Source organism: Ancylobacter polymorphus, assembly GCF_022836935.1.
GTDB lineage: Bacteria > Pseudomonadota > Alphaproteobacteria > Rhizobiales > Xanthobacteraceae > Ancylobacter > Ancylobacter polymorphus_A.
The window spans coordinates 57471-114172 of the sequence record NZ_CP083239.1 but is presented as its reverse complement, the minus strand read 5'-3'; the positions used below and the strand labels follow the sequence as shown (position 1 = coordinate 114172).

Here is a 56702-nt window from a genome sequence, read left to right as displayed (position 1 = left end):
GAGGATGGTCTCCACCGGCGCGCCGGCGGCGTGGGCCGCCAGCATCTGCCGCCAGGCGCCGTCATTATTGGCGAACAGCGCGATCTTCTGTCCCGGCAGCGCGGCATGGCGCTGCACATAGGTGCCCACCGCTCCCGCCAGCATCACGCCCGGCCGGTCATTGCCGCCGAACACGATCGGCCGCTCGGTGGCGCCCGCCGCCAGCACGGCGCGCCGCGCGACGAGCCGCCACAGGCGCTGGCGCGGCTGGAAGGGCAGGGGTTCGGGCCGGTGGTCGCTCACCCGCTCCAGCGCGCCATAGGTGCCGCTGTCATAGACGCCGAACACGGTGGTGCGCCGCATCACCCGCACATTGGGCAGGCTCATCAGTTCCGCCACCACATGGGCGGCGAAGGCCGGGGCGGGCCTGCGGCCCACATCGCCGGCCTCGGCATTGAGCGCGCCGCCGGGCAGGAAATCCTCATCGGCGAGGATCACCCGCGCGCCGGAACGCGCCGCCGCGCGCGCCGCCATCAGCCCGGCCGGGCCGGCGCCGATGACCAGCAGGTCACAGAAGGCGGTGACCTTCTCATAATGGTCCGGGTCCGCCTCCGCCGCCGCCCGGCCGAGCCCGGCGGCACGGCGGATTACCGGCTCATAGAGCTTCTCCCACAGGGCGGCGGGCCACATGAAGGTCTTGTAGTAGAAGCCGGCGCCGAGAAACGGCGAGAGGAAGCGGTTGAGGCTCAGCGCGTCGACGGCGAGCGAGGGCCAGCGATTCTGGCTCGCCGCCTCCAGCCCGTCATAGAGCTCGGTGACGGTGGCGCGGGTGTTGGGCTCGCGCCGTGCGCCCGAGCGCAGTTCCACCAGCGCGTTCGGCTCCTCCGCCCCGGCTGCGACGATGCCGCGCGGGCGGTGATATTTGAACGAGCGGCCCACCAGCCGCACGCCATTGGCCAGCAGCGCCGAGGCCAGCGTGTCGCCTTCATAGCCGCGATAGGCCGTGCCGTCGAAGCTGAAGCCGAGCGGCTTCGCCCGGTCGATCAGGCCGCCGCTGGTCAGCCGGTTACGGTTCGGTGCGCTCATGCCGGCTCTCCCGTCGCCCGCGCGGCGACCGCGCCCGATATGGCGTGGGTGCGGGTGTCGCGGGCGACGCGCAGCCACTGGCGGCAGCCACTGGCGTGGTACCACCACTCCTCATGCGCCCCGGCCGGGTTGTCGCGCTGATAGACATAGTCGTGAAAGGCCTGTTCCGCGTCCGGCGCGGCTGGATCGGGCCGTGTCAGCGTCGCATCGCCGAGATAGGCGAACTCATGGGCGTCGCGCGCGCCGCAATAGGGGCAGGGGATACGCATCAGGCGGCACCTTCCGACAAGGCGACAGGGATTTGGGCGCTGCGCGGGTTTTTGCGCTGGGTCCCGGATCGGCGCTCGGGCTGCGCCTTCGCTTGTACGGGACACGAAGCCGCTGTTTCCCGGACAAGCTGCGCGAAGCGCAGTGCCGATCCGGGACCCAGGAGAAACGCCGCCGCAGGCGGCTTCATTTCAACAGACCTCACCATCAATGCAGGTTCGGCTGCGCGCCGACTCCCTTCTCGTCGATGAGATGGCCGGTACGGAAGCGGTCGAGCCGGAAAGCGCCAGCGGTTTCGTGCGGCTCCCCCTTCGCCAGCAGATGGGCGAAGCACCAGCCGGAGGCCGGGGTTGCCTTGAAGCCGCCATAGCACCAGCCGGCATTGAGGAAGAGCCCCGGCACGGGCGTGCGGTCGATGATCGGCGATCCGTCCATCGACATGTCCATGATGCCGCCCCAGTGGCGCAGCAGCCGCAGCCGCCCAATGCGCGGCATCAAGGCCATGCCGCCCTCGCACACATCCTCGATCACGGGGAGATTGCCGCGCTGGGCGTAGGAATTGTAGCCGTCAATATCGCCGCCGAAGACGAGGCCGCCCTTGTCGGATTGCGAGATGTAGAAATGCCCGGCGCCGAAGGTGATGACGCCGTCGACCAGCGGCTTCAGCCCCTCGGAGACGAAGGCCTGCAGCACATGGCTCTCGATCGGCAGCCGCAGCCCGGCCATGCCGGCGACGCGCGAGGACGAACCCGCCACCGCTACCCCCACCTTGCCCGCCCGCACCGGCCCGCGCGTGGTCTCCACCCCGACGATGGCGTCGCCCTCGCGGATGAACCCCGTCACTTCGCAATTCTGCACGATGTCGACGCCAAGACGGTCGGCGGCGCGGGCATAGCCCCACACCACCGCATCGTGGCGGGCGGTGCCGGCGCGGGCCTGCAGCAGCCCGCCCTGAATGGGAAAGCGCGCATTGTCGAAATCGAGGAACGGGTACATGGCCCGCACCTGCGCCTTGTCCAGTAGCGCGGAATCGACACCCGCGAGGCGCATGGCATTGCCGCGCCGCGCATAGGCGTCGCGCTGGGCGTCGGAGTGGAACAGGTTGAGAATGCCGCGCTGGCTCACCATTGCGTTGTAGTTCAGTTCCTGCTCCAGCCCTTCCCACAGCTTCATCGACCATTCGTAGAACGGCTCGTTGCCGGGCAGCAGATAGTTGGAGCGGATGATGGTGGTGTTGCGCCCGGCATTGCCGGAGCCGATGACGCCCTTTTCCAGCACCGCGACATTGCGGATGCCGTGTACCTTGGCGAGGTAATAGGCGGTGGCCAGCCCATGCCCGCCGCCGCCGACGATGATGACGTCATAGGCCGGCTTCGGCGCCGCCTCGCGCCAGGCCGGGGTCCAGCCCTTCTGGCCGTTCAGGGCATTGGCGAGCAGGGAAAACACGGAATAGCGCATGGGCGGGGCTCGTTCGGGGCTCGCGGCGAGGTTCGCTGCCGGACACGGTAAAAACCTATAGATCAACGCCGATCCGGTGATAATATAAGTTTTGGTTATAGAGAGCCCCGAAGACGCCGTCATCCCGAGGCGCGAGCGAAGCCACCCTCGAAGGATGGGTTTCCAGGCGCGCCGTGGCGAGCCTCCTTCGAGGCCCGGCTCGCGCCGGGCACCTCAGGATGACGGCGAGACACGAAAGACCGCCCCATGCCCCCCGCCGACACGCTGCCCTTCGATCTGCGGGCGCTGGAAATCTTCCTCGCGGTCTGTGACGCCGGCACCATGGCGCAGGCGGCGCGGCGGCTTGGGCTGACCCAGCCCGCCATTTCGCAGGCGGTGGCCGATCTCGAACGGCGCATCGGCATCGCTTTGTTCGACCGCACCGCCCGCCCGCTCGGCCTCACCGCCGCCGGCGGGGCACTGCGCCAGCGGGCGAGCGCGCTGGTTTCCGAAGCGCGCCAGATCGCCCCGCTGCTGCGCGAGGCCGAGCATGCCCGCCTGCCGCTGCTGCGCGCCGGGCTGGTGGATTCGCTGGCGCGGGCGCTGATGGCGCCGCTTGCCCGCGCGCTGGGGGAGAAGGCGGAACAGGTGTCGCTGCTGTCGGGCCTCACCGCCTCGCATGCCGGGGCGCTGCTCACCCGGCAGCTCGACCTTCTCGTCGGTGCCGACGCGCTGGACGAGATCGAGGGGCTGGAACGTTGGCCGCTGCTCTCCGAGCCCTATGTGCTGCTGCTGCCGGCGCCAGCGCCGGTCCCTGCCTCGGTGGAGGCGCTGGAGGACCTCGCCCGCGCCCTGCCGCTGGTGCGCTTCTCCGCCCGTTCAAAGACCGGCATGGAGGTGGAGCGGCATCTGCGCCGCCTGCGGCTCGACCTGCCGCGCCCGCTGGAATTCGACACGCCCTATGGCGTCACCAGCGCGGTGCTGGAAGGGGCGGGCTTCGCCGTGACCACGCCGCTTTGCCTTCTGGAAGCGGGCCTGCCACTCGATGGCTTTGCCTGCCACAAGCTGCCCGGCCCGGGGCTGACGCGCCACCTCACCCTCATTGCCCGCCGGCAGGAATTGGGGCGCCTGCCGCGCGAGACCGCCGCCTTCTGCCGCGCCCGCCTCGCCGCCCAGCATGGCGCGGTCGCGGCGCTGGTGGGGGAGGGGCTGGCGGCGGAGTTCCGGGTGGAGGGGTAGGGGCGCCGCATTGCCGGATGGAGCCCGGTGTCCCCGGACGCCTGCAGCGCCCGCGGAAGGCGAGCCGGGACCCGCCGGAAAACGCTTCCTGCCATGCCTCTGCAAGGGACGGCGAGCGTTCCCGCCCGGTCCCCTGGGTCCGGGATCGGGGCCGCGCCGGGCGCGGCTTGTCCGGGGCACGGGAGGGGAAAGGTTCGGCCTGTCCGGGAACGGCCGCCTAGCCCTCGTACCGCTTCACCGCCAGCACCGCATTCAGCCCGCCAAAGGCGAAGCTGGACGAGATCGCCGCCTCGATCGCCGCCTCCCGCGCGGCGTTGGGCACGCAGTCGAGGTCGCATTCGGGGTCGGCCTCGCGAAAGCCCATGGTGGGCGGCAGGAAACCCTCGCGCAGGGCCAGCACGGTGGTGACGAAATCCAGCGCGCCGGAGGCGTTCATGGTGTGGCCGTATTGCGACTTGGACGACGATACCGGCAGCCGGGCGAGGTGATCGCCGAACACCAGCCGCAGCGCGGCGGCCTCGGTCTTGTCGTTCAGCGCCGTGGCGGTGCCATGGGCGCTGACATAGCCGATCGCCTCCGGCGCCAGCCCGGCATCCTCCAGCGCGAAGCGCATCGAGGCGGCGGCGCTCGCCATGTCCGGGGCGGTGATGTCCATGCCGTCCGCGCTCATGCCGAAGCCGACGATCTCGGCATGGATGGTGGCGCCGCGCGCCCGCGCCCGGTCCAGATTCTCCAACACCACGGCGCCGGCGCCCTCGCCGATGACGAGGCCGGAGCGGTCCTTGGAGAAGGGGCGGCAGGCCTCGGGGGAGAGCACGCGCAGCGCCTCCCAGCTCTTCAGCATGCCATAGGTGATCTGCGATTCGCCCCCGCCCGCCAGCGCGACATCCAGCATGCCGGAACGCACCATATGGAAGGCGGTGCCGATGGAATGGGCGGCGGAGGAGCAGGCCGAGGCGATGGAAAAGGCCGGGCCGTGAATGCCGAGATCCATGGTGACATGGCTCACCTGGCCGCTTGGCATGGCACGGGGCACGGTGAAGGGGTGCGGGCGCGGCGCGCCCTCGGCATAGAGCTTGCGGTAGCTGTCATCGACGGCATGGAAGCCGACCGAGGCGGCGAAGATGGCGCCGATGCGGTGGCGCGCCACGCCTTCGAAGGCCGGGCCCGCCTGCGCCAGCGCCTGCCGGGCGGCGACCACGGCGAATTGCGAGGTGCGGTCGACCAGGCCAAGCTGGCGCGGCTCGAAATGCTCCTCCGGCACGAAGCCGCGCACTTCGGCGGAAATCTTCGTCTTCATCGCCGAGACATCGAGGCCCTGGGTCTCGCCAATGCCCACCGTGCCGGCACGCAGGCCGGCGAGATGGGCGGCGACATCATTGCCCAGCGCGGAGAGCGAGCCGAGGCCGGTGACGGCGACGCGTGCGGCCATCAGGCGGTCTTCGCCTTCTGCGCCGCCAGCAGCTCGGCGACATGGTCGACCAGCGTGCCGACCGTGACCTCGCTGCCGCTCAGCGGGCCGTCATTGGGAATCTCGATACCGAAACGGCTTTCCAGCTTGAAGATCGTCTCGATCAGGTCGAGCGAGGAGATGCCCAGCTCCGCCACCGGCGTGTCCGGCGTGAGCAGGCTCGCATCCACGCCGACCTCGCCGGAGATGAAGGCGACGATTTCGGCGACGGCGGGATCGTCTGTCTGCATGCGTCTGTGCTCTGTCTCGTGCGTCGGCCTGCGAGCCGGCCATGCGGTTAGGTATCACATAGAAAGGGCCGTGGGGCACCCGCCGTCAAATGACCGACATATGTGTCGGCCGCATGTCGGTCTGTTAACCGGATACCTCAGGGTGCCGTAACCCCGCCCTGCGCCTTCATCAGGCGTGAGAGATAGCGGGCGGACTGCTTGGGCGTGCGCTGCTGGGTGGCGAAATCCACCCGCACCACGCCGAAACGCCGGCGCTCGCCTTCCGCCCATTCGAAATTGTCGAGCAGCGACCAGACATAATAGCCCTTGAGCGCGCAGCCCTGGGCGATCGCCTCGCCGGCGGCGACGAGATGCGCGCGCAAATATTCCGTCCGCTCCGGGTCGGCCACTACCCCGTCCACCGGCGCGGGGTCCTCATAGCAGGCGCCGTTCTCGGTGATGAACACCGGCGGGTTGCCATAGGTGTCGCGCAGCCGGGCCAGCACCTCGACCATGCCCTGCGCGCTGATCGGCCAGCCGAGCAGCGTCTGCGGCGTGTCCGGCGGTAGCGCGCCCCAGCTCGCCTGGCCGAGAAAGGCGTTGGCGTCGTGGCGGATATAGGACGGTCCGTAATAGTTCACGCCGAGGAAATCGAGCGGGGCGCGGATTGTTGCCATATCGCCCGGCTGGACCAGCGGCGCGAAGGCGTCCGCAAACAGTTCAGGGTAGCGGCCATGGAACAGCGGGTCGAGATTGATCGTGTTCCAGCAGGCATCGAAGCGCGCGGCCGCTGCAATGTCGGCCGGGTCCTGGGAGGCCGGAAAGATCGGCTGCAGCGACAGCACCGTGCCGAGCTTGAGGTCGGGGTGCATTCCCCGCACGGCGGCGATGCCGGTGCCCTGGGCGAGGTTCTGGTGGTGCTGGGCCTTCACATAGCTGTCCCAGCCGGTGAGGCCGGGCGCGTGATTGCCGAAGCCATGGCCGAAAATGGCGTGCACAGAGGGTTCGTTCAGCATCGCCCACGGCTTCACCCGGTCGCCGAGCCGCTGCACGGCGACGCGGGCATAGTCGGCGAACCAGTTCGCCATGTCGCGATTGTGCCAGCCGCCGCGTTCCTGCAAAGCCTGCGGCAGATCCCAGTGGTAGAGACAGGCCATGGGCGCGATGCCGCGCGCCAGCAGGCTGTCGACAAGCCGGTCGTAGAAGTCGAGCCCGGCCGCGTTCACCGCGCCGGTGCCGTCGGGCGTCACCCGCGGCCAGGCGAGCGAGAAGCGATAGGCCTTGAAGCCGAGATCGCCCATCAGGGTCACGTCGTCGGCATAGCGGTGGTAGTGGTCGCAGGCGACATCGCCCGTCGTGCCGTCGGCGATGCGGCCGGGCGTGTGGGAAAACACGTCCCAGATAGAGGGCTTGCGCCCGCCTTCCGCCACCGCGCCCTCGATCTGGTAGGCCGAGGTGGAGGCGCCCCAGACGAAGTCCGCCGGCAGGCGCGGCGTGCCGGAGGGCGGTAGCGGCGCGGCGGCGGCGGCTTGCGCGCGCGCGGTCAGCGGGAGGGCGGGCAGGCTGGCGGCGGCAAGGGCGGAGAGCAGCAGGTCACGGCGTCGCAGCATCGGCGCAGGTTCCTCGAAAACAGGCGTGGTTCAGGCGGCCACCAGCCGGACGGCGATGAGGCAGACGAGGATCAGCCCGCCCTGCAGCAGCGCCCCGCCGGAGAACAGCGCCAGCGCCGCCGGCGGGGTGAAGCGCCCGGCCCGCGTCACCAGCCAGAACAATCCGTCATTGATCTGCGGCACGGTCATGGCGCCGGCGCTCACCGCCAATGCGGCAAGAACGCGCCCCATCGGGTCGCCGAGGCCGAGCGGGGCGGCGAGTTCCATCATCATGCCGGCGCTCGTGATGGCGGCGACCAGCGAGGAACCCTGCAGGATCTTGATGGTGGCGGCGAGCGCGAAGGGCAGCACCAGCACCAGCGCGCCGGAGGCGGGGGCGAGGGGAATGAGATATTCCGCCGTCATCTCCGCCATGCCGACATCCTGCGCCACCTTGGCGAGGCCGCCGGCAGCGCCGAGGATGAGGAGGAGCGGCGCCACCTTCGTCACCGCCCGCCCGGCCCAGCCGGCCTCGGAGAGGCCGCCCTTTTCCCAGCTCCAGCTCAGCAGCAGCAGCAGGCCGACGCCGGTGACCAGCAGCAGCGCCGGGCTGCCCAGCGCCAGGATGAAATGCCGGTCATTGCCGCCGCCGAAGGGTTCGGAGGCGATGTCGCCCAGCGCCTGCACGATGAGCATCGCCACCAGAACCAGGCTGACGACCAGCAGCGCCAGCGCGCCGCGCTGCGACGCGTGCAGGCTCGCGCCCTTGATGCCGGCGGTGGTGTCCAGCGGGTTGGGCGCGCCGCTGGCGCAGCCCTTCGCCCACAGCGCCCCGAAGGCCCCGGCGATCAGCGCCAGGGGCAGGCCGACCGCCACCGCCAGCCCCCAGTCGGCGCGCAATATGGTGAGGCTCGCCAGCACGGTGGGGGCCGGGATCAGCAGGCCATGGCCGGCGGAAAGGGCGAGGCCGAGGGTGAGCGCCGAGCGCGGGCTGTCGCCGCCCATGCCGCGCCGCAGCGGGTTCAGCACCGCGAACGCCGCCGCCGGGGTGGACGCCATGCCGCCAATCAGCCCGAGCACGGCGAGCGGGCCGGAGCGGGTGCGCCAGCCGCGCGCCCTCTGCTGCAGCCGCGCCGTGGCCCCCGTCCCGTCGGCGATTTCCGCCATCAGCGCCCCTGTCACCACGATGATGCCGAGTGCCGCCAGCGTCTGGCCGAAGCCGACGGAGAAGGATTTCACCACGAAGCTCAGCGACCAGCCGACGCCCTGGTTGAAGGCGAAGGCGGCGAGCACCAGCGCGAGGAAGGGATGCACGCGTCCGCGCGCGGTGATCAGCGCGAACAAGGCCACGACGACAAGCAGGATGGCGGCGTAGATGAGATAGGACATGGAGGTCAGGGATCTGCCGGGGGCGGGAGGCGGGAGCCTCACGCTTAGCCTGCCGCGCGCGCGCTGTCACCGTGGCGGAAAGGGCGAGAACGGCAAGGTGACCGCCACGCCCCCGCTACCGCCGGCCGCTCCGGTTCCGTCCACGGCGACTGCGCTCCGGAACCCGAGCCTCTGAGAGGCACGCTGAGCGTGCGCCGGCTTGCTCCCGCTCGTTTCGCTTGCGGCTCACCTTGTTCGCGGCGCCGGAAAAGGCTACCGAAACCGGGCGGGGAAATTGCCGTCCGCCGTGGGTGCGCCCCCGGAAGGAGGATGTGACGCCCTCCCCCCGCGCTCAAAACCCGTGTCGTGATGCTCGGATCGGCCGCGTGTTGCTCTCCCGGCCGCCGGTCCTTGGCCCGCGCCGTCGCCACGCGCGGCGGGGCGCGAAGAGCAGGCGGCCCTCGCCGAAAGACATGCCTATGCCCGGCCGCCGCCGGTCTGCCGGCGCCGGCCATGACTGGCCACTGACCTCAGAACCGCCGGCGATGCCCGCCGGGCGCCCGCCGCGCCATTCGGCTGCCGCTGCGCGGGATCGGCCTCATGCTTCCCTGCGGGCCATTGCCGCCGCGCGCGGGCTTTACTAGGTTGCCGTCCATGATCCGCTGCGCTCTTCCCCTCGCCACCGCCCTCCTTCTCGCCGCCGCCCCCGCCCTGGCGCTGACCGACACGCCGGCCGCGCCGGCCGGTTCCGCGACCACCGCCGCGCCGGTGGCGCCTGTGGGCGCGCCCGCGTCTGCCCCCGGCTTCATCCGGGCGGAAGGCACGCGTTTCGTCAATCCGGACGGATCGACGTTCAATATCAAGGGGATGAGCTTCGGCAACTGGCTGCTGCCGGAAGGCTATATGTTCAAGTTCACGGTCCAGCGCTCGCCGCAGGATATCGAGGACGTGATCGAGTACCTCGCCGGCCCGGAGGAGGCCGCGCGGTTCTGGAAGGATTTCCGCGAGGCCTATATCCAGGAAGAGGATGTCGCCTTCCTCGCCGCCTCCGGCTTCTCCACCATCCGCGTGCCGCTGCATTGGAAATTCTTCCTCGACCCCGCCAATCCCGACCAGGTCGACCCGAAGGGCGAGGGCTGGGCGCGGATCGACCGGCTGGTCGGCTGGGCCAAGGCGCATAACATCAAGCTCATCCTCGACATCCACGCCGCCCCCGGCGGGCAGACCGGCGTGAACCATGATGACGGCGTCGGCTACCCGCTCACCTTCTATGTGCCGGAATACAAGCGGCGCACGCTCACCATGTGGCGCGCCATCGCCGAGCGCTACAAGGACGAGACGGCGGTGCTGGGCTATGACCTGCTCAACGAGCCGATCACCCCCTATCACGACACGGATTTCCTCAATTCGCGGCTGGAGCCGTTCTATCGCGAGCTGGTGGAGGCGATCCGCGCGGTCGATCCCAACCACCCGATCATGCTGGCGGGGGCGCAGTGGAGCACGAATTTCGACGTGTTCGGCAAGCCCTTCGCCGACAATCTCGGCTACACCTACCACATGTTCTGGGCCGGCCCGCAGCGCAGCTCGATCCAGAAATATGTCAACTTCGCCAATCGCTGGCAGGTGCCGATCTTCATCGGCGAGACCGGCGAACTGAACGACGACTGGAACCAGAAATTCCGCACGCTCAATGAGCGCTTCGGCCTCGGCTGGAGCTTCTGGACCTACAAGAATCTCGATACGCCCTCCACCGTCGCCTCCATCAACCGCCCCCAGGGCTGGGACGCCATCGCTCTGTTCGGCAGCGTGCCGAAGAGCCAGTGGCCGACGATGGAAAAGCCCTCGCGGGAACAGGTGGCGGCGACGCTGCGGGCCTATATCGAAAACGCGCGCTTCGCCAATACGACGATCCGCGCCTCCTATGTAGCTTCGCTCGGGCTTCACGCCACCTGCCCGCGTCTCGCCTCCGGTGCGGCGCCCGCCGCGCCTCAAACGGCCGCGCCGCCACCCACTGCCACCCTCGCCACGGCGGGAGAGGCTCAACTCGCCGCCGTGACCTCCTGCCCGTGATCCCCTGCTCATGACCAATCATCTGATCGACCACCTGCGCGCGGGTGGCACCGACCCCTCCCGCGTCTTCGCCGAGACGGCGGACGGGGCCATCCTCACCTATGCCGAGCTCGACCGGCGCACAGCCCGCTACGCGAATGCGCTGGTGGCCATGGGCCTGAAGCCCGGCGACCGGGTGGCGCTGCAGGCGGAAAAGAGCCTGGAGGCGGTGTTCGTCTATCTCGCCACGGTGCGGGCCGGCGGCGTGTTCCTGCCGCTCAACACCGCCTATACGCCGCCCGAGGTCGACTATTTCCTCGGCGATGCCGAACCGGCGATCTTCATCTGCGATCCCGCCAGCGAGGCGGTGCTGGCGCCCCTCGCCCGCGCCCGTGGCGTGGCCCAGGTGGTCACACTGGATGCGAACGGACACGGCACGCTGCGCGCGGCGGCCGAGGCCTGCCGCAGCACCTTCGAGGATGTGCCGCGCGGGCCGGACGACCTCGCCGCGCTGCTCTACACCTCAGGCACGACCGGCCGCTCCAAGGGGGCGATGCTCACCCATGAGAACCTCGCCTCAAACGCGCAGGCGCTGGCCGAGGCCTGGCACTTCACGCCGGACGACGTGCTGATCCACGCCTTGCCGATCTTCCACACCCACGGCCTGTTCGTCGCCATCAATGTGACGCTGGCGGCGGGATCGTCGATGATCTTCCTGCCGAAGTTCGACCCGGCGCGCATCCTCGCGCTCATGGGCCGGGCGAGCGTGCTGATGGGCGTGCCGACCTTCTATGTCCGGCTGCTGAAATCCCCCGAGCTGACCCCCGAGGCGGCGGCCGGCATGCGGCTGTTCATCTCCGGCTCGGCGCCGCTGCTGGCGGAGACGCACCGGGAATGGCGCGCCCGCACCGGCCACGCCATTCTCGAACGCTATGGCATGACCGAGACCGGCATGAACACCTCCAACCCCTATGAGGGCGAGCGCATCGCCGGCACGGTGGGCTTCCCGCTGCCCGGCGTGGAACTGCGCGTGGTGGCGTCCGAGAGCGGAGAGGTGCTCGGCACCGGCGAGATCGGCATGATCGAGCTGCGCGGCCCCAACATTTTCAAGGGCTATTGGCGCATGCCGGAGAAGACGGCGGCGGAGTTCCATGATGGCTGGTTCGTCACCGGCGATCTCGGCCTTGTCGGGCCAGATGGCTATGTGCAGATCGTCGGGCGCGGCAAGGACCTCGTCATTTCGGGCGGCTACAATGTCTACCCGAAGGAAGTCGAGACCGAGATCGACGCGCTGCCCGGCGTGATCGAGAGCGCGGTGATCGGCCTGCCCCATCCCGATTTCGGCGAGGGGGTGACCGCCGTGGTGATCGCCCGCCCCGACGCGGCGCTGGATGAGCAGTCAGTGCTGGAGGCGCTGGAAGGGCGGCTCGCGCGCTACAAGCTGCCCAAGCGCGTCATCTTCCTCGACGATCTGCCGCGCAACACCATGGGCAAGGTGCAGAAGAACCTGCTGCGCGAACAGTATAAGGGGCTGTATGGGGGGTAGGGGGCGCGGCGCGCGGATGTGCTAGCGTCGCCTCTCTCGCCAGTGCTGTTTCCGGAAGCTGCCATGCCGCGCACCGATCTTTTTCTCGCTTTCCTTGCCACGGCGGGCCTCTTCGCCTGTATTCCCGGCCCAGCCATGCTCTACACGGCGGCGCAGACGCTGGCGCGCGGCCGGCTCTCCGGCGTGATGGCGGTGCTGGGCCTGCATCTGGGCTGCTACGCTCACGTCATCGCCGCGGCCGGGGGCCTCTCCGTTCTCTTCCATGCCGTGCCGCTGCTCTACATGGCGGTGAAGCTCGTTGGCGCGGCCTATCTGATCTGGCTCGGCATCGGCATGTTCCGAGCGAAGTCCAAGGGCGAGGCCCTCGCGCTCTCGGCGCCCGGGCGAAAATCCTCCCGCCGCGCCTTCGTGGAGAGCGTGGCTGTCGAGGTGCTGAACCCGAAGACGGCGCTGTTCTTCGTGGCGCTGCTGCCGCAGTTCATAGACCCGGCGGCGAGCCTGCCGGTGTGGGCGCAGTTTCTCGTGCTTGGCACCCTGGTGAATGTGATGTTCACCACGGCCTATCTTGTCTGCGTGCTGCTGGCGGGGGCCATGGTCGAGCGGCTGCGCCGTTCGAGCCGGGCGCAACAGATGATGCACCGGGCCGGCGGGGCGGTGCTGGTGGGGCTCGGCACGCACCTCGCGCTTCAGCGGCACTGAGGCGGCGTCCCCCTCACCTGAGCTTGCCGAGCACCTCGATCAACTCGTCCACCTTGGCGCGCTGGGCGTCGGCGTCGCCGGACTGGATGGCGTGGGCGACGCAGTGCGCGACATGGTCGCGCAGCACCTCCTCCTCCACCTTCTTCAGCGCCGCGCGCACCGCCGCCACCTGGGTAACGATGTCGATGCAGTAGCGGTCTTCCTCCAGCATGCGAGAGAGGCCGCGCACTTGTCCCTCGATGCGGCTCAGGCGTTTCAGACAGGCTGTGCGAGTGTCGTTCTGCATTCTTGCCATATACCCATATGGGGTATATATCGCAAGGGTCAGATACCTCATGGGGGTATAAGGAGGGTGCCATGGCGGCGAACCATCACGGGCAGGCGGGCGACGGCGAGCCAGCGGATCACGCACACGCCAAGGGCGGCGGCTGCTGCGGCGGGCATGGCGTGCACGATCACAGCCCTCAGGACCACGCCCGTCATGACCACGTCGGCGCCCCTGCCCATCCGCACGATCACGCACACGCCCCCGCCGCGCACATGGCCAAGGACCCGGTCTGCGGCATGGATGTCGATCCACACACGGCGACGCTGAAGGCGGAGCACAACGGCATCACCTATTATTTCTGCGCGCCGGGCTGCCGCACCAAGTTCATCGCCAATCCGGACAAGTACCTCGGCGACAAGGGGCCTGCTGAGCCGGTGCCGGAGGGCACGGAATATACCTGCCCGATGCACCCGGAGATCGTGCAGGTTGGGCCCGGCAGCTGCCCGATCTGCGGCATGGCGCTGGAACCGATGCTGGTCAGCCTCGACGACGGGCCGAACCATGAACTGATCGACATGACCCGCCGGTTCTGGATCGGCCTCGCGCTCGCCGCCCCGGTCTTCGCGCTGGAAATGGGCGCGCATCTCATCCCGGCGCTGCACCATGCCGTGCCGCCGAACGTCTCCAACTGGGTCCAGCTGGTGCTGGCGACGCCGGTCGTGCTGTGGGCGGGCTGGCCGTTCTTCGTGCGCGGCGCGCAGTCCGTGGTGACGCGGCATTTCAACATGTTCACGCTGATCGCGCTCGGCACCGGCGTCGCTTATCTCTACAGCCTTTTCGCGGTGCTGGTGCCCGGCCTGTTCCCGCCCGCCTTCCGCGGTGCGGATGGCGCGGTGCCGGTCTATTTCGAATCCGCCGCCGTCATCACCGTGCTGGTGCTGCTCGGCCAGGTGCTGGAACTGCGCGCCCGCGAGCAGACCTCCGGCGCCATCAAGGCGCTGCTCGACCTCGCGCCGAAAACAGCTCGCCGGCTGAACGACGATGGCAGCGAAGAGGAAGTGCCGCTCGCGGACATCGTAGTGGGCGACCGGCTGCGGGTACGCCCGGGCGAGAAGGTGCCGGTCGACGGCACCGTGGTCGAAGGCCGTTCGGCGCTCGATGAATCGCTGGTCACGGGGGAATCCCTTCCGGTGAGCAAGGGCGAAGGCGATGCTGTCATCGGCGGCACGCTTAACCGCTCCGGCGGCCTCGTCATCACGGCGGAAAGGATCGGCCGCGACACGCTGCTCGCCCGCATCGTGCAGATGGTGGCGCAGGCGCAGCGTTCGCGAGCGCCGATCCAGCGCCTCGCCGATCAGGTCGCCGGATGGTTCGTGCCGCTGGTGGTCGCCTGCGCGCTCCTCGCCTTCGTCGCCTGGGCGCTGTTCGGTCCAGAGCCGCGCTTCAGCCACGCGCTCATCGCCGCCGTGGCGGTGCTGATCATCGCCTGCCCCTGCGCGCTCGGCCTCGCCACGCCGATGTCGATCATGGTCGGGGTCGGGCGCGGGGCCCAGATGGGCCTGCTCGTCCGCGATGCCGAGGCGCTGGAACGGATGGAGAAGGTCGACACGCTGGTGGTCGACAAGACAGGTACGCTGACCGAGGGCAAACCCTCCGTTACCGCCATCGTGACGCAGGAGGGCTTCGAGGAGGCCGAGGCGCTGCGCCTTGCGGCCGCCGTCGAGCGCCCGTCCGAGCACCCGCTCGCCCATGCCATCGTGGCGGCGGCAGAGGCGCGCGGTCTCGCCATCCCCAAGGTGCGTGGTTTCGACAGCCCCGTGGGCAAAGGCGCCTATGGGCTCATTGAGGGCAAGCGCGTCGTCATCGGCAGCGCGGCGTTCCTCGGTGAACTGGGTATCGACGCCGCCCCGCTCGCCGCGCGCGCGGACAAACTGCGCGGCGAGGGCGCCAGCGTGGTGCTGCTGGGCGTCAACGGCAAGCTTGCGGCGGCGCTCGCCATCGCCGATCCGGTGAAGGCGACGACGCCCGCCGCGCTCGCCGCGCTGGCGAAGGAGGGCATCCGTGTCGTCATGCTCACCGGCGACAACAGGGTGACGGCGCAGGCGGTAGCCCGCCGGCTCGGCCTCACCGAGGTCGAAGCGGAGGTCGCACCGGAGGACAAGGCGGCGGTGGTGGAAAGGCTGAAGGCGCAGGGCCGCGTCGTCGCCATGGCCGGCGACGGGGTGAACGACGCGCCGGCGCTGGCGGCGGCCGATGTCGGCATCGCCATGGGCTCGGGCACCGATGTCGCCATCGAGAGCGCCGGGGTGACGCTGCTGCATGGCGACCTCACCGGCCTCGTCACCGCCCGGCATCTGTCGCAGGCGACGATGCGCAACATCCGGCAGAACCTGTTCTTCGCCTTCCTCTATAATGGCGCCGGCGTGCCCATCGCCGCTGGCGTGCTCTACCCCGTCTTCGGCCTGCTGCTCTCGCCCATGGTGGCGGCCCTGGCGATGGCGCTGTCCTCGGTCAGCGTCATCAGCAACGCACTGCGGCTGCGGTCGGTGAAGCTCTAGCGGCAGAGCCTGCCCGGCGGCGGGGCCTGTCCACCCCGCATCCCCTCATCCCCAGGCTTGACCCGGGGGCCCAGCATTCCCGTTTGGCTCAGGCCTGATGGCGGGGTGACCGGGTCGAGCCCAGCCATGAGGGAAGGGGAAAGAGGCCGCTCTCCCGGCCCCCCCGCGCGTCTTTCCCGATCTGCGCCGGCGCCGCGCGTGAGCGCCCTTGCCGCGTAGTCTAAATCGTAATAAACGAAGTTACATGAAGCGCGACAGCCGTCTCTCCTCCGTCCTCCACGCCCTGCTGCACATGGCGGAGCGGGACGGGCCGATGACCTCCGAGGAACTGGCCACCTGCATGCACACCCATCCCGTGGTGGTCCGCCGCACGATGGGCCTGCTGCGCGAGGCCGGGCTGGTGCGCTCGGCGCGCGGGCCGCAGGGCGGGTGGCGGATCAGTGCCGATCTCGCCGCCGTCACCCTGCGTCAGCTGCATGAGACGCTTGGCGAGCCGGCCATCTTCGCCATCGGCAACCGGCAGGAGATGCCCTTCTGCCTTGTCGAGCAGGCGGTGAACGCCGCCCTTGACGACGCCTTTGCCGAAGCCGAGGCGCTGCTGCTCGCCCGTTTCGGCCAGATCACCCTGGCGGATCTCGCCGCCGATTTCAGCCGCCGCCATGCCGCACGGCGCGAAGGGAAAACCTGATATGCACGATGTCATCGTCATCGGCGGCTCCTATGCCGGCATGGCCGCCACGCTCCAGCTGCTGCGCGCCCGGCGCAGCGTGCGGATCATCGATGCCGGCCAGCGCCGCAACCGCTTCTCCCGCGCCTCGCACGGTCTACTCGGGCAGGATGGGGTCGACCCGGCCGCGCTTGCCCGAACCGCCCGCCGGCAGCTCGAGGCCTATCCGACGCTGGAATGGACGGAGGGCGTGGCCGAGGGCGCGGCCGGCGCGAGGGATGATTTCACTGTCACCACCGCGGCGGGCACGCGTCATCGCGGCCGGCGCCTGTTGTTCGCAGTCGGCGTCAGCGACGAGCTTCCGGCCATTGGGGGGCTGGTCGAGCGCTGGGGGCGCAGCGTGTTCCACTGCCCCTATTGCGACGGCTACGAGCTCGACCGAGGTCGCCTCGGCGTCATCGCCACCTCGCCGCTGTCGGTGCATCAGGCGCTCATGGTGAAGGAATGGGGCACCGTCACGCTGTTTACCAACGGCGCCTTTACCCCCGACTCGGCGACCCGGGCCGAACTCGCCGCCCACGCCATCGCGCTGGAGGAGGCGCATGTGGCGCGGCTCGACGGCCACGCAGAGGTGGTTCTCGCCGATGGCCGCCGGCTCGCCTTCGCCGGTCTGTTCACCGCCCCGCGCAACCGGCCGGCCTCGGCTGTGGCGGAGGTGCTTGGCTGCGCGCTGGAAGAGACGCCGTTCGGCACGCAAATCCGCACCGGGGAAACCAAGGAAACCAGCATTGCGGGCGCCTTCGCCTGCGGCGATGCCGCGCGCGCACCGCACTCGCTCACCCTCGCCATCGCCGATGGCGCCTGGGCGGGGATGCAACTGCACCGCTCGCTGGTGTTCTGAGCCGCCGCCCGGCCCGTCGCTCCCCCCGACAAGCCGAACCCGTTCCGTTCCCCGGACCAGCGGCACGCAGCGTCGCGCCGATCCGGGAACGGGACGGGTGGCGCGCGTCCCGAGGCGTTGCCGTGGGGGTTTGCGCGTGTCCCGGCGCGCCTTACGCTGGCACTGCAGGCGTCCGGGACACGGGCGCGCAGAGGGGCGGCATCGAGCGGTTCGGTTGGCGCAAAATCCAGCATCGGCCCGGGTCCGTAGGTCGCCTCTGCCCGACTTTTCCCCATGCGCGCCGGGCCCGGTGTGTGCGCGGGCTCATCATTTGCTTAAATGGGAGGCTCATTGGGGTCGCCTTGATGCCGCAAGGTTAGAGGCTGGGGCGGGGAAGGGGCTTAAGATGTTCAGACCTTTCATCATCAATCCACCCGTCTTTTTCGGGTCCGTCCTTATAATTGCTCTGTTTCTTGCTGTCGGCGTGATTGCTCCGGAAGAAGCCAGCGCGATCTTCGGCGGTTTGCAGAGCCGGATATTGGCGGGGTTCGGTTGGCTTTATCTGCTGGCGGTCGGCATCTTCCTTGCTGCGGTTCTGCTGTTCTGCCTCGGTGATTTCGGACGGCTCAAGCTGGGCCCGGACGATTCGACGCCGGATTTCCGGTTCTCGTCCTGGATCGCGATGCTGTTCGCGGCGGGCATGGGTATCGGCCTCATGTTCTATGCCGTCGGCGAACCCATGACCCACTTCATGCAGCCCCCCACCGCCGAGCCGCGCTCGATCGCGGCGATGCGCGAGGCCATGTCGGTGACGTTCTTCCATTGGGGGATCCACGCCTGGGCGATCTACGCCGTGGTCGGCCTTTCGCTGGCGTATTTCGGTTATCGCTACAACCTGCCGCTGACCATCCGCTCCGGCCTCTACCCCCTGCTCAAGGAGCGCATCAACGGGCCGATCGGCCATGCGGTCGACATCTTTGCGATTGTCGGCACGATGTTCGGCATCGCCACCTCGCTCGGCCTCGGGGTGAGCCAGATCAATGCCGGGCTCAGCTATCTCACCGGACTACCCGTCGGTCCCGAGGTGCAGTTGCCGCTGATCGCAGTCATCACCGGCCTCGCGACCGTGTCCGTCGTCACCGGCCTCGACAAGGGCGTGCGGATCCTCTCCGAGCTCAACCTCGTTGTCGCCATCCTGCTCATGCTGTTCGTGCTGGTGATGGGGCCGACCGAGCTTCTGTTCCGCGACTTCGTGCAGAATATCGGGCTTTATCTCGATACGCTCGTGCTTCGCACCTTCAACATCTACGCTTATGAACCGACGCCCTGGATCGACGGCTGGACGCTGTTCTACTGGGCCTGGTGGATTTCCTGGTCGCCCTTCGTCGGCATGTTCATCGCCCGCATCTCGCGTGGCCGCACGGTGCGCGAGTTCGTGGTCGCGGTGCTCTTCATTCCGGCCGGTTTCACCTTCTTCTGGATGACCGTCTTCGGCAACACCGCTATCTTCATTGATACAGGCGTGGCCGCTGGCGAGCTCGGTCGGGCTGTGGCGGCGGATGTCTCGGTCGGGCTGTTCCAGTTCTTTGAATACCTTCCGCTGCCGGTTGTCACGTCGACGCTGGCCATCGTCCTGATCGCCGTGTTCTTCGTCACCTCGTCGGATTCCGGCTCGCTTGTCGTCGATTCCATCGCGGCCGGCGGCGAGACGCAGACGACGACGGGCCAGCGCGTGTTCTGGTGCGCGCTGGAGGGGGCGGTCGCCGCGGGGCTCCTGCTGGCGGGCGGGCTGGGTGCGCTGCAATCGGCCACCATCGCCAGCGCGCTGCCCTTCACCTTCGTCATGCTGGCGCTGGTATGGGCGCTGTTCGCAGGCATGCGGGCCGATATCGCCCAGCAGCGGGCGCATGCCGGCCAGACCTTCTCCGTGCCGAGCGCCCCGGCGGCCGGCGTCACCTGGCAGCGCCGGCTCGCGCTGATTCTCCATGCGCCGACGCAGGCCGAGATCGAGCGGTTCATCGCGGCCCAGGTGCGCCCTGCGCTGGAGCAGGTGGCGCAGGAGCTGACGCGCCGCGGACGGGTCGCCGAGGTGCATGACGAGGAAAAGGGCGCCGTCGCGCTACGCTCCCCGGCCGAGAACGTGCGCGATTTCGTCTATGGGGTCAGTGCGGTGGCCCACCGCCTGCCGACGGTCCTCACGGCGGGAGCCGGCAAGCCGGAATACCGCTACGAGGCGCGGACATACTTCTCCAGCGGCGGGCGCGGCTATGATGTGATGGGCATGGCGCCCGACCAGATCATCACCGATGTGCTGGTGCAGTTCGAACGTTATCTTAACATTGTCCACTCGCCGGAAACCCAGCTTGTGCAGGCCGCCCCGGGTCATCAGGGGGAGGGCTAGGGTCGGGGTAGGATCGCGCCGGCCGGCCCGGCTGGTTGGCATTCACCCATTTAAAAAAGCCCGCCCCCGGCGTTCGTCCGGGGGCGGGGCGGGAGCCGGAAGGGTCGGCTCTCTCAAGACCCGGAGCGGAAACGCGGACCGGGGCGGGGGTTCGGAAAGCGGGTGGTGCGGGCACCCCGCCGCGCGCGCGGCGGGGCCGGCCGGCTTATTCCGCCGCCATGCGCAGCATCGGGGCGGGCGCTTCCACCGGCAGGGCGTCCGCCACCTTGGCGGCGATGATCTCGGCGGTGGCGCAGGAGAGCGTCCAGCCCAGATGCCCATGGCCGGTATTGTAGAACACGCCCGGCTTCTTGCCGGCGGCAACGCGCGGCATCATGTCCGGCATCATCGGCCGCAGCCCGGCCCACGGCACCACGCGGGCGGTGTTCACGCCGGGGAACAGCTTGCGGGTCCAGTCGACCAGCGGGCGGATGCGGTCGGCGCGGATGTCGCGGTTCTCACCGTTGAACTCCGCCGTGCCGGCGACGCGGAAGCGATCCTTGCCGAGGCGCGAGGTGACGATCTTGGTCTTGTCGTCCAAGAGGCTCACCCACGGGGCCGCCATCTGGCTCGCCTCATCGTCGAGCATGACGGTGATGGAATAGCCCTTCACGGGGTAGATGTTCACCCGGTCGCCGAGCCCGGCGGCGATGGCGCGCGAGCCGATGCCGGCGCAGATCACCGCGCCGTCGAAGGCGAGCGTCTCGCGGCGCGGCAGCGCGTCCTCGGCGTCGGGGGCGATGGAGAAGGTCACCTCCACCCCGGTGCCGTCCTTGCCCGTTCCGGTGTGGACGACGCGCTCGACGCTGGCCTCATTGATGAACTGCACGCCATGGCGCCGGCACACTTCCGCCAGCCCATAGGTGAATTTGTGGATGTCGCCGGTGGAATCGGACGGGGTGAAGAAGCCGCCATAGTATTTGCCGTGCAGCGTCGGCTCGATGGCGCGGATTTCTTCCGGCGTCACCTCGCGCCGCTCCAGACCGCCACGGGCGTAAAGGGCGGACACCTTGCGGGCGTTATCCTGGGCTTCCTTGTCGCGGTAGATGTGCAGGATGCCGCGGGTCTCGTGGTTGAAGTCGATCCCCTCGCGCCTGGCGATCTCGAACATGTGGTTGCGGGCCTGGATGGCGAGACGGGTGGTCTCGACCGTGTTGGCCTCGTAGTTCGGGATGTTGGCGAGGAACTCGGCCATCCAGGAATATTTGTGCCAGGAGGGCTTGGGGTTCATCAGCAGCGGGGCGTCCGGCGTGAACATCCACTTGATGCCCTTGAGCACGGTGGCCCAGGAGTTCCACACCTCGGCATTGGAGGCGGAAAGCTGCCCGCCATTGGCGAAGGAGGTCTCCATCGCGGAATAGCGCTGGCGGTCGATGACGGTGACGTCATAGCCCTTCTGGTGGAGGGCATAGGCGGTGGTCACGCCGGTGATACCGGCGCCGATAACGGCAATGTGGCGCATGGGTGGCTCCCGCGCTTGAGGACGACATGGCCCGAACGCGCGGTGCCCCGCTTGGCGTTCGGCCGGCTGTCCCCATCTGTCGCGGTACCTGAGAGCTCGCCCCGGGACCGACGGCGACGCCGTCACACCATCCCGGGCTTCCCCTTCGGTGGGCGTCCTACCCCGGAAATTCCCGGCGCGACGCCTCTCTCCAGATCGTCCTGATCATGCGGTCCTTGGTGCCTGAGAGTTTCCTGGGGGGTTGCTCCGTCGGCGCCGACACTTATCCGGGAGGACGGTCGATCTCTCCCGCATGACCATTAGCAGACGCCTATATGCATCGCACAACGGCATGCCTTCTTCAAGTGCAGTCGTAGCGCCTCGCGCCGAGTTGAGCCTGCGACCTTGGGAGGGGAGGGGCCTCCTCGTTCCCTCATGGCCGGGCTTGACCCGGCCACCCCGCCTTCCCGCCGGCCACGCGGAGAGACTGGATCCCCAGGTCGAGCCCGGGGATGAGGGGGTGCGGGGGGAGACCCCTCACACCCCCGCCGCGTCGAGCCCGAGATCGAGAATCGGCGCGGAATGGGTGATCCAGCCGACCGAAATCAGGTCCACCCCCGTCGCCGCGATCGGGCCCACCGTCTCGCGCGAGACGCGGCCGGAGGCTTCGGTGAGCGCGCGCCCCGCCACCAGCGCCACGGCATCGGCGAGCATGGCCGGGGTCATGTTGTCGAGCAGCACCGCGTCGACGCCTTCCGCCATCGCGGCGTCGAGCTGGGCCAGCGTGTCGACCTCCACCTCGATCTTTACCATGTGCCCGGCATGCGCCTTGGCGGCGCGGATGGCCGGCACCACGCCGCCCGCCACGGCGATGTGGTTGTCCTTGATCAGCACCGCGTCGTCGAGGCCGAAGCGGTGATTGGAGCCGCCCCCCGCGCGCACCGCGTGCTTTTCCAGAGCGCGCAGGCCCGGCGTGGTCTTGCGGGTGCAGACGATATGCGCCTTGCCGTGCTGGCGGGCGATGGCCACCAGCCCCGCGGTCGCGGTGGCGATGCCGGACATGCGGCAGGCGATGTTCAGCGCCGCCCGCTCGGCAGTGAGGATGGAACGGGCGGAGCCTTCCAGCCGCAGCACCACGTCGCCCGGGGCCACCTCGGCGCCGTCGCCGCGCTCGACCGTGACCTTTAGCGCGGGGTCGATCAGTTCGAAGGCGATCACCGCCGCGTCGATGCCGGCGATTACCCCATGCTGGCGCGAGCCGATCACCGCGTCGAAGCGGGCGCCGGCAGGAATGCACGCCTCCGTCGTCACATCGCCGGCGCGTCCGAGATCTTCCAGCAGCGCGGCGCGCATGATCGGCTCGACCATCAGGCGGGGGAGGGGGGAGAGGGCAGATGGCATCGCTCGGCTCGCTTCACATTCAAGGCCCTCATGGCCGGGCCTGACCCGGTCACCCAGTCTTCTGGATCCCCGGGTCTAGCCTGGGGATGAGGGGTGGTTCAGGGGCATCCCGTCGCGGGCGCCGGCTTGGAAGACCGGGAAAAGTCCGGGCATGGTGTAGATGTCAGGGCGGGGCTCACGCCACCTGCCGCGTCTCGGCTGCGTCCGATGACGGCACGGCCAGCCGCGTCTCGGAATGCCGGGCCAGCGCCGCCGGAGCGGGGTGATCGGCGCGGAAATGCCCGCCTCGGCTTTCGCACCGCCGCAGCGCGGCTTCGGTGATCGCCAGCGCTACCAGGGAGAGGTCGCAGCCGTCGCGGGCGGAAAGCACGCGGAGCCGGGCGGCGGCGGAAGCCAGCCCCTCGGCGTCGCGCACCACGCCGACCTGCCGGTCCATCAGCGCGCGGATTTCCGCGCGTGCCGGGGAGCCCGGGCGCGGCGCGGCGGGGGCGCGCGGCGTGCCGGGCGCGGCCTCTTCGCCGGCAATATCCTGCGCGATCCACCGCGCAAAGGCCAAGGCTTCCAGCAGCGAATTGCTGGCGAGCCGGTTGGCGCCGTGCAGCCCGGTGGAGGCGACCTCGCCGCAGGCCCACAGGCCGGGCACGCTGGCGCGGCCGGCCGCGTCCACCCGGATGCCGCCCATATGGTAATGCGCCGCCGGCCGCACCGGGATCGGCGTCACCGCCGGGTCGAGCCCATGGGCGCGGCACAGCGCGGCGACGCCGGGAAAGCGGCGCTCGATGTCCTTCAACCGCGCGTCCAGCACCACGGTCTCCCCGGCGGTGAGCTGGGCGAAGATGGCGCGCGCCACCACGTCGCGCGCGGCGAGTTCCTGCCCCGGCACCTCGGCCATGAAGCGCTCGCCGCGGCTGCTGAACAGCCGGGCGCCTTCCCCGCGCAGGGCTTCGGTGGCGAGCGGCATGGGCGCAGGGCCACCGGAGGCGGCCCGTTCGGAGTCTCCGCCGACCGCCATGGCGGTGGGGTGGAACTGCACGAACTCCATATCGCGCAGCACGGCGCCGACCCGCGCCGCCAAAGCGAGGCCGGAGCCGACCGCGCCGAGCGGGTTGGTGGTGGCGGCATAGAGCCCGCCGAGCCCGCCGGTCGCCAGCACCACGGCGCGGGCGGCGAGCGTGAGCGTGCGCCCGTCGCGGTCGCGCGCGGCAATGCCGGCGATGCGGCCCTGCGCATCGGGGAGCAGCTCGCTCGCGCGCCAGCCTTCCATCACATGAATGGAGGGGCAGGCGCGCACGGCGCGGGTCAGCGTTTCCAGCACCACGCGGCCGGTGCCGTCGCCCTCGGCATGGACGATGCGCCGGCGGGAATGCGCGGCCTCCAGCCCGAGGGCGAGGCCGCCCTCGGCGTCGCGGTCGAAGGGCGTGCCGAGCCCGACCAGCCAGTCGATCGCCTCCGGTGCCGCCGCTGCCACGCGGCGCGCCACCTCCGGCTCGGACAGGCCGGCACCGGCGGCCAGCGTGTCGATGGCATGCAGATCCAGCCGGTCGTCGGGGCCCAGCGCGGCGGCGATGCCGCCCTGCGCCCAGCCGGTGGCGGCCTCCGCCCCCAGCGGCGCGGCGACGACCAGCGTCACCGGGAGCGGGGCCAGCCGCAGCGCGGTGGCAAGACCGGCCACCCCGCCGCCGACCACGACGATGTTCTCACGCGAATGGCTCACGGTGTGGCCTTTCCGGGCTGCGAGCGAGGGGGCCGCGATCAGCGGATGGCGAGCATGCGCTCGACGGCGAGGCGGGCGCGGTCGGCAATAGCGGGGTCGATCTCGACCTGCGTCGTCATCGTCTCCAGCGCCCGGCGGATGTTCGGCAGGGTGATGCGGCGCATATGCGGGCAGAGATTGCACGGGCGCACGAATTCGATGTCGGGGTGGTTCACCGCCACATTGTCGGCCATCGAGCATTCGGTGATCAGCACCACCCGCGCCGGCTTCTCGTCGCGCACATAATCCGCCATGCCGGCGGTGGAGCCGGCATAATCGGCTTCCGCCACCACTTCCGGCGGGCATTCGGGATGCGCCAGCACCACGACGCCGGGATGGTTCTCGCGCAGGTCGCGAATATCCTGCGGGGTGAAGCGCTCATGCACTTCGCAATGGCCCTTCCAGGCGATCAGCTCCAGCTCGGGGACTTCCTTCTGCACATTCTGCGCGAGGAACTCGTCGGGGAGCATGAGGATGCGGGTGACGCCCCATTCCTTCGCCACCGCGCGCACCACCTTCACCGCATTGCCTGACGTGCAGCAATAATCGCTCTCCGCCTTCACCTCGGCCGAGGTGTTGACATAGGTGACGACGGGCACGCCGGGATAGCGTTGTTTCAGCAGGCGGATATCGGCGGCGGTGATGCTGTCGGCCAGTGAGCAGCCCGCGCCCATATCCGGCATCAGCACGGTCTTGGACGGGTTCAAGAGCTTGGCGGTCTCGGCCATGAAGTGCACGCCGGCCATGACGATCACGTCGGCATCCACCGTCACCGCCTCGCGGGCGAGGGCGAGCGAATCCCCGACAATGTCCGCCACGGTGTTAAAGATTTCCGGCGCCTGGTAATTGTGGCCGAGCACCACGGCGTTGCGCTCCCGCTTCAGGCGCTCGATCGCCTCGACCTCGCGGGCGATCAGCGGCCATTCCGCCGGGGTGACGTGCTTGGCGACGCGGGCATAGAGCTGCCCCAGCGCCGGCGTGGCGGGGGCGGGCCTCTCCTGCGCGGGCGCGAAGGATTCGGTGCGCTCGGCGGGGGCCGCGACATCGAATTCCAGCATCGTCCTCTCCATTATGCTCGTTATGAGTATATGTAGGGCCAAAGAGAACCGGGCAGCAGGGCCCGGCGGATCGTCATTATGCTAGGACTGAGTATAAGTCGCTGTCAACAGTTCGTCACAAATCGGGTCATGAGGATTTTGGATCGTGGCGGACATTAAATTGATATCAACCTTCCTCATGTGATATCAGGGCGCCTTGAGGAGAAGCCATGTCGGCCGTCACCATTCGCAACCTTCCCGACGAGGTTCACCGTGCCCTCAAGGACCGGGCGGCGCGCCATGGGCGCAGCACGGAAGCGGAGATCCGCGAAATATTGCAGGCCGCTGTGCGCCCGCCGGAGCGGGTCAAGGTCGGCTCGGCCCTCGCTGCCTTCGGTCGTCGCTTCAATGGGATCGAGTTCGAGCCCATGCGTGCGAGCGACCCGGCTGAGCCGGCCTCGTTTGAATGATCATCCTCGAATCACCAATGTCGTCTCCGAGCCGATGCGCCCGGCCGGCAGCCCTGCGGTGCTGGACTGGCTCGACCGTCAGGCCGCGTCGACGCTGTTTCTGACCGGCACCAGCCTGTCTGAACTCATGCTCGGCGCGGAAATCCTGCCCGCCGGCCGCCGGCGCGAGGAACTGCGCGCGGGCCTGGCCGAACTTCTTGATACCTTGTTCGATAGCCGCATCCTGCCGTTCGACGCGGCCGCCGCGCACGCCTTCGCCCGGCTGGTGGCGCAAGCCCGGAGCGCCGGGCGGGCGATTTCCGTGGCGGACGGCCAGATCGCCGCCATCGCCACCGCGCATGGTTTCCGCGTCGCCACCCGCGACCGCGCGCCCTTTGAGGCGGCGGGCGTGCCGGTCATCGACCCCTGGGCGGAATGACCCTCACCGCCGCCGATGCCGCCGGGCGCTGACTGCGTTACTTCACTTTTTGACTTCGGTTTTGGTCAAGTGCAGGCGAGTTATCTCGTCAGTACTCTCCCGCGCCGCCTTCACCGCCTCAAGCCATTGCTCCCAATTGGCGGGGTCGACCGGCAATCCGTCTTCCAGCGTCGACAGGCTGCCAAGCAGAGAGCCAAGTTCGTCCGGCCGGCCGGTGAGCTCCCATTCCTTCTCAAGGAACAGGAACATCGTCCGATAGGCCTCCCGGATCGTCATTTTATCGTCCAAAGAGTCGCCCATGCTTGATTTCTCTCACCGCCGCGCCTCGCCCTGGCTCAACGGCCGCGCTTGAACCATCTTGCCAAGGCGGCGATTGCCCGATCGAGAAGAGCAGGCGGGCGTTCCCCCTGGGCGGGCGCCGTTTCGAAGGCGGGCGCCATCTTTCCTTTCGCCGGCAGCCACACCACCCCGGAGGTGGTGTCGAACACGCCGAGCCCGTGCTTTTCCGCCAGCTGGAGGGCAAGGGCGAGGGCGGTGTCGGCAATCTCCCAGCTGCCGCCGAGATAGATGATGTCGCGCCCGATGCTGTAGTCGGTGAGGGTTATGTTGGAATCGTCCAGCTCATCCGCCGCCAAGGGGCCATTGATCGGCGGGTGAGTGGCAACCATGTCGAGGAAAAAGGCGCGCAGCCGGGGCGTGGTCGAATCGTAATCGTCGTAGTCGTCGGTGTCGTTCCAGTCGACCTGTTGCTCGTACCATGCCAGAAACGGACCGCGCTCCCTCGGCGCCGCTGACGGCTCGAAGATCATCAGATTATAGCCCATGACCGTTCCCCCTTCGGCCTGTCTCGCGAGGGGTAACTTTATCGTACTTCCCGCACTGCGTGCATCCGCCAAAGGGGCAACGCGGCAGGGCCGCGACGTCGTGTCCCTCACCGCCGCCCGAACCCTCCCGGCAACCTCACCCCCGGCGCCGGGCGCTCCAGCAGCACCTCGCGGCGGAAGCGCACCAGACGGGCGGGGCGCCCGCCGGTTTCCGCGGTGCTCTCGCCGGTCTCTTCCACCAGCCGCTGCTGCTCCACCAGCCGGCGGAAATTCTGCTTGTGCAGCCGCGCCCCGGACAGCGCCTCCACCGCCTGCTGCAGCTGGCCGAGCGAGAAGGCCGGCGGCATCAGCTCGAACACCACAGGCCGGTATTTGATCTTGCCGCGCAGCCTTGCGATGGCGAGCGCCAGCATGCGGCGATGGTCCTCGCGCATTTCGCGCCCGGAAGGCGCAGCGGCGACGCGGTCCGAGCCGCGCTCGCGCAGCGCTTCGCCCACCAGCCCGGCCTCATAGAGCAGCTCGTAGCGCTCCAGCACCCGCTCCTCGTTCCAGCCGGCCTCGGTGCTGCCGCTCGGCCCACCGAAGCACAGGGCGATGCGCTCGGCGCGTCGCTCGCTCAGCCGTCCCTGGGCCGCGCCCGCCGCCCAGGAGCGCAGCCCGTGCTCCAGCGTGTCGAGCACGGCGGGGCGGCCGCTGCGCCAGTCCTCCCACGGGAAATAGCGGTACCAGCTCTGCCAGGCGGCATCGGTGTCGGCGGCCGGGCGCGCCTCGCGCACGAGGGCGAGATAGGCGAGCGAGAGCGCGCGCGTGCCGTCCTCGCCGCGGTCGCGGTCGCCGAAGGTGTAGAGCTGCTCGACATAGCCGAGTTCCTGCAGCGTCTGCCGTTCCACCCAGCTGCGCAGGCCCATTTCCAGCGTGCGGTGCCCGCGCTCCAGCGGGCCGGAGGGCAGCGAATCACGCCCGTCCTCATGACGCAGCGTCAGCACCTTCGGGTCGTCGCCGGTCACCGCCACGATCACCGCCGACAGGCCGATGGCCAGCGCCGGCTCCGGCACGGGCGAGGCAGGGGCGGGCGCGCGGGGGTCGGGGGTCGGCGAGGGCGGCATCGGGTTCCGGGCGGTGAGGGTCGGCGGGCGCGTGCCCGTGCACATTAGCACGACGGCGCCCGCGCCGCTTGCGCCGAGGGCGCGGGAGTGGCACTCCGGCAGAGGATGAAACGGAGGCGCAGATGAGCGGCAAGGTGGTTCTACCCGGCGGTCACAAGGTTCCGGCGCTCGGCATCGGCACCTGGATGATGGGCGAGCGCCCCGAAGTGCGGGCGGAGGAGACCGAATCGGTACGCCTCGGCGTCGAACTCGGCCTGACGCTGGTCGACACGGCGGAAATGTATGGCGAGGGCGCCTGCGAGCGCTTTCTCGGCGAGGCGCTGGCCGGGCTGCGCGACAAGGTGTTCCTCGTCACCAAGGTCTATCCGCACAATGCCAGCCGCAACGGCGTTGTCTCCGCCTGCGAGCGCAGCCTGCGCCGGCTGAAGACCGACCATATCGACCTTTATCTGCTGCACTGGCGTGGCAGCGTGCCGCTGGCCGAGACCATCATCGGCTTCGAGCACCTCAAGAGCCAGGGCAAGATCCGTGACTGGGGCGTGTCGAACTTCGACACGGACGACATGAACGAATTGTACGAAACCCCCGGCGGCGAGGGCTGCGCCACCAATCAGGTGCTCTACAATCTCACCCGTCGCGGGCCGGAATGGGACCTGCTGCCCTGGCTGCAGGAACATGAAATCCCGCTCATGGCCTATAGCCCGATCGAGCGCGGCCGGCTGAAGAGCACCGGCGTGCTGGCCGATCTCGCCGCCAAGCACAATGCCCGGCCCTATCAGATCGCGCTGGCCTGGGCGCTGCGCATGCCGGGCAACATCGTCATCCCCAAGGCCTCGCGCGCCGCCCATATGCGCGAGAATGCCGGCGCCCGCGACATCCGGCTGGATGCGGAAGACCTCGCCGCGCTCGACGCCGCCTTCCCGCCGCCCTCACGCCGTCGGGCGCTGGAAATGCTGTAGGCGTCGGTTAGGCGCTGGCCGCGATGCCGACCTGATCCCGGCTGGGTGACAGGGGAGCGCCGGCCGTGCCGTTCACGGCGCCGGGCAGGCCAGCGTCCGCCGCCGCGCGTCGGCGAAGAGATAGACGGCGACGGCGGCCACCACCAGCCCGCCGCCCAGCAGCGCCGGCGCGCCCACCCGTTCGTCAAAGACGAGCCACACCCAGAGCGGGGAAAGCGCCACGTCGAGCAGCAGCAGCAGGCCCGTCTCGCCGGAACCTATGTGCCGCCCGCCCATCAGGGTCAGCACATTGGCGAGGCCGGAGGTGAGCGCGCCCAGCAGCGCGCAGGCCCAGAGCGAGGCGGCTGGCGGCAGGCCGGGCGTCGCCAGCGGCAAAGCTATCACCGCCGCGATAAGGGCGGAGATGAGGCTGATCAGCGTGAGGTCGAGCCCCGGATGCTTCTTGGCCTGCACCAGCAGCCCGCCCCAGCTCAGCGTCATCAGCGCCGCCACCACCATGCCGGCGGCATCGCCCGCCGACAGCGCGGCCCCGGCGGTGATCGCGATGCCGGCCGCTGCCACCAGCGCCGCCGCGCCGAACCGCCGGCTCAGCTTCTCGCGCAGCAGCCAGAGGCCGAGCAGCCCGGTGACGAAGGGCAGGGTGGCATAGACGGTCATGACCGTCGCCACGGAGGTCAGCTGCAGTGCGGCGATGTAGCCGACATTGCCGGCTACTGCGAGGCCGATGGCGACGAGGCCGGCGGGGGCGATCATGTCGCGCAGCGCCCGCACCCTCTCGCGCGTCACCAGCAGCCAGAACGGCGTCAGCGCCAGCGCGGCGAACACCGAGCGCCAGAGGATGATGGTCCACGCATCGAGATCGGCCATGCGCACGAACAGGCCCACGAGGCTCCACAGCAGGGTCGAGAACAGCACCACGCCGAGCCCGAGCGCGCGCCAGGAGACGAAGATGCCGGGCGAGGCCGGCTCGTGCGGCGCGGGTGCTGTTGCGGCGGGTGCGGGCACGCTAGGCTTCGGCACGATGGACATGGGCGCCTCTGTGTGTTCCGATCCGCCGCAGGATACGCAACAGTAGACCGGTCGTCTAGTATGATGGAAAAGCCATCCACGCGCGACAGGATCGTCGTCGCAGGTCGAAGGGCCATGTTGGAACAGGGCTATGAAGGCACGGGCATCGGGCCGCTTCTGGCGTCGGTGGCGGTGCCCAAGGGCTCCTTCTACCATTTCTTCGCCAGCAAGGAGGATTTTGCCGCCGCGGTGCTCAAGGCCTATGCCGAGCAGTACCGCCAGCAGCGGCTGGAACTCTTTACCGATGCCAGCCTCAGCCCGCTGGCGCGGATCGAGCGCCATCTCGTGCAGGTGGAGCATGATTCGGCAGCGGAAGCGGCAGTGCCCGGCTGCCTTTACGGCGTTCTCGCCCAAGCCGCGCCCGGCCTTGGCGAGGAACTGCGCGCGCAGCTGCACGGCGCCTTCGCCACCTGGGAACAGGACCTCGCCGCCCTGATCGCGCAGGCCCAGCAGGAAGGCGAAGTGGAGGGCGGGCTCGATCCGGCCGAGACGGCGGCGCATCTCATCGACCTCTATGAAGGGGCGGTGATCCGCGCCCGCGCGGGCGACGGGCCGGCCGCCTTCGCCCGCTTCCGCAAATTCGCGCGCGCCACGCTGCAGCGCGGGGCCGGCGCGTCCCGCGATTGAGCGAAGATGCCGCCTTCCCCATCACCGCCGGATGTCCCCGTGCCGCACGCCCCGCTGATCCAGTTCGAAAACGTCACCCTCACCCGTGGCGGGCGGGTGGTGCTGAGCGATGTGTCGCTCGCTATCGCCGAGCGCCGCGTCGGGCTGATCGGCACCAATGGCTCGGGCAAAAGCTCGCTGGTGCGGCTGCTCAATGGCCTGCTGGCCGCCGATACGGGCCGCATCCGCGTTCACGGGCTCGACGCGGCAACGCAGGCGGGCGAACTGCCGCGCAAGGTCGGCTTCATCTTCCAGAACCCGGACCACCAGATCATCTTCCCCACCGTGGCCGAGGAAATCGCCTTCAGCCTCGAACAGGCGGGAATGCCGCGCCGGGAGGCGGCGAAGGAAGCCGTGCCCGCGCTCGCCCGTTTCCAGCGCGCCCACTGGGCCGAGCGGCCGGTGCATGCGCTCTCGGAAGGGGAGAAGCAGTTCCTGTGCATCCTCGCCGTGCTGGTGATGAAACCGGCGCTGCTGGTGTTCGACGAACCGTTCTCCAGCCTCGATCTGCCCACCCGCCGGCGGCTGGAAGCGCTCATCGCCGGGCTCGACCAGCAGGTGATCCTCGTCGCCCATGAGCTTGACGCCTTCGAAGGCTACGACCGGGTCATCTGGCTGCATGAGGGCCGGGTGCGCGGCGATGGTGCGCCGGACGCGGTGATCGCCGCCTACCGCGCCTTCGCCGAGGCGCTGGCATGATCTCGCTCTATCTGCCGGAGCGCACCTGGCTGCATGGCGTTCCCGCCGGCGGCAAGCTGCTCGCTCTGGCGCTGATCAGCCTCGTGGCCGCGCCGCTGGACAGCCTGCCCGTCATGGCCGCTCTGCTCGTCGCCGTGCTGGCGCTCTATGCCTCGCTCGGCAAGGTGGCGCTCAAGCAGATCGCCCTGCTGCGCCCGCTGTGGCCGCTGTTCCTCATCCTGCTGGCTTTTCATTGGTGGAATGGCGACCTCCTCGCCGGCCTCGTCGTGCTCGCGCGCATCCTCGCCATGGTGCTGCTCGCCAATGCGGTGACCATGACCACGCGCATGGACGCGATGATGGACGCGGTGGAGCCGCTCCTCGCCCCGCTGCGGCTGTTCGGCGGCTCGCCGCGCGCGGTGGCGCTGGCGGTGGCGATGATGATCCGCTTCGTGCCGCTGCTCTTCGCCCTGTGGGAGGCGCTGAACGAGTCCTGGCGCGCCCGCACCGGCAAGCGCGGCGGCTGGCGCCTGCTCGCGCCTTTCTGTATCCAGACACTCAGACTGTCCCATCACACCGCCGAGGCGCTGGCCGCGCGCGGTGGCGCACCCCGCGGAGACCGCCGATGAAAGACCGCAGCCTCGTCCAGATCGCGCTCTACGCCGCCATCTTCGCGGTGCTCGGCCTGCTGCCGCGCTTCGATCTGCCCTTCGCCGCCGGCGTGCCGATCACCGCGCAGAGCATGGGGGCGATGCTGGCCGGCGTGATGCTCGGCGCCTGGCGCGGGGCGCTGGCCATGGTGCTGCTGCTGTTCGTGGTCGCGCTCGGCGCGCCGCTGCTGGCCGGCGGGCGCGGGGGCCTGGGCGTGTTCTTCACCCCCTCCGTCGGCTTCATCTTCGGCTGGATCGCGGTGGCCTTCGTTGCCGGCTGGATCATGCAGGCGCTGCGCAAGGCGCCGGTCTTCCCCGCCGCGCTGATCGCCGCCGTCACGGGCGGCATCGTGGTCATGTACGCCTTCGGCATTGCCGGCATGGCGCTGGTCGGCGGGCTGTCGGTGCTGGACGCGGCCAAGGCCTGCCTCATCTTCATTCCCGGCGACGCCATCAAGGCGGTGCTGGTGGCGCTGATCGCCCAGACGGTGGCGCGCGGCCTGCCGGAAGCGCTGCTCTCGCGCAACGCCTGAGGCGATGGCGCTTACCATCGGCGCCGGCCTGCCCGCCCTCGCGGCGGCGGAATCCACGCGGCCGGCGCTGGTCTGCGACGACACGGTGCTGACGCGGGAAATGCTCACCGCCCGCATCGCCGCGCGGGCGGCGCTACTGGCCCAGCGCACCGCGCCGGGCGCGGCCATCGCCCTCGCCATGGGCAACGGGCCAGCGCTGGTGGACGCCTTCTTCGCCTGCGCCATCAGCGGCCGGCAGGCGCTGGTGTACGATCCCGCCTGGCCCGCGCCCTACCGCGCCGCCATCGACGCCGCGCTGGCCCCGGCACTGACGCTGGAGACAGAGGCCCCGCAGGGGGCTCCGGTTCCGTTCCCCCCGCCGCCCGCGCCGGACGCGCCGTTCTATGTCGGCTTCACCTCCGGCTCCACCGGAAGTCCCAAGGGCTACCGGCGCAGCCACCGCTCCTGGATCGACAGTTTCAAGGTGAGCGCGGCGGCGTTCGGCCTCGGCGAACAGGATGTGGTACTCGCGCCCGGGGGGCTGGCGGCGTCGCTGCATCTCTATGGCGTCGTCCACGCGCTGCACAGCGGCGCAACCGCGGTGATGATGTGCCAGTTCCACCCCCGCCGCGCCCTGCGCCTCATCGCCCGCCACGGTGTCACCGCGCTCTACGCCACGCCGACGCAGCTGCAGATGCTGATCGAGGCGGGAAGCGGCGAGAGCTTCCCGACGGTTCGCCTCCTCCTGATTTCCGGCGCGAAATGGCGGGCGGAAACGCGGGCGGCCACATTGGCGCTGTTCCCTCGGGCCGGCATCGCCGAATTCTACGGCGCCTCGGAAACCAGCTTCATCACCCTCTGCCACCCCAATGACGCCGTGCCCGCCGGCTCCGTCGGCCGCGCGGCGCCCGGCGTCACCCTGCGCATCCGCGACGCGGCCGGTCGCGACCTGAAGGCCGGGGCGGCGGGGGCGATCTGGGTCAAGAGCACGATGCTGTTCGACGCCTATGCCTGCGGCGAGGCGCCGGAAACCCGTCGCGCCGGCGGTTTCCTCACCATCGGCGACCATGGGCGGCTGGACGAGGCCGGCTTTCTCTATCTGCATGGGCGCGAGAAGCGCATGCTCGTCACGTCAGGGCTCAACGTCTATCCCGAGGAGGTGGAGAGCGTGCTGGCGAGCCTGCCCGGCCTCGCGGAGGCCGCCGTGTTCGGGCTGCCCGACGATTTGCGCGGCGTGGAACTTGTGGCGGTGCTGCGCGGCACGTTTGACGCGCCCGCCCTGCGCGCCGCCTGCCGGGCGCTGCTGCCGGCGGCGAAGATCCCGCGCCGCTTCCTCCGCCTTGACGACTGGCCGCGTACCTCGGGCGGCAAGGCGGATCTCAGGGCGCTGGAAGCGGTCGCGCGCGAAAGGCTCGCGCGATGAACCGTGCGTTTGTCATCGCCGCCCGCCGCACGGCGGTGGCCCCGCGCGGCGGCGCCTTCCGCGCGGTGGAGGCGCACGACCTCGCCGCCCCGGTGCTGCGCGCCTGCCTTGATGAGATGTGCGTGGCACCGGACGATCTCGATTACGTCATTCTCGGTAATGCGCTGTCCGGCGGCGGCAATGTCGCCCGGCTCGCCGGGCTCGCCGCCGGCTTTTCCGAATATGTGCCGGCGCTGACCGTCGATACGCAATGCTGTTCCGGGCTCGACGCCATCCAGCTGGCGGCGCGGATGGTGGAATCGGGCGCGGCGGAGCTGGTGCTCGCCGGCGGGGTGGAGAGCTTCAGCCGCTCCCCCCTGCGCGCCGTGCGGCCGAAGGCCAAGGGTGAGCCGCCGCAGTTCTATGACCGCCCGCCCTTCACCCCATGGCCGGGCCGTGACCCCGACATGATCGCGGTGCTGGCCCGGGCGGCGAAGGGCTACAGCCGCGAGCGGCAGGCGGAATTCGCCATGGCCAGCCACGCCAAGGCGCTGGCGGCGCGCGCGCGGCTGGAAGCCGAGATCGTGCCGGTGGCGGGCCTCGCCTTTGACAGCTTCACCCGCGCGCTGACCCCGGCGCTGTGTGCCCGCGCGCCGGTGCTCTACCGCGACGGCGCGAGCGAACTCGACGCCGCCGGCGTCGCGGTGGAGGCGGATGCGGCCGCCGTCGTGCTGGTCGGTTCGCAGGGCTGGGCGGACCGACGCCGGCAGGGCGGCCGTCCGGTGGCCGAAGTGTTCTTCGCCCAATCCTTCGGGGCGGCCGCGGACGACCCGCCGGGGGCGCTGAACTACGCCCTGGCGCAAAGCTCACGCGAAACCGGCGTCATGGATTTCGATCGTCTCGACCTTTACGGGCACATAATGGACTGGGCGCAGATTCCGGTCGTCGAGCTGATGGAAGCTTCCGCCGGGCAGGCACTGACGAATTGCTGGTGGAACGGCCTCGATCCCGCCGCCCTCAATCGCGGCGGCGGGGCGTTGGCGCGCGGCCATCCCATCGGCGCGTCCGGTGCCATCCTCGCCGTGCGCCAGTTCCATGAACTCGCCCGCGAGGCGCCGGGCGCGCTTGGCCTTTCCGCCATCGCGGCGGCAGGCGGGCTCGCCAGCGTGCTCATGTTGCAGCGCCTCTAAACAGGCGTTTGCGGCGCCGGGCCTCCTTGTGCAGGATGCGGTTCGAATCGTCCGCAGAAGACGGTCGTCCATTTCGGGAGAAAGGCCGTTGGCCGCATGAACGCGATCTCCTCACGCCAGCAGGACATTCTCGGCCTCGCGCGCGCCCAGGGGCGGGTGAGCGTGGAAGACCTCGCCGGCCGTTTCGATGTCTCGCCCCAGACCATCCGCAAGGATCTCAACGATCTGTGCGTGCGGCGGCTGATGTCGCGCGTGCATGGCGGTGCCGTGGTCGCCTCGGGGGTGGAGAACCTCGCCTATGAGGCCCGCCGCGCCATGGCGCAGGGCGCCAAGCGCGCCATCGCCGAGGCCGCCGCCAGCATGGTGCCGAACCGCGCCTCGCTGTTCATCAATATCGGCACCACGACGGAAGAGGTCGCCCGCGCCCTGTCCGACCATGAGGACCTGCTGGTCATCACCAACAACCTCAACGTGGCGACGCTGCTCTACCGCCATCCCCGCATCGAGCTGATCATGGCCGGCGGCCCGGTGCGGCAGGCCGACGGAGCGGTGATTGGTTCGGCGGCGGTGGATTTCGTCCGCCAGTTCCGCGTCGACTACGCCGTGATCGGCGCCTCGGCGATCGAGGAAGACGGCACGCTGCTCGATTTCGACTATCGCGAGGTTCAGGTCGCCCGCGCCATCATCGACAATGCCCGCCAGATCATTCTGGTGGCCGACCGCTCCAAGCTGGAGCGCACCGCGCCTGTGCGCATCGGCTCGATGTCGGAGGTCGACACCTTCGTCACCGACACGGTATCGTCGCCCGAACTGCGCAATGTGTGCCAGCGCGAGCAGGTGGAACTGATCGAGGTCGGTTCGCTTGACGAGGACGGGTTCTAGAGCACGCGCCGATCGGCTTGCATCGCAAGCTGATCGTGGGGCGGCGTGCGCCGGGGTCGGCGAGCCCTGAGCCGTGCGCGGCGCCCCATACCCCCAACCGCCGGAGGAGACACGAATGGAACTGCGCCGCCTCGGACGCTCGGATATTCTGGTGCCGCCGCTGTGCATCGGCGGCAATGTCTTCGGCTGGACCGCCGACGAGCCCACCTCCTTCCGCCTGCTCGACGCGCTGTTCGATGCCGGCCTGTGCTTCATCGACACCGCCGATGTCTATTCCCGCTGGGCCGAGGGCCATCAGGGCGGCGAATCCGAGACCATCATCGGCAAATGGATGAAGACGCGCGGCAATCGCGACCGGCTCGTCATCGCCACCAAGGTCGGCAGCGACATGGGGCAGGGCAAGGTCTGCCTGCAGGCGGACTATATCCGCCGCGCCGTCGACGCCTCGCTGGCGCGCCTGCAGACCGACTATATCGACCTCTACCAATCGCATTGGGACGACCCGGACACCCCGTTCGAAGAGGTGCTCGGCGCCTATGACGAGCTGATCCGCGCCGGCAAGGTCCGGCTCATCGGCGCCTCCAACCTCACGGCGCCGCGTCTGTTCGAGGCGCTGGCGGTGGCGACGCGCGAGAAGCTGCCGCGCTATGAGACGCTGCAGCCGGAATATAATCTGTGCGAGCGCGCCGGCTATGAGGCCGATGTCGAAGCGGTCTGCGCCGCCAACGGCCTCGGCGTCATTCCCTATTTCTCGCTCGCCGCCGGCTTCCTCACCGGCAAGTACCGCAGCGCCGCCGATGCGGGAAAGAGCGTGCGCGGGGGCGAGCTGGTGGCGAAATATCTCAACCCGCGCGGGGAGGGCATCCTCGCCGCGCTGGACGAGGTGGCCGCCGCCCATGGCGCCACGCCGACGCAGGTGGCGCTCGCCTGGGTGATGGCGCGGCCCAGCATCACCGCCCCCATCGCCAGCGCCTCGCGGGTGGAACAGCTCGGCGACCTCATCGCCAGCGTCGATCTCGCCCTCACCGGCGCAGACATGGCCCGGCTCGACAAGGCCAGCGCCTGGAAGGAGTGACCCCATGACCGCTCGCAGCCCGGCCGAGATCGCCCGTTTCATCGAGGCCGGGCGCGGCACCGCGCCGGCCGATCTGGTGATCAAGGGCGTCGAGCTTCTGGACGTGATATCCGGCGCGCTCACCCGCACCGACATCGCCATGGTGGGGGACCGCATCGTCGGCACCTATGGCGAATACAGCGGCGCGCAGGAGATCGACGGCGCCGGCCTGTTCGCCGTTCCCGGCTTCATCGACACGCATCTGCATGTCGAATCCTCGCTGGTCACCCCGCTGGAATTCGACCGCTGCGTGCTGCCGCACGGCGTCACCACGGCGATCTGCGACCCGCATGAGATCGCCAATGTGCTGGGCGCCGAGGGCATCGCCTATTTCCAGCGCTGCGCCGAGGCGATGATCATGGACCTGCGGGTCCAGCTCTCCTCCTGCGTGCCCGCCACCTCCTTCGAGACCGCCGGTGCCGAGCTGGCCGCGCCCGACCTCGCGCTGCTGCGCGGCCACGGCTCCGGCATCGGGCTGGCTGAATTCATGAACTTTCCCGGCGTGCTGTTCGCCGATGAGGGCTGCCTCGCCAAGCTGTCGCTGTTCTCCGACGGGCACATCGATGGCCACGCGCCCCTCCTGCGCGGGCGCGACCTCAACGGCTACATCGCCGCCGGCATCCGCACCGAGCATGAGGCGACCGGGCTGGAGGAAGCGCGCGAGAAGCTGATGAAGGGCATGTCGGTCCTCATCCGCGAGGGCTCGGTCTCCAAGGACCTGCACGCGCTGATCCCGCTCATTTCGGCCGACACTTCCGCATTTCTGGCGTTCTGCACCGATGACCGCAACCCGCTCGACATCGCCGAGGAAGGCCATCTCGACTACATGATCCGCGAGGCCATCGGCCACGGCGCGCCGCTGCACCATGTCTACCGGGTGGCGAGCTGGTCGGCGGCCAACGCCTTCGGCCTCACCGATCGCGGCCTCATCGCGCCGGGACGGCGCGCCGACATCGTGCTGGTGGATGATCTGGAAGCCTGTTCGGTGCGCCAGGTCATATCCGCCGGGCGGCCGGTGACGCCGGAGCTGTTCGCCGCGCGCGGGCATGTCGCCCCGGTCGGCATGGATTCCGTGAAGGCGCGGAAGGTCGCGGCGGCGGATTTCCGCATCCCGGCCACGGAACATGCCACCCGCGTCATCGGTGTGGTGCCGGGCCGCATCATCACCGAGGATGTGCGGCTCGATTTGCCGGTCGTCGATGGCGAGAAGCGGGCCGACCTTGAAAAGGACGCGGTGAAGGTCTGCGTGGTCGAGCGGCACGGGCGCAACGGCAATATCGGCCGCGGCTTTGTCCATGGTTTCGGCATGAAGCGCGGCGCCATCGCCTCCTCGGTCGGGCATGACAGCCACAACATCACCGTGGTCGGCGTCGACGAGGCCGACATGGCGCTGGCGGTGAACCGGCTGATCGAACTGCGCGGCGGCTTCGCGGTAGCCGATGGCGGGGAGGTAACGGCCGAACTCGCCTTGCCCGTCGCCGGGCTGATGGCGGACACCTCGTTCGAGGAGGTGCATGACGCGCTCATCCCGCTACGCGCGGCGGCGAAGGCGCTTGGCGTCACGCTGGCCGAGCCGTTTTTGCAGGTGGCGTTCCTGCCGCTGCCGGTGATTCCGCATCTGAAGATCACGGATGTCGGCCTGTTCGACGTCAACGCCTTCGCCCTGCTGGAGCCCGCCCCCGCTCCCGCCGGGAATGGGTAAGCGTGGCACCACCGCGCGCGTCACATACGGGCGTGCGGGGTGGAGCGGGTGCGGGTGGCAGCGATGGCGACGAAGCCGGCGGCGGCGGGGGAGAGCGGCGAGCCGCGACGCCAGGCGGTGGCCACCTCCACCGCCGGCACCGTGTCGATCAGTGTGCGCGCCTCGATCTTGTCGCCTTCCAGCGACCAGGGGCGGTAGGTGAGGTCCGGCAGCACCGCCACGCCGGCGCCGGTCGCCACCAGCGAGCGCACCGCCTCCACCGAGCGGGTGCGGAACGCCACCGGCGGGCGGATGCCGAGCCGGCGCCAGACGATCTCCGAGGCCTCGGCGATTTCGTCAATAGCGAGAAGCACATGCGGCTCCTCGCTGAAGGCGCGCAGGCTCACCCGCTCCTCCACCAGCGCGGGGTGGCCAAGCGGCATCCACACGCGATAGGGCGAGACTTCCACGGTTTCCGTCTGCAGCGCCGCCGAATGCCGGCCGGGCGGCAGCACCATGACTGCGACATCGAGCTCGCCGCCCACCAGCAGATGTTCGAGATAATCTCCAGCATCTTCAACGGCTTCGACGGCGACACCGGGGAAGGCGCGGCGGAAGCGGGCGATGAGGTCGGAATAGATGTAGCCGGCGACCAGCGGTGTCACCCCCACCGCCAGCCGGCCGGTGAGCGCCGCCGTTTCCGGCCCGGCCAGTGCCCGCCGCGCATCGGCAACATCGCCAAGTATCTTGCGGGCATGGCGCAGGAAATGATGGCCCTTGAGGGTAAGATCAACGCCGCGCGCGTGGCGTTCCAGCAGCTTGAAGCCCAGATCAAGTTCCAGTTCGCGCAGCGATTCTGTTACCGTCGACTGCGAGATCGACAAGGCGTGCGCGGCGGAAGAGACGGAACCATTCTCTGCCACCGCCACGAAATACTGGAGCTGGCGCAGCGAAAAGGCCATCGGAACTCCGCAGGGAGGGGGACCAGACGCGAGAGTAGGCGCGCGATTTCGCCCCGCCAAGTCCCGCTTTTTCGAGTGACCGATGAGGCCGATGAGGTGGACGATGAGACCGAAGCGGCCGGCCGCGCCTATTTCGCCAGCAGGGTCTTCAAATCGAAGCCCTCATTGCCCGCCTGTTCCGGGGTGATCGCCGGTGTGCCGGCGAGCAGGCGGCGGCCGAGCATGTGATCGGCCGGGCGGTTCACGCTCTCAATGGCGGTGAGCACGCCGTCGCGGAAGCGGAACACCGAGAAGCGGCGCGAGGCGGGATCGCCCCGCAGCACCGCGCTGTCGGTGGCGGCGGCGAGGCCGACGATCTGCAGCTTGAGATCGGCCTGGTCGCTCCAGAACCACGGCACGGCGTCGAAGGGCGTCCCCTTGCCGGTGAGGCGATGGGCGAGGCTGCGCGCCTGATCGGCGGCGTTCTGCACCGATTCCAGCCGGACATTCCCGCCGGCGAAGCGGCTGGGATAGGCGACTGCGTCGCCGAGCGCGGAAATCGCGGGGTCCGTGGTGGCGAGATGCGCGTCGACGACGATGCCGTTCGCCACCTCCAGCCCGGCCTCGGCCGCGAGTTCGACATTCGGAACCACGCCGATGCCGACCAGCACGAAATCGGCGGGGTAGAGGGTGCCGTCGCCGGTTCGGACGCCGGTGACGTGGCCAGCCTCGCCCTCCAGCCCGATCACCCCGGCGCCGAGCACGAGATCGGTGCCCATGGCGGCATGGGCGCTGGCGAAGAAGGCGGACATCTCGGGCGAGACGGCGCGGGCCAGAACGCGGCTGGCGCCTTCCAGCACGGTCACCTCATGGCCCAGGGCACGGGCGACGGCGGCGAATTCCAGCCCGATGAAGCCGGCGCCGATCACCACCACGCGGCGGGCGGCGGCGAGCCGGTCCTTGAGCGCGTCGGCGTCGGCCCGCGTGCGCAGATAGAACACGCCGGCGAGATCGTGCCCCGGCACGGGCAGCGGCCGGTTGCGGGCGCCGGTGGCGAGGATGAGGTGGGCGTAGGGCAGCGCCTCGCCGCCCTCCAGCACGAGGCGCTGGCCGGGCCGGTCGATGGCGGTGGCGCGGGCGTTCACCAGTTCGATGCGATGGTCGGCATAGAAGGCGCCGGCGCGCAGCTCGATCTGCTCGATGCCGGCGTCGCCCTTCATATAGGCCTTGGAGAGCGGCGGGCGCTGATAGGGCAGGCCCGGCTCGTCGCCGACCAGAATGAGCCGGCCCTCATAGCCGGCTTCCCGCAGCGAGGCCGCGGCCTGAAAGCCACCTTGGCCTGCCCCGACAATGACGATGCCCGCCTCGCTTGTGCCCGCCGCGCTCATGAATGCCCTCGCTCCTGCGCCACCAGCCGGTCGCGCTCCTCATAGATCGCCTCGGTGAGCCGTGCCATGAACTCCTTGTCCGGCAGGCCGGGGGGGATGGGCGGCAGGTAGGAGACGGTGATGGTGCCCGGCCGGATGCTGAAGCTGCGCGCCGGCCAGTACAGGCCGGCATTGTTGACGACCGGCACGACCGGCAAATCCAGCGCCTTGTAGAGCAGCAGCACGCCGCGATGGAACTCCGCCCGCTCGTCCACGGCGCGGCGGGTGCCTTCGGGGAAGATCAGCAGATTGCGCCCGTGTTCGCTCGCCTCGCGGCCTTCGCGGAACATCTTCTTCACCGAGGAAGCGCCGCCCGCGCGGTCGATGGCGATCATCGGCGAGCGCTTGAGGAACCAGCCGAATACCGGGATGCGGTACAGCTCCTCCTTCAGCACGATGGCGACATCGGGAATGAGCACGGCGGCGGCGATGGTCTCGAAGGCGGATTGATGGTTGCCGACATAGAGCGCCGGCTCGGGCGGGCGGTTTTCTTCGCCGATGGTGCGGTAGGCGAGCCCGACGAGGCGCAGGATCGCCATCACCCCGCCCGCCCAGAAGCGGGAGAAACGGCGAGTGGCGTGCGGCCGGTCGAGCCATGCGAAATAGGGAATGGTGAGCGCCAGCAGCGCCGTCCACAGAACCAGCAGCACGAGGAAGACGGACGAACGCAGGCGGGCCATCGGCGGGGGTCTCGGCAGGGAAGGCTCGGTTGGGAGGCTCAGTGGGGGGAGGCTCGGCGGGGGTCTCGACCAGGGGCGGGCAGGTCTAGCAGATCGCACGGCCGGACGGGAGGGGGCCCGGTGGTGGAGGGGATCGCCTGAAGTCCGCAATCGACGCGGGGGGAGCCACGACCGTTATCCCGGCCGAAGCGCAGCGCAGAGCCGCGATCGGTGGCCACCCCACGCGTCTCGCGATCCCGGATCGGTCCTGCGGACCGTCCGGGATGACGGGTCCCTTGCCCGCTGGAGCGCCCCTCATCCCCGGGCTTGACCCGGGGACCCAGCCCTACCGCCCGCGCCCGGCGTCAAGGCTGGGTGGCCGGGTCAAGCCCGGCCATGAGGGGGCAGGGGGTGAGAACACGGTAGAGATGGCCGAAGACTCTTGCGCCCCACGCCCTCATTCCCGGGCGGGTGCTCCGCCGGAACGCCCTTCATCGCCGGGCGGGTGATCCGCTGGAACGTCCCTCATCCCCGGGCTTGACCCGGGGACCCAGCCCCACCGCCCGCGCCCGGCATCAAGGCTGGGTGGCCGGGTCACGCCCGGCCGTGAGGGGGCAGGGGGGGTGAGAACACGGTAGAGATGGCCGAAGACTCTTGCGCCGCGCGTGTCCTCATCCGCGGGCGGGTGCTCCGCTGGAACGCCCTTCATCTCCGGGCGGGTGATCCGCTGGAGCGCCCCTCATCCCCGGGCTTGACCCGGGGACCCAGCCCAACCGCCCGCGTCCGGCGTCAAGGCTGGGTGGCCGGGTCAAGCCCGGTCCTGAGGGCGTGGAGGTGTTGAGGGCGCCGCCACGACCGTCATCCCGGCCGAAGCGTAGCGCAGAGCCGGGATCGGTGGCCACCCCACGCGTCACGCGATCCCGGATCGGTCCTGCGGACCGTCCGGGATGACGGGTCCCTTGCCGCCCCGCTGGAACCTCCCTCATCCCCGGGCCTGACCCGGGTACCCAGCCCCACCGCCCGCGCCCGGCGTCAAGGCTGGGTGGCCGGGTCAAGCCCGGTCCTGAGGGGGTGAGTGAGGAGAGGGCGGACTGGGACTGTCCGGCGCCTGCCACGCCGCCCAGCCCGCTAACCCCCGCTGCCGTCTCATCAAATCGCCCAGCCTCACGGCAGAACCGTGCTCATCTGTTACTCATCGGTTTTTCCGATGTTACCGTTCTGATCTTTGGTGTGGCGCGGGGCGGGACGCAGCGTCACACTCACGCCAAAGGGCCGCAAGCGCCCGCGGAACAGAGGGAAACAGACATGCCGACACTCTCGCATTATCTGCGTCTGCCGGCGCTCGCCGCCAGCGCCTCTCTCGCCTTGAACCCTGTTTCTGCGGCGGAAATGACCGCCGTCGGCAAGGGCGAAGGGCAGGTCGATATCGTCGCCTGGGCCGGCTATATCGAGCGCGGCGACACCGACAAGGCCTATGACTGGGTCACCGATTTCGAGAAGAAGACCGGCTGCAAGGTCAATGTGAAGACCGCCGGCACATCCGATGAGATGGTGGCGCTGATGAATGAGGGCGGCTTCGACCTCGTCACCGCCTCCGGCGACGCCTCGCTGCGCCTCATCGCCGGCAAGAAGGTCGCCCCCATCAACACCAAGCTGATCCCGAGCTGGGGCACGGTGGACGAGCGGCTGCAGAACGCGCCCTGGCACACCGTGAATGGCGTGCATTACGGCACGCCCTACCAGTGGGGCTCCAACGTGTTGATGTACAACACGGAAGCGTTCAAGGGCGAGGCGCCCAAGAGCTGGAAGGTGGTGTTCGAGGAACAGACGCTGCCCGACGGCAAGTCGAACAAGGGCCGCGTTCAGGCCTTTGACGGGCCGATCTACATCGCCGACGCCGCGCTCTATCTGATGGCCCACAAGCCCGAACTCGGCATCAAGGACCCCTATGAGCTGACCGAGGCGCAGTACAAGGCCGCGCTCGACCTGCTGCGCGAGCAGCGCAAGATCGTGCAGCGCTACTGGCACGACGCGATGATCCAGGTCGACGACTTCACCAATGAAGGCGTCGTCGCCTCCTCCTCCTGGCCGTTCCAGGTGAACCTGCTGCAAAGCCAGAAGAAGCCGATCGCCTCCACCATTCCCAGCGAAGGCGCCACCGGCTGGGCCGACACCACCATGATGCATGCCGACGCCGCCCATCCCAACTGCGCCTATATGTGGATGGAGCATTCGCTGAGCCCGAAGGTGCAGGGCGATCTCGCTTCCTGGTTCGGCTCGGTGCCCGCCGTTCCCGCCGCCTGTAAGGGCAATGAACTGCTGGGCGCGGAAGGCTGCAAGACCAACGGCATGGACGAGTTCGAGCGCATCCATTTCTGGCGCACGCCGGTGGCCAAGTGCGCCACCCAGGCGGAAGGTTGCGTGCCCTATTACCGCTGGGTGTCGGACTACATCGCCGTGCTCGGCGGGCGGTAAGGCGCCGGCCGGTCGCGCGGTTCCTGCTCCCTCTCCCCGCCGGGGAGAGGGGTGGGGTGAGGGGCTTTCGCTCCTCACCCTGCCGCCCCATACCGACCCGCCTTGCGCGGTTGTCGATGCCCTCATCCCCGGGCGTGACCCGGGGACCCGGCTCCGCCGCCGGTTGGTCCCCGTATCCTGGGTGGCCGGGTCAAGCCCGGTCCTGAGGGCGTGCGGGGAGGAATCCAAACACAGAACGCGCGCCGCGCCCTGTTTCCAGTCTTCCTAACGGCCCCCGGATTTCCTCATGCACGCCCACGCCGCCCCGCTCGCCTTGCCCGCCGTCCGTTTTGCCGGTGTCGTCCGGCATTTCGGCGCGGTGCGCGCGGTTGACGGGGTCGATCTTTCCATCGCGCCGGGCGAGTTCTTCGCCATGCTCGGCCCCTCCGGCTCCGGCAAGACCACCTGCCTGCGCCTCATCGCCGGCTTCGAGCAGCCGGATGAGGGCCATATCGAGATTTTCGGCGAGACGGTGGAGGGCCTGCCGCCCTATCGGCGGGCGGTGAACACGGTATTTCAGGACTATGCGCTGTTTCCGCATCTCTCGGTGGGCGAGAATGTGGCCTATGGGCTGCGCGTGCGCGGCGTCGGCCGGGCCGAGCGCGAGCGGCTGGCGCGCGAGGCGCTCTCCCTCGTCAAGCTCGCCGGCATGGAAACGCGCCGCCCCGCCCAGCTCTCCGGCGGCCAGCGCCAGCGCGTGGCGCTCGCCCGCGCGCTGGTGGTGCGGCCGAAAGTGCTGCTTCTCGACGAGCCGCTGGGCGCGCTCGACCTCAAGCTGCGCGAGGAAATGCAGAGCGAACTGAAGGGCTTGCAGCGCGCGCTCGGCCTCACCTTCGTCTTCGTCACCCATGACCAGAGCGAGGCGCTGTCCATGGCCGACCGCGTCGCCGTGTTCAATGAGGGGCGGATCGTGCAGGTCGGCCCGCCGGAAGAGGTTTACGAACAGCCGGCGACGCGCTTCGTCGCCCGTTTCGTCGGCTCGGCCAATGTGCTTGAGGCCGCTGAGGCGCAGGCGCTGGGCGGGCCGGCGCGACCCTGCAGCCTGCGGCCGGAGAAGATATTGCTGCTCGCGCCCGGCGTCCCGGTGCCGGAGGGCGCGGCGGTGGTGGACGCGCGCGTTACCGACATTTCCTATCAGGGCCCGGTGCGCCGCATCAGCGCCCGCACGGCGCAGGGGCTCGCCCTCACCGCCGCTGTTCCCGCCACTGCGGCGGGGGTGATGGCGGGCGCCGATATCCGCTTCGCCGTGCCCGCCGGGGCGGTGCGGCCGATGGAGGGCGAGCAATGAGCCTCAGCCTCGATCTTCCCGCCCCGCGCGAGGGCGTGCTGCGCCGTGTGTCGGACGTGCTGGTGCGCCGGGGCCGGCTGCTGACGCTGCTGCTGCTGGTGCCGCCGCTGCTGTGGCTGGGCCTCGTCTATCTCGGCAGCCTGTTCGTCTTCCTCGGGCAGTCGATCTTCTCGATCGACGAGTTCTCCGGCACCATCGTCCGCGAGCCGACCACCGCGACGCTGCTCGAACTCTTCCGCCCGGCGAATTACGACATCGTGCTGCGCACCATCGGCATTTCCGCGGCCGTGACTCTGCTGTGCGCCATCATCGCCTTTCCCATCGCCTATTACGCCGCCCGCTATGCCGGGCCGAAGGTGAAGGCGGCGTTCTATCTCGCGGTCATGATGCCGCTGTGGTCGAGCTATCTGGTCAAGGTCTATGGCTGGAAGCTGCTGCTGGCCAAGGAGGGCGCGATCGGCTGGTTCGCCGGTAAGCTCGGCCTCACCGGCGCGCTGGAGGCGTGGCTGGCGCTGCCGCTGGTCGGCGGGCCCTCGCTCTCGGTCAGCTATACCGGCATGGTGCTGACCTTCACCTATCTCTGGCTGCCCTTCATGATCCTGCCCGTGCAGGCGGCGCTGGAGCGTGTGCCCCCGCATCTCATTGAAGCCGCCGGCGATCTCGGCGCCGCGCCGGCGCTCGTCTTCCGCACCATCATCCTGCCGCTCGCCATGCCGGGCGTGGTAGCGGGTGCGATCTTCACCTTCTCGCTGACGCTGGGCGACTACATCGTGCCGCAGATCATCGGCACCTCGGCGCTGGTGCTGGGGCAGGCGGTGTACACGCTGCAGGGCACGGCCGGAAACATCCCGCTGGCGGCGGCCTTCTCGCTGGTGCCGATCCTGGTCATGGCGGTGTTCCTCACCCTCGCCAAGCGCACGGGAGCGTTCGATGCGCTGTGACGCGGATGCCCGGGTGGCAACACCCTCATGCCCGGGCTTGACCCGGGCACCCAGAGGGCCAGGAGCTGCACCTGCCAATGTGGGTCCCCGGGTCAAGCCCGGGGATGAGGGGGCGTTCGAGTGCGCGAGGGCATACCCATGACCCGCGCCCCGCTCTCGCTCAAGATCGCCGCCCTTGGCGGGCTGGCCTTCCTGCACATCCCGCTGCTGTTCATCCTGCTCTACTGCTTCACCACGGAAGAGAAGAGCTACGCCTTTCCCCCGCCCGGCTTCACGCTGAAATGGTTCGGCGTGGTGTGGGGGCGGGCCGATATCTGGGCGGCGGTCGGGCTGTCGCTGAAGGTGGCGAGCATCGCCACGCTGCTGGCGCTGGTGCTCGGCACGCTGGCGGCCGGGGCGCTGGCGCGGGCGCGCTTCTTCGGCCGCGAGCCGATTTCGCTGCTGTTCGTGCTGCCCATCGCCCTGCCGGGCATCGTCACCGGCATCGCGCTGCGCCAGGCTTTCGGGCTGATGGAGATACCTTTCTCGGTCTGGACCATCGTGCTCGGCCACGCCACCTTCTGCATCGTCGTGGTCTACAACAATGCGGTGGCGCGGCTGCGGCGGCTCTCGCCCTCGCTGATCGAGGCGTCGATGGATCTCGGCGCCGATGCGTTCCAGACCTTCCGGCTCGTCATCCTGCCCAATATCGGCACGGCACTGCTGGCGGGCGGCATGCTCGCCTTCGCGCTGAGCTTCGACGAGGTCATCGTCACCACCTTCACCGCCGGCCAGCAATCGACCTTGCCGATATGGATGCTGTCCGAACTCATCCGCCCACGGCAGCGGCCCGTCACCAATGTGGTCGCCGTGCTCGTGATCCTCGTGACCTTCCTGCCCATCCTCGCCGCCTATTACCTCACCCGCCATGGCGAGGCGGTGGCTGGCTCGGGAAAATAGGAGACGCCCATGACTGCTCTTTCCGACACCCAGATGCTCATCGGCTCCGCCTTTGTCGCCGGCACGGAAACGCCGGAAACGGTGCTGAACCCGAAGACCGAGGAAACGCTGCTCGACCTGCCGGAAGCCTCGGTCGACCAGATCGACGCGGCGGTGAACGCGGCGGACAAAGCCTTCCGCACCTGGTCTCGCACCACGCCGGCCGAACGCGCCACGCTGCTGCTCAAGCTGGCCGATCGCATTGAAGCGGAAGCGGAATCCTTCGCCACGCTGGAGGCGCTGAACTGCGGCAAGCCGCGCCATGCGGTGCTCAATGACGAGCTTCCCGGCGTGGTCGACTGCTTCCGCTTCTTCGCCGGCGCGGCGCGCACCCAGCACGGCATGGTGGCGGGCGAATATCTCGCCGGCCACACCTCGATGATCCGCCGCGACCCGATCGGCGTCGTCGCCTCCATCGCCCCGTGGAACTACCCGCTGATGATGGCGGCGTGGAAGCTGGCGCCGGCGCTGGCCGGCGGCAATACGGTGGTGATCAAGCCCTCCGAGCAGACCCCGCTGACGCTGCTGAAGCTGGCGAAGATCATCGCCGATCTGTTCCCCGAAGGCGTGGTGAATGTCGTCGTCGGGCGCGGCGAGAGCGTCGGCAATGCGCTGATCCACCATCCCAAGGTGGCGATGGTCTCGCTCACCGGCGACATCGCCACCGGCAAGAAGGTGCTCACCGCCGCCGCCAAGACGGTGAAGCGCACCCATCTGGAACTCGGCGGCAAGGCACCGGTGATCGTGTTCGACGATGCCGACATCGACGCCGTGGTCGAGGGCGTGAAGACGTTCGGCTATTACAATGCCGGCCAGGACTGCACCGCCGCCTGCCGCATCTATGCGGGGTCCAAGGTTTACGAGAAGCTGGTGGCGGACCTCGCCTCCGCCGTCTCCGGGCTCACATTCGGCCAGGCGGACGACAGCGCCAACGATATCGGCCCGCTGATCTCCGCCCGCCAGCGTGCCCGCGTCGCCTCCTTCGTCGAGCGCGCCTCCGAACTCAACCACATCGAAATCGCTACCGGCGGCAAGCTCGCCGGCGGGGAAGGCACCGGCAAGGGTTTCTTCTACCAGCCGACCGTCGTCGCCGGCGCGCTGCAGTCGGACGAAATCGTCCGCCGCGAGGTGTTCGGCCCGGTCGTGTCGGTGACGCGCTTCAGCGATGTCGACGAGGCGGTGGGCTGGGCCAATGACAGCGATTACGGCCTCGCCTCCTCGGTGTGGACGCGCGATGTCGGGCGCGGCATGGCCACCGCTTCGCGCCTGCAATATGGCTGCACCTGGGTGAACTGCCATTTCATGCTGGTGAACGAGATGCCGCATGGCGGCCTCAAGCAGTCCGGCTATGGCAAGGATCTCAGCGCCTATGCGCTGGAAGACTACACGGTGGTCCGCCACGTCATGGTGAAGAACGGCTGACGGTGCGTCTTTGCGCGGTGGCGCGCGGCAAAGGCGCGCCGATTTCGCAGGGCGTCGCATGGGAGTATGATGTTCCGGCAGCCGCGCGAATGTGATCGCGCGGTTTGGAATATGACACATAATTAAGTTGGAACTCCTCCTCATATCTGTTGTGTCGCAACATGGATTTCCATGCTCCGACGCAGCTTCATGGGGGCTTGATGCGACGCCGATCCGCCTTGCTGTTGACCATCGCCGTTCTGGCGGGAGCCGGATGGCTGGCGCATGACCGGGGATGGGTGGATGTGGGCAGCCTGTTCGGCGCCCGCAGCCAGGCGAAGGCGGCCGCCCAGCCGGCGGCGGCGCGAAAAGTGCCGGTCGAAGTGGCACCGGCGCGCGCCGCCTCGGTGACGACGGACATCTCGTCCATCGGCTCGCTCCAATCCGACGAATCCGTGCAGGTGGCCTCCGAAGTGGCCGGCCGCATTCAGGAAATCGGCTTTCGCGAGGGGCAGCACGTGAAGGCCGGCGATGTGCTGGTGCAGCTCGACGCCGCCCTGGTGAAAGCCTCGCTGGACGAGACCGAGGCGCGGCTGGAGCTTGCCCAGGCCAATTTCGGCCGTGCCCAGCAATTGCAGAAATCCGGCTCCGGCACCGCGCGCGCGCTGGACGAGGCGCAGGCGGAACTCAACACCGCCCGCGCCCTGCTCAATTCCCAGCGGGTGCAGATCGCCAAGCACACCATCACCGCGCCGTTCGACGGCGTCGTCGGCCTGCGCACCGTGTCCAACGGCGCCTATATCGCCGTCGGCACGGAACTGGTGAACCTTGAGAAGATCGACACGCTGAAGCTGGACTTCAAAGTGCCGGAGACGCAGCTCTCCAGCATCGCCGAAAACCAGACCGTGACCATCACCCTCGACGCGCTGCCGGGCCGTTCCTTCACCGGCACCATCTACGCCATCGACCCGATGGTCGATGTCAATGGCCGCTCGCTCAGTGTGCGCGCCCGTCTCGACAACAAGGACCTGACCCTGCGCCCGGGCCTGTTCGCCCGCGTCGTGGTGAAGGGCCGCGAGGCGCGCGACGCGGTGTTCGTGCCGGAAAGCGCGATCGTGCCGCGCGGGCAGGAGCGCCTCGTCTGGCAGATTGTCGACGGCAAGGCGCAACAGCTCAAGGTCGAGCTTGGCCAGCGCGCCAAGGGCGAGGTCGAGGTGAAGGGCGTGGCGCCCGGCGCCAGCATCGTCGTGGCGGGGCAGGGGCGCTTGCAGCCCGGCGCTGTGGTGGAGGTGGTGCCGCCGCCGCCGGCGCCGCAGGGCTGAGCCGCGCCATGGGCATTTCCGAGTTTTGCGTCCGCCGCCCCGTCTTCGCGACGGTGCTGAGCCTTTTGCTGATCCTCATCGGCATCGTCTCCTACAGCCGCCTGTCGGTGCGCGAATATCCCAACATCGACGAGCCCGTGGTGTCGGTGGTGACCACCTATCCCGGCGCCTCGGCCAGCATCGTCGAGAGCCAGGTCACGCAGGTTCTGGAAGGCTCGATCGCCGGCATCGCCGGCATCGACGTGCTGGAATCCACCAGCCGTTCGGAATCCAGCCGCATCACCGTGCGCTTCCGGCTGGAAGTCGACCCCGATGTCGCCGCCAGCGACGTGCGCGACCGGGTGAGCCGCGTGCGCCAGCGCCTGCCCGACGAGATCGACGAGCCGGTGATTTCCAAGGTCGAGGCCGACGCCCAGCCGGTGCTGTTCGTGGTCTTCCGCTCCGACCGCATGTCGGCGCTGGAACTGTCCGACTATATCGACCGCTACATCGTTGACCGCTTCAAGAACATCAACGGCGTGGCCGATGTGCAGATCTATGGCGAGCGGCGCTATGCCATGCGCATCTGGGTCGACCGCGAGCGGCTCGCCGCCTATGAACTGACCGTGCAGGATGTCGAGGACGCGCTGCGGGCGCAGAATGTCGAGATCCCCTCCGGCCGCATCGAGAGCGTCGACCGCGAATTCACCGTGCTCTCGCGCACGGGCCTGACCTCGGTCGACCAGTTCGACCAGATCGTGGTCAAGCGGGCGAATGGCGCGCAGGTGCATATGCGCGATGTCGCCCGGGTGGAACTCGGCGCCGCCGACGAGCGCCGGGCCAGCCGCTTCGATGGCGGGGCGGCGATCTTCATCGGCGTGATCAAGCAGGCGGTGGCCAACCCGCTGGACGTTTCCGCCGGCGCCCGCGCCATCCTGCCGGCGGTGAATGAGAGCCTGCCGGAAGGCATGAGCGCCAACATCGGCAACGACAATGCAGTGTTCATCGAGCGCTCCATCGAGGCGGTGTTTCACACCATCTTCGAGGCGGTCGTGCTCGTGGTGCTGGTCATCGTGGTGTTCCTGCGCTCGTTCCGGGCGTCGATCATCCCGATCGTGACCATCCCGATCTCGCTCATCACCACCTTCGCCATCATGTACGCGCTGGGCTTCAGCGTGAACACGCTGACGCTGCTGGCGTTTGTGCTCGCGATCGGCCTCGTGGTGGACGATGCCATCGTCGTGCTGGAGAACATCTTCCGCCATATCGAGCACGGGATGAAGCCGATCCCCGCCGCCATCAAGGGCGCGCGCGAAATCGGCTTCGCCGTCATCGCCATGACGCTGACGCTCGCCGCCGTCTATGCGCCCGTCGCCTTCGCTCCCGGCCGCACGGGACGGCTCTTCCTCGAATTTGCGCTGACACTGGCCGGCGCCGTCATCATCTCTGGCTTTGTCGCGCTGACGCTGACGCCGATGATGTGCTCGCGCCTGCTCAAGCATGAGGAGAAGCCGGGACGGGTATCCGCCTTCATCGAGGGGCGGCTGCGGGCGATGGAGAACTTCTATCGCCGGCTGCTGGGTTCGACCTTGAAGCTCCGCCCTCTGATCCTGCTGCTCGCGCTCGGCGTGGCGGGTGCCAGTGCCTTCTTCCTCACCGTGCTGCCCTCGGAACTCTCGCCCATCGAGGATCGCGGCGTCGTTCGCGTCACCGGCAGCGCGCCCGAGGGCTCCACCCTCGCCTATACCTCGCGCTACACCAACCAGATCGACACCATCGTCTCCAAAGAGCCGGAGGTCGACAGCGTCCTCATCATCAACGGCTTCCCCGAGGTTCACCGCTTCCTGGTCATCGGCCGGCTGAAGGACTGGGGCGAGCGGGATGTGCGCCAGCAGGAACTCGTGGCCAAGCTGACGCCGGAACTGCGGCGCATCGCCGGCATCAATGCCTATGCCAACAACCCGCCCTCGCTCGGCGCCTCCAACAATTCACGGCCGATCGAATTCGTGCTGCAGACCTCCGGCACCTATGAACAGCTTAACGAGTACACCGACCGCTTTCTTGAGCGCATCCGCGATTATCCCGGCCTCGTCAGCATCGACAGCGACCTCAAGCTGAACAAGCCGGAGATTTCCGTCGCGGTGGACCGGGCCAAGGCGGCCGATCTCGGCATCGACATCGCCGTTCTCGGCCGCACGCTGGAAAGCCTGCTCGGGGGGCGGCAGGTCACGCGCTTCGAGGTGGGCGGCGAGCAGTATGATGTCTATGTCCAGCTCGACGCCCGCGACCGTTCGACCCCGGCGACGCTCGACACCATCTATCTGCGCTCGGCGAGCGGGGAGATGGTGCAATTGTCCAATCTCGTCACCGTGCGCGAAAGTGTGGCGCCGCAGGAGCTCAAGCGCTTCAACCAGCTGCGCTCCGCCACCATTTCCGCCAATCTGGCGCCGGGCTTCTCGCAGGGCGAGGCGCTGGCCTTTCTCGACCAGACCGCGCGTGAGGTGCTGCCGCAGACCGTGCAGACCGATGTCGCCGGCCAGAGCCGCGAGTTCCGCGCCGCCGGCCAGAGCCTCGTGGTGATCTTCCTGCTGGCGCTCGGCTTCATCTATCTCGTGCTCGCGGCGCAGTTCGAGAGCTTCCGCGATCCCGTCATCATCATGCTGACCGTGCCGCTTTCCATGACCGGGGCGCTGGCGGCGCTGTATTTCACCGGCGGATCGCTCAATGTCTATTCGCAGATCGGCCTGGTGACGCTGGTCGGCCTCATCACCAAGCACGGCATTCTGATCGTCGAATTCGCCAATCAGCAGCAGGAAGCGGGCCTCGACCGCCGCGCGTCGGTCATCGAGGCGGCGGTTCTGCGTCTGCGGCCCATTCTGATGACCACGGGCGCCATGGTGCTGGGCGCCGTGCCGCTGGCACTGGCGAGTGGCGCGGGCGCGGAGAGCCGGTCGCAGATCGGCTGGGTCATCGTCGGCGGCATGACACTGGGCACGCTGCTCACCCTGTTCGTCGTGCCGGTGGTGTATTCGCTGATCGGGCGGGTCCACCACACGCCCCATGCCGAGATCGCCCCCGGCATCGTCCATACGCCGGCCGAGTAGACCGGGGGCGTGGCAGCGCCGCGCGCCGCCGCTGGGCTATGGAACAGCACGGGGACATTATTTTATAGCCCAGAGTGCCAGGCATTCCTCGCAAAGTTCTTCGCTTTCGCAGTAAGGGCACTCGTGCTCATAGGTGTCTGTCAGCCAGTGCCAAATATTTGCAAGCCATGTCAGCATGGGGGCTGCTCACCGCGATAACAACTTGTTGACTGTACATTCGCGCGGCAATCCGGTGAGACTATGGTGGCAATATTTCCAATATATACAATAATGTGTCCGAAAATTACTGTCTAAACTCGGTCGAAGCTGTGGCTTTATCAGGGCGACCCGGCCACGGGCGGCGGGACGCGCGTCGCCTTCTGCGCGCGCGGGCCGGCCGTGCGGTTCCGGACATGTCGGCGCGACGCGCCCCGTCGGCCTCCAGCGCCTGCGCGACTTCCGCTGCTCTCCGAACTGGTTAACGCGACGTTAACCATGTTGCCGCGATGTTACCGGCACGGCGCTGCGGGTGCGCCGCGCGAATGTCGAGACGTGTTTATGCGACGGTGCCTTGTGGGGATGGGTGGATCAGCCGGCTTGGCTCTGCTGGCGGGCCTTGCGCCGCTGGCGGCGGCCGCCGAGGAGATCAGTTGCGACCTCACCGTGACCGCCCTGCAGTGCGGCGGCGTGGCGAGCGGAGCCGATTCGACCGCGATCGGCGATGATGCGCAGGCAACGCAGGCCGGCACGACGGCCGTGGGGCAGGGGTCGCGCGCCTTTTCCGACAAGGCCAGCGCTTTCGGCCAGCTCGCCGTGGCCAATGGGGTGTCCTCCACCGCCATAGGCTGGAGCGCCACGGCCAATGGTGAGCAATCGACCGCGACCGGGCAGGGCGCCGCCGCCAATGCCGGCTTCTCCTCGGCCTTCGGCAGCGGGGCGAGCGCCAACGGCACCGCCTCCTCCGCGCTCGGCCAGGACGCCCTCGCCAATGGCGCCAACGCCACCGCCGTCGGCCAGGGCGCGCGCGCCAATGCCGATGCGTCGACCGCTGTCGGGCAGGGCGCGGTCGCCAACGCCGCCAACGCGACCGCGCTGGGCACGGCGGCCACCGCCAATGGCGCCGGGTCCACCGCGCTGGGGCAGGGGGCCGTCGCCAATGCCGCCAATGCCACCGCCGTCGGTTTCGGCGCCACCGCCAATGGTGCCGGCGCCACGGCGATGGGGCAGAACGCCGTCGCCGCCGGAGCCGGTGCCGTCGCGCTGGGGCAGAACGCCAACGCCTCCGCCACCAACTCCGCCGCCCTTGGCACCGGCGCCATCGCCTCCTTTGAAGGGTCCACCGCCGTCGGGGCCGGGGCGACCACCAGCCGGGCCAACCAGATGGCGCTGGGCACCGCCGGTTCGACCTTTACGATGGCGGGGTTGACCTCCGGCGCCAGCCGCGCCGCACAGAGCGGGGCGTTGCAGATCGTCACCACCGATGCCGCCGGCAATCTCGCCAGCGCGAGCACGGCGGAACTCTTCGACTTGCGCCCCGTCTGGGCCGAGATCGACCGGGTGAGCGAAGGCGTTGCCATGGCGATGGCGATGGACACGCCGACCCTGCCCAATGGCAAGAACATGGCGGTGAGCGCCCAGTGGGGCACGTTCGGGGGGCAGAATGCGCTCGCGCTCTCCAGCATTGCCCGCATCGCCGACGATTCCTTCTTCGTCACCGGCGCCATCGGCCTAGGTCTCAACGAAGGCACGGTCGGCGGCAAGGCCGGCCTGCTGTTCGCGTGGTGACGATGATGCGCCGCCCCGCCCGCCTCGCCGTTCTCGCGCTTGTGCTGGCTCTGCTCGCGCCGGCTCTCGCCCACGCGCAGAAGAAGCCGGCCGATGCGATGCCGCCGCCGGCGGTGCTTCTGGCCCTGCTGCGCGGCACGATGATCGCGCTCAACCAGGCCAATTTGACCGGCAATTACTCGGTGCTGCGCGATCTGGCGGCGCCCTCCTTCCGGGATGCCAATTCCAGTGCCGCGCTTGCCGACCGCTTCCGCCAGTGGCGCGAGGGACGGCTGGATTTCGCCGCCGTCGCCCTTCTCGACGCCAAGCTCTCGGCCCCGCCCTCCATCGGGGCCGATGGGGCGCTGCGCCTGCGCGGCTATTTCCCGACCGCGCCGCTGAGGATCGGCTTCGATATGGCCTTCCTGCCCGTGGACGGGCATTGGCGTCTCGGGGCCATTACCGCCGAGCCGCTGGCGGTGGAGGTGACGGGGGCCGTGGCGCGCGCGGCGGAAGCGCCGGCTGAAGGTCCGAAGATGGCGGAGGCGGAGCCGGCCAAAGCGGGGGCGACGACGTTCCGCCTGCCGGAGCTTCCGCCCGCCGCGAGTCTCGGCATCGCGCTTCCCCCGGGCGATCGCCCGCGCGGCTGACGCAATTTCGCCGAGTTCAGCAGCACCGCTCAGGGCTGAGGCGCGGGAACGGTCGGGTATCCTTCGAGCGGCGCGCTCGGCACGCTCGGTCCGGTGTCGACGGGTGCCGGCACGGAGCCGGGCGCGGAGGGGGCTGAGGCGCGCGCCGGCGCCGGCGGCGGTGCGGTGGCCGCGCCCGTGCCGAACACGGTCGAGGGATAGACGACCGGTCCGCCGACCCGGCCAAGCTCCGGCGCGACCGGGAGCGGGCGGCCATAGGGTTGCCAGCTGCGTGGCAGGAAATAGCCATTGATGGTGTAGCGGTACATGATCCGCAGCAGCGCGGCTTCGCTGGCCCCGCTCTGGCAGAAGCGCAGACGCACCGACAGGACGCCGCGATCCGCCGCGAAAACGTTCATCCGCTGCTGGCCCTGAATGCGCTGCCAGGCGTAGAGGCAGAGGTCGCGGCCCTGTCCCGGCCCCACGGCGTAGCCGAAGGGCCCGTAGCGGTTCTGGACGAAATAGGTCGAGGTGCGCAGGTCGATGCCGGGCAGTGCCTGCTCCATCTCCTCCGCCAGAGCGTAGTCGCTGAGAAAGCTGTCGTTCTTGATGTTCTCGGGGCCGGTTCGCCCTTCCACGGGGCCGAAAAACACGACGCTGAAGGCATTCTGGCCCGGCGTCGCCGCCTCGGTCGCCAACATCACCTCCTGCTGCAGCGCATTTGCATAGCGCGTTTCGATCACGCCGATGATGCGCGGGCCGCCAGGCTCGG

49 protein-coding genes and 2 riboswitches (2 of these 51 cut by a window edge) are annotated in these 56702 nt (G+C 69.2%); of the genes, 29 read left to right on the top strand and 20 right to left on the bottom strand.

Annotation, left to right across the window (positions count from 1 at the left end):
• The 3 genes from K9D25_RS00490 to K9D25_RS00480 form a co-directional block, all read right to left on the bottom strand.
• Positions 1-1065, bottom strand: partial view of a sarcosine oxidase subunit alpha family protein gene (locus tag K9D25_RS00490; protein WP_244378210.1) — the start only. Its footprint begins 1908 nt before the window's first position; 1065 of the gene's 2973 nt are visible here — the first part of the coding sequence; it begins with the start codon at positions 1063-1065; its stop codon lies off the left edge, out of view.
• Entirely contained in the window at positions 1062-1334 is a 273-nt protein-coding gene (locus K9D25_RS00485) for a sarcosine oxidase subunit delta (protein ID WP_244378209.1), read from the bottom strand. The genes K9D25_RS00490 and K9D25_RS00485 overlap by 4 nt, the downstream gene beginning before the upstream one ends.
• A 205-nt stretch (positions 1335-1539) precedes the next feature.
• A complete protein-coding gene (locus tag K9D25_RS00480) occupies positions 1540-2790 on the bottom strand; it encodes a sarcosine oxidase subunit beta family protein (RefSeq protein WP_244378208.1) in 1251 nt (416 codons plus the stop codon).
• 246 nt (positions 2791-3036) lie between these two features.
• On the opposite strand from K9D25_RS00480, the gene K9D25_RS00475 reads away from it, so the two are divergent.
• Complete coding sequence (locus K9D25_RS00475) at positions 3037-4008, top strand: LysR family transcriptional regulator (RefSeq protein ID WP_244378207.1); 972 nt, start codon at positions 3037-3039, stop codon at positions 4006-4008.
• A 217-nt stretch (positions 4009-4225) separates the two neighbouring features.
• Here K9D25_RS00475 and K9D25_RS00470 read toward each other — a convergent pair whose 3' ends face one another.
• The 4 genes from K9D25_RS00470 to K9D25_RS00455 form a co-directional block, all read right to left on the bottom strand.
• A complete protein-coding gene (locus tag K9D25_RS00470) occupies positions 4226-5440 on the bottom strand; it encodes a beta-ketoacyl-[acyl-carrier-protein] synthase family protein (RefSeq protein WP_244378204.1) in 1215 nt (404 codons plus the stop codon).
• Positions 5440-5709 (bottom strand): acyl carrier protein, encoded by a 270-nt coding sequence (locus K9D25_RS00465; RefSeq protein WP_244378203.1) that lies wholly within the window; start codon positions 5707-5709, stop codon positions 5440-5442. The genes K9D25_RS00470 and K9D25_RS00465 overlap by 1 nt, the downstream gene beginning before the upstream one ends.
• Before the next feature lie 137 nt (positions 5710-5846).
• A complete protein-coding gene (locus tag K9D25_RS00460) occupies positions 5847-7298 on the bottom strand; it encodes a GH1 family beta-glucosidase (RefSeq protein ID WP_244378202.1) in 1452 nt (483 codons plus the stop codon).
• 30 nt (positions 7299-7328) lie between these two features.
• On the bottom strand, positions 7329-8666 hold the full coding sequence (locus K9D25_RS00455; protein ID WP_244378201.1) for a GntP family permease: 1338 nt from the start codon (positions 8664-8666) through the stop codon (positions 7329-7331).
• Positions 8667-9299: 633 nt separating this feature from the next.
• Between K9D25_RS00455 and K9D25_RS00450 the strand changes: the two genes are divergently transcribed.
• From K9D25_RS00450 to K9D25_RS00440, 3 genes are all read left to right on the top strand, one after another.
• Positions 9300-10715, top strand: a complete 1416-nt coding sequence (locus K9D25_RS00450; protein WP_244378200.1) for a glycoside hydrolase family 5 protein — start codon at positions 9300-9302, stop codon at positions 10713-10715.
• 10 nt (positions 10716-10725) lie between these two features.
• Positions 10726-12240, top strand: coding sequence for a malonate--CoA ligase (locus K9D25_RS00445; protein ID WP_244378199.1), 1515 nt, complete (start codon positions 10726-10728; stop codon positions 12238-12240).
• 63 nt (positions 12241-12303) lie between these two features.
• A complete protein-coding gene (locus tag K9D25_RS00440; protein ID WP_244378197.1) occupies positions 12304-12939 on the top strand; it encodes a LysE family translocator in 636 nt (211 codons plus the stop codon).
• 13 nt (positions 12940-12952) lie between these two features.
• Here K9D25_RS00440 and K9D25_RS00435 read toward each other — a convergent pair whose 3' ends face one another.
• Positions 12953-13225: a metal-sensitive transcriptional regulator gene (locus K9D25_RS00435; RefSeq protein ID WP_244378195.1), complete on the bottom strand. Its 273-nt coding sequence runs from the start codon at positions 13223-13225 to the stop codon at positions 12953-12955.
• A gap of 71 nt (positions 13226-13296) precedes the next feature.
• Here K9D25_RS00435 and K9D25_RS00430 point away from each other — a divergent pair, with 71 nt between their 5' ends.
• From K9D25_RS00430 to K9D25_RS00415, 4 genes are all read left to right on the top strand, one after another.
• Entirely contained in the window at positions 13297-15765 is a 2469-nt protein-coding gene (locus tag K9D25_RS00430; protein WP_432207902.1) for a heavy metal translocating P-type ATPase, read from the top strand.
• Positions 15766-16009: 244 nt separating this feature from the next.
• The gene (locus tag K9D25_RS00425; protein WP_244378194.1) at positions 16010-16453 is read left to right on the top strand and encodes an RrF2 family transcriptional regulator; all 444 of its coding nucleotides are present in this window, start codon (positions 16010-16012) and stop codon (positions 16451-16453) included.
• 1 nt (position 16454) lies between these two features.
• Positions 16455-17333 (top strand): NAD(P)/FAD-dependent oxidoreductase, encoded by an 879-nt coding sequence (locus K9D25_RS00420; RefSeq protein ID WP_244378193.1) that lies wholly within the window; start codon positions 16455-16457, stop codon positions 17331-17333.
• 385 nt (positions 17334-17718) lie between these two features.
• On the top strand, positions 17719-19713 hold the full coding sequence (locus tag K9D25_RS00415) for a BCCT family transporter (RefSeq protein ID WP_244378192.1): 1995 nt from the start codon (positions 17719-17721) through the stop codon (positions 19711-19713).
• A 205-nt stretch (positions 19714-19918) separates the two neighbouring features.
• Here K9D25_RS00415 and K9D25_RS00410 read toward each other — a convergent pair whose 3' ends face one another.
• From K9D25_RS00410 to nadA, 4 genes are all read right to left on the bottom strand, one after another.
• Positions 19919-21214 (bottom strand): D-amino acid dehydrogenase, encoded by a 1296-nt coding sequence (locus tag K9D25_RS00410; RefSeq protein WP_244378191.1) that lies wholly within the window; start codon positions 21212-21214, stop codon positions 19919-19921.
• A 74-nt stretch (positions 21215-21288) separates the two neighbouring features.
• A riboswitch (glycine riboswitch) is annotated at positions 21289-21410 on the bottom strand.
• Positions 21411-21413: 3 nt separating this feature from the next.
• Positions 21414-21515: riboswitch (glycine riboswitch) on the bottom strand.
• Positions 21516-21730: 215 nt separating this feature from the next.
• Entirely contained in the window at positions 21731-22594 is an 864-nt protein-coding gene (gene nadC / locus K9D25_RS00405) for a carboxylating nicotinate-nucleotide diphosphorylase (RefSeq protein ID WP_244378189.1), read from the bottom strand.
• 175 nt (positions 22595-22769) lie between these two features.
• On the bottom strand, positions 22770-24308 hold the full coding sequence (locus tag K9D25_RS00400) for an L-aspartate oxidase (protein WP_244378188.1): 1539 nt from the start codon (positions 24306-24308) through the stop codon (positions 22770-22772).
• A gap of 38 nt (positions 24309-24346) precedes the next feature.
• On the bottom strand, positions 24347-25405 hold the full coding sequence (gene nadA / locus K9D25_RS00395) for a quinolinate synthase NadA (protein WP_244378186.1): 1059 nt from the start codon (positions 25403-25405) through the stop codon (positions 24347-24349).
• Positions 25406-25614: 209 nt separating this feature from the next.
• Here nadA and K9D25_RS00390 point away from each other — a divergent pair, with 209 nt between their 5' ends.
• Both K9D25_RS00390 and K9D25_RS00385 read left to right on the top strand, forming a co-directional pair.
• Positions 25615-25854 (top strand): FitA-like ribbon-helix-helix domain-containing protein, encoded by a 240-nt coding sequence (locus K9D25_RS00390; RefSeq protein ID WP_244378185.1) that lies wholly within the window; start codon positions 25615-25617, stop codon positions 25852-25854.
• Positions 25847-26272: a type II toxin-antitoxin system VapC family toxin gene (locus K9D25_RS00385; RefSeq protein WP_279613767.1), complete on the top strand. Its 426-nt coding sequence runs from the start codon at positions 25847-25849 to the stop codon at positions 26270-26272. Before K9D25_RS00390 ends, K9D25_RS00385 begins: the two co-directional genes overlap by 8 nt.
• Before the next feature lie 42 nt (positions 26273-26314).
• Here the strand turns inward: K9D25_RS00385 and K9D25_RS00380 are convergent, their stop codons facing one another.
• The 3 genes from K9D25_RS00380 to K9D25_RS00370 all read right to left on the bottom strand — a co-directional run bounded on the left by K9D25_RS00380 (position 26315) and on the right by K9D25_RS00370 (position 28202).
• Entirely contained in the window at positions 26315-26572 is a 258-nt protein-coding gene (locus K9D25_RS00380; protein ID WP_244378184.1) for a hypothetical protein, read from the bottom strand.
• A gap of 35 nt (positions 26573-26607) precedes the next feature.
• Positions 26608-27096: a hypothetical protein gene (locus K9D25_RS00375; RefSeq protein ID WP_244378183.1), complete on the bottom strand. Its 489-nt coding sequence runs from the start codon at positions 27094-27096 to the stop codon at positions 26608-26610.
• Positions 27097-27203: 107 nt separating this feature from the next.
• A complete protein-coding gene (locus K9D25_RS00370) occupies positions 27204-28202 on the bottom strand; it encodes an NUDIX hydrolase (RefSeq protein WP_244378181.1) in 999 nt (332 codons plus the stop codon).
• 122 nt (positions 28203-28324) lie between these two features.
• Here K9D25_RS00370 and K9D25_RS00365 point away from each other — a divergent pair, with 122 nt between their 5' ends.
• Positions 28325-29161 carry an aldo/keto reductase gene (locus K9D25_RS00365; RefSeq protein WP_244378179.1) on the top strand — a complete coding sequence of 279 codons (837 nt, stop codon included), beginning with the start codon at positions 28325-28327 and terminating at the stop codon, positions 29159-29161.
• Positions 29162-29233: 72 nt separating this feature from the next.
• On the opposite strand, the gene K9D25_RS00360 is transcribed toward K9D25_RS00365, so the two are convergent.
• On the bottom strand, positions 29234-30190 hold the full coding sequence (locus K9D25_RS00360) for a DMT family transporter (protein ID WP_244378178.1): 957 nt from the start codon (positions 30188-30190) through the stop codon (positions 29234-29236).
• Between the two features lie 60 nt (positions 30191-30250).
• Between K9D25_RS00360 and K9D25_RS00355 the strand changes: the two genes are divergently transcribed.
• From K9D25_RS00355 to ade, 9 genes are all read left to right on the top strand, one after another.
• Positions 30251-30856, top strand: coding sequence for a TetR/AcrR family transcriptional regulator (locus K9D25_RS00355; RefSeq protein ID WP_279613766.1), 606 nt, complete (start codon positions 30251-30253; stop codon positions 30854-30856).
• Positions 30857-30895: 39 nt separating this feature from the next.
• Positions 30896-31594, top strand: a complete 699-nt coding sequence (locus tag K9D25_RS00350; protein WP_244378173.1) for an energy-coupling factor ABC transporter ATP-binding protein — start codon at positions 30896-30898, stop codon at positions 31592-31594.
• Positions 31591-32202: an energy-coupling factor transporter transmembrane component T family protein gene (locus tag K9D25_RS00345; RefSeq protein ID WP_244378172.1), complete on the top strand. Its 612-nt coding sequence runs from the start codon at positions 31591-31593 to the stop codon at positions 32200-32202. The genes K9D25_RS00350 and K9D25_RS00345 overlap by 4 nt, the downstream gene beginning before the upstream one ends.
• Positions 32199-32756 (top strand): biotin transporter BioY, encoded by a 558-nt coding sequence (locus K9D25_RS00340; RefSeq protein ID WP_244378171.1) that lies wholly within the window; start codon positions 32199-32201, stop codon positions 32754-32756. The genes K9D25_RS00345 and K9D25_RS00340 overlap by 4 nt, the downstream gene beginning before the upstream one ends.
• A 4-nt stretch (positions 32757-32760) precedes the next feature.
• Positions 32761-34158 (top strand): AMP-binding protein, encoded by a 1398-nt coding sequence (locus K9D25_RS00335; RefSeq protein ID WP_244378169.1) that lies wholly within the window; start codon positions 32761-32763, stop codon positions 34156-34158.
• A complete protein-coding gene (locus K9D25_RS00330) occupies positions 34155-35327 on the top strand; it encodes a beta-ketoacyl synthase N-terminal-like domain-containing protein (protein WP_244378168.1) in 1173 nt (390 codons plus the stop codon). The genes K9D25_RS00335 and K9D25_RS00330 overlap by 4 nt, the downstream gene beginning before the upstream one ends.
• Positions 35328-35423: 96 nt before the next feature.
• Positions 35424-36209 carry a DeoR/GlpR family DNA-binding transcription regulator gene (locus tag K9D25_RS00325; protein ID WP_244378167.1) on the top strand — a complete coding sequence of 262 codons (786 nt, stop codon included), beginning with the start codon at positions 35424-35426 and terminating at the stop codon, positions 36207-36209.
• Positions 36210-36324: 115 nt separating this feature from the next.
• Positions 36325-37284 carry an aldo/keto reductase gene (locus K9D25_RS00320; protein WP_244378166.1) on the top strand — a complete coding sequence of 320 codons (960 nt, stop codon included), beginning with the start codon at positions 36325-36327 and terminating at the stop codon, positions 37282-37284.
• Positions 37285-37288: 4 nt separating this feature from the next.
• Entirely contained in the window at positions 37289-39025 is a 1737-nt protein-coding gene (gene ade, locus K9D25_RS00315) for an adenine deaminase (RefSeq protein WP_244378165.1), read from the top strand.
• Between the two features lie 20 nt (positions 39026-39045).
• On the opposite strand, the gene K9D25_RS00310 is transcribed toward ade, so the two are convergent.
• The 3 genes from K9D25_RS00310 to K9D25_RS00300 all read right to left on the bottom strand — a co-directional run bounded on the left by K9D25_RS00310 (position 39046) and on the right by K9D25_RS00300 (position 42052).
• On the bottom strand, positions 39046-39966 hold the full coding sequence (locus K9D25_RS00310; RefSeq protein ID WP_244378163.1) for a LysR substrate-binding domain-containing protein: 921 nt from the start codon (positions 39964-39966) through the stop codon (positions 39046-39048).
• Positions 39967-40094: 128 nt separating this feature from the next.
• A complete protein-coding gene (locus K9D25_RS00305) occupies positions 40095-41333 on the bottom strand; it encodes an NAD(P)/FAD-dependent oxidoreductase (protein WP_244378162.1) in 1239 nt (412 codons plus the stop codon).
• On the bottom strand, positions 41330-42052 hold the full coding sequence (locus K9D25_RS00300) for a lysophospholipid acyltransferase family protein (RefSeq protein WP_244378159.1): 723 nt from the start codon (positions 42050-42052) through the stop codon (positions 41330-41332). Before K9D25_RS00300 ends, K9D25_RS00305 begins: the two co-directional genes overlap by 4 nt.
• Before the next feature lie 1284 nt (positions 42053-43336).
• Here K9D25_RS00300 and K9D25_RS00295 point away from each other — a divergent pair.
• The 9 genes from K9D25_RS00295 (at position 43337) to K9D25_RS00255 (ending at position 55951) form a co-directional block, all read left to right on the top strand.
• On the top strand, positions 43337-44506 hold the full coding sequence (locus K9D25_RS00295) for an ABC transporter substrate-binding protein (protein ID WP_244378158.1): 1170 nt from the start codon (positions 43337-43339) through the stop codon (positions 44504-44506).
• Positions 44507-44792: 286 nt separating this feature from the next.
• The gene (locus K9D25_RS00290) at positions 44793-45833 is read left to right on the top strand and encodes an ABC transporter ATP-binding protein (RefSeq protein WP_244378156.1); all 1041 of its coding nucleotides are present in this window, start codon (positions 44793-44795) and stop codon (positions 45831-45833) included.
• Entirely contained in the window at positions 45830-46774 is a 945-nt protein-coding gene (locus K9D25_RS00285; protein WP_244378151.1) for an ABC transporter permease, read from the top strand. The genes K9D25_RS00290 and K9D25_RS00285 overlap by 4 nt, the downstream gene beginning before the upstream one ends.
• Before the next feature lie 138 nt (positions 46775-46912).
• Positions 46913-47713, top strand: coding sequence for an ABC transporter permease (locus tag K9D25_RS00280; RefSeq protein WP_244378149.1), 801 nt, complete (start codon positions 46913-46915; stop codon positions 47711-47713).
• 9 nt (positions 47714-47722) lie between these two features.
• Positions 47723-49174 (top strand): gamma-aminobutyraldehyde dehydrogenase, encoded by a 1452-nt coding sequence (locus K9D25_RS00275; RefSeq protein WP_244378147.1) that lies wholly within the window; start codon positions 47723-47725, stop codon positions 49172-49174.
• A gap of 200 nt (positions 49175-49374) precedes the next feature.
• A complete protein-coding gene (locus K9D25_RS00270; RefSeq protein WP_244378145.1) occupies positions 49375-50475 on the top strand; it encodes an efflux RND transporter periplasmic adaptor subunit in 1101 nt (366 codons plus the stop codon).
• Between the two features lie 8 nt (positions 50476-50483).
• Complete coding sequence (locus K9D25_RS00265) at positions 50484-53558, top strand: efflux RND transporter permease subunit (RefSeq protein ID WP_244378143.1); 3075 nt, start codon at positions 50484-50486, stop codon at positions 53556-53558.
• Between the two features lie 576 nt (positions 53559-54134).
• Positions 54135-55322, top strand: a complete 1188-nt coding sequence (locus tag K9D25_RS00260; RefSeq protein WP_244378141.1) for a YadA-like family protein — start codon at positions 54135-54137, stop codon at positions 55320-55322.
• A 5-nt stretch (positions 55323-55327) separates the two neighbouring features.
• Positions 55328-55951 (top strand): hypothetical protein, encoded by a 624-nt coding sequence (locus tag K9D25_RS00255; protein WP_244378139.1) that lies wholly within the window; start codon positions 55328-55330, stop codon positions 55949-55951.
• Positions 55952-55980: 29 nt separating this feature from the next.
• On the opposite strand, the gene bcsN is transcribed toward K9D25_RS00255, so the two are convergent.
• Positions 55981-56702 carry the 3' portion of a cellulose biosynthesis protein BcsN gene (bcsN, locus tag K9D25_RS00250; RefSeq protein ID WP_244378137.1) on the bottom strand. The gene runs 202 nt beyond the window's last position, so the window shows 722 of its 924 coding nt (coding positions 203-924); its start codon lies off the right edge, out of view — the gene reads right to left on this strand; the stop codon is at positions 55981-55983.

Excerpts from the sequence above, each read along its gene's own strand:
- K9D25_RS00445 (WP_244378199.1), top strand. The coding sequence starts at position 10,726 with ATGACCAATCATCTGATCGACCACCTGCGCGCGGGTGGCACCGACCCC.
- K9D25_RS00480 (WP_244378208.1), bottom strand. The coding sequence starts at position 2,790 with ATGCGCTATTCCGTGTTTTCCCTGCTCGCCAATGCCCTGAACGGCCAG.
- K9D25_RS00285 (WP_244378151.1), top strand. The coding sequence starts at position 45,830 with ATGAGCCTCAGCCTCGATCTTCCCGCCCCGCGCGAGGGCGTGCTGCGC.
- K9D25_RS00345 (WP_244378172.1), top strand. The coding sequence starts at position 31,591 with ATGATCTCGCTCTATCTGCCGGAGCGCACCTGGCTGCATGGCGTTCCC.
- K9D25_RS00265 (WP_244378143.1), top strand. The coding sequence starts at position 50,484 with ATGGGCATTTCCGAGTTTTGCGTCCGCCGCCCCGTCTTCGCGACGGTG.
- K9D25_RS00370 (WP_244378181.1), bottom strand. The coding sequence starts at position 28,202 with ATGCCGCCCTCGCCGACCCCCGACCCCCGCGCGCCCGCCCCTGCCTCG.
- K9D25_RS00475 (WP_244378207.1), top strand. The coding sequence starts at position 3,037 with ATGCCCCCCGCCGACACGCTGCCCTTCGATCTGCGGGCGCTGGAAATC.
- K9D25_RS00335 (WP_244378169.1), top strand. The coding sequence starts at position 32,761 with ATGGCGCTTACCATCGGCGCCGGCCTGCCCGCCCTCGCGGCGGCGGAA.
- nadA (WP_244378186.1), bottom strand. The coding sequence starts at position 25,405 with ATGCTGGAATTCGATGTCGCGGCCCCCGCCGAGCGCACCGAATCCTTC.
- K9D25_RS00375 (WP_244378183.1), bottom strand. The coding sequence starts at position 27,096 with ATGGGCTATAATCTGATGATCTTCGAGCCGTCAGCGGCGCCGAGGGAG.
- K9D25_RS00380 (WP_244378184.1), bottom strand. The coding sequence starts at position 26,572 with ATGGGCGACTCTTTGGACGATAAAATGACGATCCGGGAGGCCTATCGG.
- K9D25_RS00460 (WP_244378202.1), bottom strand. The coding sequence starts at position 7,298 with ATGCTGCGACGCCGTGACCTGCTGCTCTCCGCCCTTGCCGCCGCCAGC.
- K9D25_RS00275 (WP_244378147.1), top strand. The coding sequence starts at position 47,723 with ATGACTGCTCTTTCCGACACCCAGATGCTCATCGGCTCCGCCTTTGTC.
- K9D25_RS00290 (WP_244378156.1), top strand. The coding sequence starts at position 44,793 with ATGCACGCCCACGCCGCCCCGCTCGCCTTGCCCGCCGTCCGTTTTGCC.
- K9D25_RS00280 (WP_244378149.1), top strand. The coding sequence starts at position 46,913 with ATGACCCGCGCCCCGCTCTCGCTCAAGATCGCCGCCCTTGGCGGGCTG.
- K9D25_RS00455 (WP_244378201.1), bottom strand. The coding sequence starts at position 8,666 with ATGTCCTATCTCATCTACGCCGCCATCCTGCTTGTCGTCGTGGCCTTG.
- K9D25_RS00255 (WP_244378139.1), top strand. The coding sequence starts at position 55,328 with ATGCGCCGCCCCGCCCGCCTCGCCGTTCTCGCGCTTGTGCTGGCTCTG.
- K9D25_RS00435 (WP_244378195.1), bottom strand. The coding sequence starts at position 13,225 with ATGCAGAACGACACTCGCACAGCCTGTCTGAAACGCCTGAGCCGCATC.
- K9D25_RS00390 (WP_244378185.1), top strand. The coding sequence starts at position 25,615 with ATGTCGGCCGTCACCATTCGCAACCTTCCCGACGAGGTTCACCGTGCC.
- K9D25_RS00450 (WP_244378200.1), top strand. The coding sequence starts at position 9,300 with ATGATCCGCTGCGCTCTTCCCCTCGCCACCGCCCTCCTTCTCGCCGCC.
- K9D25_RS00310 (WP_244378163.1), bottom strand. The coding sequence starts at position 39,966 with ATGGCCTTTTCGCTGCGCCAGCTCCAGTATTTCGTGGCGGTGGCAGAG.
- K9D25_RS00270 (WP_244378145.1), top strand. The coding sequence starts at position 49,375 with ATGCGACGCCGATCCGCCTTGCTGTTGACCATCGCCGTTCTGGCGGGA.
- K9D25_RS00430 (WP_432207902.1), top strand. The coding sequence starts at position 13,297 with ATGGCGGCGAACCATCACGGGCAGGCGGGCGACGGCGAGCCAGCGGAT.
- K9D25_RS00340 (WP_244378171.1), top strand. The coding sequence starts at position 32,199 with ATGAAAGACCGCAGCCTCGTCCAGATCGCGCTCTACGCCGCCATCTTC.
- K9D25_RS00295 (WP_244378158.1), top strand. The coding sequence starts at position 43,337 with ATGCCGACACTCTCGCATTATCTGCGTCTGCCGGCGCTCGCCGCCAGC.
- K9D25_RS00355 (WP_279613766.1), top strand. The coding sequence starts at position 30,251 with ATGATGGAAAAGCCATCCACGCGCGACAGGATCGTCGTCGCAGGTCGA.
- K9D25_RS00420 (WP_244378193.1), top strand. The coding sequence starts at position 16,455 with ATGCACGATGTCATCGTCATCGGCGGCTCCTATGCCGGCATGGCCGCC.
- K9D25_RS00325 (WP_244378167.1), top strand. The coding sequence starts at position 35,424 with ATGAACGCGATCTCCTCACGCCAGCAGGACATTCTCGGCCTCGCGCGC.
- K9D25_RS00410 (WP_244378191.1), bottom strand. The coding sequence starts at position 21,214 with ATGCGCCACATTGCCGTTATCGGCGCCGGTATCACCGGCGTGACCACC.
- K9D25_RS00470 (WP_244378204.1), bottom strand. The coding sequence starts at position 5,440 with ATGGCCGCACGCGTCGCCGTCACCGGCCTCGGCTCGCTCTCCGCGCTG.
- K9D25_RS00365 (WP_244378179.1), top strand. The coding sequence starts at position 28,325 with ATGAGCGGCAAGGTGGTTCTACCCGGCGGTCACAAGGTTCCGGCGCTC.
- ade (WP_244378165.1), top strand. The coding sequence starts at position 37,289 with ATGACCGCTCGCAGCCCGGCCGAGATCGCCCGTTTCATCGAGGCCGGG.
- K9D25_RS00330 (WP_244378168.1), top strand. The coding sequence starts at position 34,155 with ATGAACCGTGCGTTTGTCATCGCCGCCCGCCGCACGGCGGTGGCCCCG.
- K9D25_RS00485 (WP_244378209.1), bottom strand. The coding sequence starts at position 1,334 with ATGCGTATCCCCTGCCCCTATTGCGGCGCGCGCGACGCCCATGAGTTC.
- K9D25_RS00425 (WP_244378194.1), top strand. The coding sequence starts at position 16,010 with ATGAAGCGCGACAGCCGTCTCTCCTCCGTCCTCCACGCCCTGCTGCAC.
- K9D25_RS00415 (WP_244378192.1), top strand. The coding sequence starts at position 17,719 with ATGTTCAGACCTTTCATCATCAATCCACCCGTCTTTTTCGGGTCCGTC.
- K9D25_RS00360 (WP_244378178.1), bottom strand. The coding sequence starts at position 30,190 with ATGTCCATCGTGCCGAAGCCTAGCGTGCCCGCACCCGCCGCAACAGCA.
- K9D25_RS00440 (WP_244378197.1), top strand. The coding sequence starts at position 12,304 with ATGCCGCGCACCGATCTTTTTCTCGCTTTCCTTGCCACGGCGGGCCTC.
- K9D25_RS00465 (WP_244378203.1), bottom strand. The coding sequence starts at position 5,709 with ATGCAGACAGACGATCCCGCCGTCGCCGAAATCGTCGCCTTCATCTCC.
- nadC (WP_244378189.1), bottom strand. The coding sequence starts at position 22,594 with ATGCCATCTGCCCTCTCCCCCCTCCCCCGCCTGATGGTCGAGCCGATC.
- K9D25_RS00320 (WP_244378166.1), top strand. The coding sequence starts at position 36,325 with ATGGAACTGCGCCGCCTCGGACGCTCGGATATTCTGGTGCCGCCGCTG.
- K9D25_RS00305 (WP_244378162.1), bottom strand. The coding sequence starts at position 41,333 with ATGAGCGCGGCGGGCACAAGCGAGGCGGGCATCGTCATTGTCGGGGCA.
- K9D25_RS00300 (WP_244378159.1), bottom strand. The coding sequence starts at position 42,052 with ATGGCCCGCCTGCGTTCGTCCGTCTTCCTCGTGCTGCTGGTTCTGTGG.